This is a genomic window from Mesorhizobium sp. STM 4661, from assembly GCF_000359125.1.
Taxonomy (GTDB): domain Bacteria; phylum Pseudomonadota; class Alphaproteobacteria; order Rhizobiales; family Rhizobiaceae; genus Mesorhizobium.
Window position 1 is genome coordinate 1 of record NZ_CAAF010000012.1, and the last position, 57,671, is coordinate 57,671.

Here is a 57,671-nt window from a genome sequence, read left to right on the forward strand (position 1 = left end):
AGGGTTTGTAGACATTCATCGGAGAGCGAGGACGGTTGCGACGAGATGAATGGCGGCTCGGAAACTGGTGTCGGTTTTGTCGTATCGGGTTGCGATACGCCGAAACTCTTTGATTTTCTGAAAGAAGTTTTCAACGAGGTGGCGCCATTTGTACATCTCGCCGTCGTAAGGGATGTTGCCGGCGCGGCTAGCATTCGGCGGGATCACCGCCAGAGCGCCGCGCTCGTTCAGCTTGAGGCGCAGCCAGTCGCTGTCAAACGCCTTGTCGCCGATGAGCGCACCCAGCGCGACGCCGCAAAGCAGCGGCTCCACGCCGATGCTGTCGTGGCGCTGACCTGGCAGGAGAATGAAGCGTGCGAGATTGCCGAGCGCATCGACGAGCGCCACGATCTTGGTGGTCAGGCCACCGCGCGACTTGCCGATGGCCTGATTTTGAGTCCCCCTTTTGCGCCGGTTGCGTGCCGGTGGACCTTCACAATCGTGCCATCGACGAGCGCGTATTCGAAATCGGGATCGTCCGACAGTGCGTGGAATACCCGCTCGAAAACGCCTTTCTCAGCCCATCTTCGGAAGCGTTTCCACACCGACCCCCATTTGCCGAACTGCGGCGGCAGATCGCGCCACGGCGCACCAGCCCGCACCAACCACAGCACCGCTTCCACAAAAAGCCGATTGTCCTCGCCGGAGCGACCGGGGTCCCCATCCTTGCCAGGAAGAAGCGGCGCGAGGCGCTCCCATTGCGCGTCTTTCAGCATCATCCGAATCAAGGCCGATCTCCATTTTTCAGCCTTGAATCAAATTTCGATCCCTTCCGGAATCCCTTACTTCACGTATGTCTACAAACCCTAGTGCGGACAAGGAAATCGGCGAATTGGATTTGACTGGTTTGGTCACGACAAGACTGTAATATTGATCAATCCCTAGGCCTGCCTGCAGCAGTCCCTCCATGAAATCCTGATACGCGGCCATAGACGGAGATGCGACGCGCATCAGATAATCGATCCGCCCCCCGATAGCCCAGCAATCCAGGATTTCCGGAAATTCTCCGATCGCAGTCTCGAAGTGTCTTTGGTCCTCGAGGCGATGACGTTCCAGCACGACCTCCACCATGACAAAGACCATGCCGCCGATGAGGGCCGGACTCAGCCGCGCGTAGAACCCCTCAATAATCCCTGCGACCTCGAGTGCACGGAGCCGCTCTGAGCAGGCCGACGCCGAAAGATGGACGCGTTTTGCAAGCTCGCTTTTTGAGATCCGGCCGTCTGACTGAATCTCTGCGAGAATCCGGTAGTCCCAAGCGTCCAGGCGCACAGGATTGGGTTTCGACTTCATGACCTTCTGCTCTTAGCCGTTGTCGACAATGGAATTGACGCCAACCAACCGAGCTTGATCGGGAGGCTCAAACGCCGATGTTGCGTGCGATGCTGTCCGCCGCCATGCGCTTGCGCCACTCAAGAGGCCCGGAATTGTGAACGGAGTTTCCCTCAACATCCACAGCCATGATGACAGGCATATCCTGCACCTCGAATTCATAGACTGCTTCCATACCTAGGTCTTCGAAGGCAATGAGCCGCGCTGATTTGATCGATTTTGATATCAGGTAGGCAGCCCCACCCACTGCGATGAGATACGGCGTTTTGTGTCTTACAATCGATTCGATGGCAGCCCGTCCCCTCTCCGCTTTGCCCACCATCGCGAAAAGCCCGGTTTCGGCGAGCACCTTGTCCGTAAAATCGTCCAAGCGGCTGGAGGTCGTGGGGCCAGCCGGTCCGACGACCTCATCTCTCACGGCGCGGACGGGTCCAACGTAATAAATCACGCGTCCCTGCAGATCGAACGGAAGCGGCTTGCCGGCGTCGATCAACTCGACCATTCGCTTGTGGGCGGCGTCACGGCCTGTCAACATTTTTCCGGACAGAAGAAGCGTTTCGCCACAGCGCCACGATGCCGTCTCTTCCTTCGTAAGTGCATCGAGGTTGACCCTTCGTACGCCGGCAGGACTCAATTCGTCGGTTCCAATATCGGGCCATTCGCGCAAGTCGGGCGGCTGAAGCCTGATGGGTCCAGAGCCGTCCAAGGTAAACTTCAGGTGCCGGTTCGCAGCGCATTGCGGAATGAGTGCCACGGGCTTGGACGCCGCATGGGTAGGATAGGTCGCAATCTTGACGTCGACGACTGTCGTCAGGCCACCAAGGCCCTGGGCGCCGATGCCCAGCGCGTTAATCCGTTCATAAAGCTCGACCCGTAGTGCCTCCTCCGCACTTGATGGCCCCCTGGCGATCAATTCCGTCATATCGATGGGCTGGTTCATTGCTTCCTTGGCCAGCAGCATCGCCTTTTCAGCGCTGCCACCGATGCCAACGGAGATCAGGCCGGGCGGACACCATCCACTGCCGAGGTTTGAAACCGTACCGACCACCCAGTCGGAAACGGAGGCGCTGGGGTTCAAGGTGGTAAAACGTGCTTTGTTCTCCGACCCGCCGCCTTTTGCGGCAATGGTGATCTCAATCTGGTTACCTTGTACAAGGTCGACGTGGACGACCGCCGGCGTGTTGTCACGAGTATTGACCCGTCCGGCGAGCGGATCGGCAACGATCGATGCCCGAAGGGGGTTGTCCGGGTCGAGATAGGCCTGACGGACGCCCTCGTTCACGAGGTCTGCGAAACTGGCCGTTGATTTGATGCGGACGTCCATGCCGACTTTTGCGAAGACCACCACAAGGCCGGTGTCCTGGCAGATCGGCCGCCGCCCGAACGCCGCCATGCGGGAGTTCAGCAGAATCTGCCCTATTGCGTTCTTTGCCGCTGGGCTCTGTTCGCGCGCATATGCCTGCGAAAGAGAGCGGATGTAATCTGGAGGATGGTAGTACGAGATGTACTGAAGGGCGTCTGCCACGCTCCTTGTGATGTCCTTGCCGACGATGTTCCGTGTTCTACTTCCCACCGGATCTCATCCAAATGAGCTGAGGCCGTTGACCATTTTCAAGATTTGGAAGCTCCGCACCCCGTGCTCGCCTCCTTCATATCCATAGCCGCTCTGTTTGACGCCCCCATAGGGCGCATCCGCGGAAACCCCTTTCAGGTAATTCACACTGACAGCGCCTGCCGAAAGGCCGTTGATTAGCTTCTGTTGCGCGTCGGCAACGGCAGTGAATAAATACGCGGCCAGGCCGTACTCGGTGGCGTTGGCTTCCTCGATGGCCTCTTCGAGCGTATCGAACGGCGCCACTGTGAGGATCGGTCCGAACGGCTCTTCATGAAGCACTCTGGCATCCTTTGGCACGCCCGTCAGGATGGTTGGCGGCCAGTAAAAGCCCGGTCGGTCGAGGCCGGCGCCGCCGGTCTCGATGCGGGCGCCGCGATCGACCGCATCCTTGGTCAGACGCTGCATGGCCTCGATTCGCCGCGCGTTTGCCATCGGTCCCATCTCCGTTGCAGGGTCGTCCGGTTGGCCGATCCTGATCTTACGTACCGCTTCCGTGATCTGGGACAAGAATTGCTCATAGAGAGGCCGAGCGACGAGAATCCTGCTGGGCGCATTGCAGCTCTGGCCTGCGCACTCGAACTTGTATTCCGAAATGGCCGGTATGGCCTTTGCCAGGTCGGCATCCTCACACACAATGACCGGAGAATGGCCACCGAGTTCAAGGATGCAACGCTGCAAATTATTTGCGGCGAGCGTGGCCAGCTGCTTTCCAACCGCGGTTGAGCCCGTGAAAGTCAAGACCTTCACGATTGGCGAACTGAGCAGATGCCGCGATATATGCACCGGCACGCCGAAGACCAGATTGACCACGCCCTCCGGGATGCCTGCTTGGTGCAACGATTCAACGATATGGACGGCCACACTCGGGGTCTCTTCCGCCCCTTTGAGGATCACCGGGCAGCCCGCCGCCAGCGCGGGGGCGAGCTTGCGGGCGATGAGGACGGCGGGATAGTTCCAAGGCGTAAAGGCAGCAACGACGCCAAGGGCCTCCGGGACGATCATCCGGCTCGGGCCAATCGGAATAGGGGCCGACAGCTCTTCGGCGTGCGTGCCGTTCCATTCCAGCGTTTCGATCGCGCGCGCGTACTCACCTGTCGCTTCGGCAATCGTTTTTCCCTGTTCAGCCGACAGGTCCCTGGCTGCTGCTTCAATCTTCGTTGCCAAAATTCTTGCGGCTCCTACCAGGATCTCGCCACGATATTTGGCTGGCTGGGAGGACCACGCCTTGCGGCTGCGCTCTGCCGAAGCGAGGGCCTCATCCAGATCGGACACCGTCGCCGAAGCCACGGAGGCAAATACCTTCTCCGTTGCCGGATTAATCACCGGCAATGTGGCTCTGCTACCACCGGCCCGCCATTTGCCGTTGATGAAGAGCTCGTGGCTCCTGGCGTCGGACATCGCGTGCTGCTCCACTTGTGTGAATTTTTGCCATACGAGCGCCGTTCGATACCGAAACCGCTGAACTCGCTTGAGCCAGTTTCACCGCGACGGTCGCAGCGGGTCAAATATTGAATATTGGCCAAACCCATCTCGAATCCAGATTGATACCGCTCGAGCAGCCGCGAAGAGCGTTAGCACTGGAAGAACTTGGCTTGGATCTCCTAAACCCGGTCCGGAACCGTAGCTGACCAGTGCTTGCCCTCGATCAAAGTCCTTACGACCTTGGGGATCAGCTTGCGGACCGCGGAGACAGCTGGAGAGCGCTCATCTTTCGGGTTGACGGCAAGCACAACGGAACGGGTGATCACGGGGTCAATGATCTTAACCGTCCGGACTTGGCCTTGAGACGCCTCTTTTTGAATGGCCGACGGGGTAAGGATGGAATACGCCTTTCCTTCCATGACTATATTGATGATCGTGGAAAGGGAGTCGACCTCGAACCTGACGTCCAGAACACAACCGTGCTGGGCAACGACATCAGCCACCGAACGCCTGACATTGTTGTTGCGCATGGGAACCGCCAGTGGAAACGCGTGCAGGTCGGCAAGCCGTATCGAATCTTCGAAAGGCGCTTGGCCAGGCGGCACCACCAGGCAAAACTCTTCGCGGGCCAGCACGGTCATTTGCCCCACGCTCTCGGCAGTTCGGTAAAGGACAGCCAGATTGAAACGGCCAGCAGACATCCATTCCTCCAGCGGTCCGGTCATCCCCTCGATCATCTTAAGCGAGATCCTCGGCAATTCGCTTCTTACCGATTCAAGTAGGGGACCACTAAGGACGCGAGCGGCCCCGGAGGGAATCCCAATGGTCACCTCTCCGGAAGGCGCAGCCACCGAGTTGGTCAGTTCGGCCTCAGTGAGCTGAATTTCCCTCAGGATAACCCGCGCGCGCTCAAGCAACTTGTCGCCGGACGCCGTGACGCTAACACCGGTCCTGTCGCGAACCAGCAACTGTGTGCCGAATCCTTCTTCCAGTTGACGCACATGCAGGCTTAGAGCGCTTTGAGCAACGTTGAGGGTCGCAGCTGCCTTCGTGAAACTGCCGGCTTCGACGACGCCGATAAAGTATCTTAACTGCCTGATGTCCACGATGAAGAAATCCACTCGGGGCATGTTCCCCGGCGCTCTTTATCTATCTCGAAACGAGATGGCAGGCAAGCCACAAAACTGTCGCATAAGTTTCAAACCGCCTGTCCGGCCGCTGAAGTCAGTTATTGCTGGAGAGAGCCAGGATCTCGTGGGCGCGTCGCACCACTGGCGGATCGATCATTTTGCCATTCAGCGAGAATGCGGACAGTCCACGCGTGGCGGCATCGTTTTCCGCCGCGACGACCTTATGGGCCCACTCAAGTTCCTGGGCGCTTGGCGAGAAAGCCTCATTGAATATGGCCACCTGTGTCGGATGGATCGCCAAGGCTCCTGCAAAGCCTAGCCGCCGCGCATGCACCGCGGCTTCACGAAGTTTATGCGTGTCCGAGAACTCGCCGATGCTTCCTATGAAGCCAAGCGGGAGCAAGCCGGCCGCGCGGGCGGCAAACAGAACAGAAAGGTTCGGCGTCAACAGAAGGTCGAATTCCGGGGTGCCCCCAACAGCGGCACTGAAGTCTTCAGGACCAAGCGCCATTGCGATCATCCTGATATGCGCTGACGCAATGGCCGCAAGCCTTTGCAGTGCGCCCGGAGTCTCGATCTGAGCAAGGAACCGGATGCGTCCCGGCGCAAGATTTCTTTCCCGTTCAAGGTCTGAAACCGCATTCGCGATCTCTAACACCCACTCTGCCGAATCCGTCTTCGGAAGAACAAGCGCGTCAACACCCGCTATCACTGCTGCATCAAGATCGGCCGCCAAGGCACGCAAACCATGATTAACGCGGACCAAAACAGATGCGCCTTTCCGGCCCACCTTTGCCACGCATTCAGGAAGCCGCCGCCGTGCCTCGCCCTTTTGATCCTGGGGAACGGAGTCCTCGAGGTCGAGTATGACGCCATCCGCACCTCGCTCATGGGCCGTCTCCACAAATCGCGGTACGTGAGTGGGTACGAAGAGCAGGGATCTCCAGCGAGGTACAGACATCGCGCTTTCAACGGCCGGAAAGGTGTCCTTGATCATGGAGTCGCCTCTGCAATCAATCTGAGCGAGCGTGACGGCAGTGGGCTTGCTGGGTGGCCGACGCGCTGAGATGATCCGAGGTACACAGGCTTTTCGCAAACCGCGAGCGCACTCCCCTACTCAGACGCGCGCTCACGCTGAAGCGGCTCTTTCGCGCACAAGCCCCAGAACCTCCTCGTGGACAGCCTCGGTATGAGCTCCAAGAGCCGGAACTGGGCGCAGCGCGGGGTGCTCCGAGTTGAAAATCGCCGCCGGCGCTATCGTCTTGACGGTTCCTTCGGGTGTGCCAACCTCAACCCTGCGAATGTGTGGATGCCTTGAAACATCCACCACTTCGTTCAGTCGGCCATATGCCAGGCCGGCCGCCTCAAGCTCCTGCATCGCTTCGTGGCAGGAAAGTTCGGAAAACCGCCGTTCTATGATCTCATCAAGTTGCGCACGGTGACTGAGACGCTCCATATTATCAGCAAAGCCAGTTGCGCGTGTAAGCCCGGGCTGCTTCAGGAACTTCTCGCAGAAATTCACCCATTCCCGATCATTCTGAACCGAAAAGACGACCTCTTTGCCATCGGCACAACGGTAGGCGCCATATGGTGCGAGCGACGGGTGTTTCACGCCGGCGCGTACCGTGTGGTAGCCGCTGTAGTCTTGTTGTAGAACCGGAACATTCATCCAGTCGGCGACGGCATCAAACAGTGACACCTGGATGCTTGTCCCTTCGCCGGTGACCTCGCGGTGATAGAGCGCCTGAAGAATGGCGCTGTGCGCCGTCATGCCCGCGGAGATGTCACAAACCGAGACCCCTACTCGCGCGGGCCCTTGCTGGTTGCCGGTGATGGCGCATAGACCTGTTTCGGCCTGGACGATGAGATCATAGGCCTTCAAGTGGGAGTACGGCCCTGTGTCCCCGAAACCAGAAATGTCGCAGGTGATCAGCCGCGGAAAACGTCGACGGAGTTCAGCAGACGCGAAACCCAGTTTTTCGATGCTGCCCGGCTTTAGATTCTGGATAAAGACGTCAGCAACAGCGACGAGCGATCCCAGGACGGCACGGTCCGCTTCCGACCTCAAGTCCAGGCACACTGACTCCTTACCCCGGTTGAGCCAGACGAAGTAAGCGCTCTGCCCCCGCACCAACTTGTCGTAGTTGCGGGCAAAGTCCCCTTCGGGCCTTTCGACCTTGATGACCCGTGCGCCGGCGTCAGCAAGACGAGACGATGCATAAGGCGCGGCCACGGCCTGCTCCACGGCTACGACAGTGATCCCCTCAAGAGAGTTCTGCATGCGACACCGTGCTTTTCATCCGACATTTTCTGTTTCAGCTCGACGACGGTTCAGCATCGCGAGCAATCGGCTCTGTTCGTTCCCGACGATGGAAAATGCCTCGTCAACACCCATTCCGGGCTTTGCAAGCATCATGTCAGCCTGGGTTGCCACCGATACGTGGACAGAAGCTTGAGCGGAGAGATCTGTCTCGGTACAGCTTCCCCCGACATACGCGCCGACCTTGTTTTCCTTGCAGATGAGAACGGCCCGCGCTGTGTCGGCGATTGAGCCGACATCGGGCGTCTTGATTTGGACGAGATGCGCGGCCTTCGCTTCGGCAAAGAGCCGAATATCCTCAAGCGTATTGCATCTCTCATCCACGACAATGCGCGCACTGGAACCCCAATTGTCCAAAATCGATACGATCTTGGCGTAGTTCTCAATTTGCGCTTGCGTCGAACCAAAATCCGCCGGGAACTCGATGTTGAGCGTGAAATCCGGAACGGTATCTGCAACCTTGCAGATAAAGTCGGCGATGCGTTGCGGCTCCAGGCCGATTTCCTGACCGATCCAGCCGTACACATCGAAATGCAGCACCGGATGATACCCCGGGTGGCCGATTTGGCGCGTGCGCGTTGCAACCCACTTCACGAACTCCATGAAGGTCTGGCCCTCGACGCCGAATTTCCGTCTTGAGTTGATCAGGCCGTGGGGAAGCACATCCACGGCCTTTAGAATCATCTTGTCGACATTAATTTCGCGAGCGTCACCGCTTTGGCAGTAAATCGGGACACGGCACGTCGGTAGGGGCAGATCAAACTCCGCGCATATGATCTCCGCCATTGTCTTGCCCTGAAGGTAGGCGGCTGCGCGAAGCAGAGCTTGGCTCACGCCATACTCAACGGCCAAAGGTAACCGCAGATGTTCGACAGGTTCAAAAACCATCGTGCAAGAATCACGAAACCGAGAGGCATCGACATCAAAAAGCCGCGGCGCGACCATGCGTGACGTTAAATTCGAGATTTGATTGGTGTCGAACAAAGGATCGCGTCCGCCTGCACCAGAGTACTGGACGTTCATCATGTCGCCCCAAACAACGGCCTCGTCGGGAAGGACGAGCCCGATGCTGAGTGAAGATGCCGGAATACGAATCGACGTAAGTCCGGGCGTTATCGGTTCGCCGACATAGACGAAGCCGTCCTGAGTTGCGCCGGCCCTGATCGCTGCTTGGTCGTCATAAAAAAATGCGCCATTGCCGGGCGCGAGGAGGACGTCTTTGATCTGCACTTCACTTCGCTCGATTCTCACCAGATGGCATTGATGGGAGGATGCATCTCAACCCGCCTGCCCAACTATGCGCCACTTGGCGTTGAGTTCGCCAATATAATATCCGAGGCGGTGCCATCGCGTTTCCAGATTGCTGACGCCAGCGCTAAGGGGATCGCTCACCGTTCCAACTCTTTGAACCGCGCGCGGCGATCTCGGTCTGCCTTCACAACCCAGTTTCTAGACGGCCGTTCTTTGGTAATTCGCCAACTGCCAATAGTTGTACCTCATTGCGGCGAGCGTGCTTATGTTGGGCGGCAACCGGATGGCAGTCTGGCGCTGATTCCGATCTGGATTACGCAAGAGACCGCCGTGACGATGGCGGTCGGCGAGGCGCCTCGGCTTGCGCTTTGGTGCCTGCGCGACCTGCGCCGAGAGATCGATGCGTGTGTAGGCTTTCTCCAAGGCGACACACGCCGGTCAGGAGGCCATCACGCAACGCAGACAATGTCGAACCAGCCAGCCAGACCTGTTCTCCGCGGAGATCCCGCCTCCAGTTCTACCGGGCGAAGTGCGGGAAAGCGCTCTTCCGTTGATCGACGCTTTGTTGAGGGCAGCCACGGCGATGAGCCAGAGGGGCCGGGAGGCAAATCATGAAGATCACCGCTGAACATCTTGCACGCGGCGCTTACGTCTATGTTCGGCAGTCCACCGGCGATCCGCTTGTCAACAACCCCGAGAGCCCGCGACGCCAGGATGGCGTTGCAGAGCGCGCGGACACTTGGCTGGAAAGACGCCATCATCATCGATGAAGATCTCGGCCGTCGGGGTCCGGCGTCAGCCGCCCGGACTTCGAGGAGCTTCTGGCGGCGATCTACGAAAGCCGGGTGGGTGCAGTCCTCGCCATTGAAGCCTCCCGACCGGCGCGCAATGGCAGGGACTGCACACGCTCATCGAGTTTTGCGGCATTGTCGGAACGCTTATCATCGACGAGGAGGGCATCCCAACGACAGGCCGCTGCTTGACATGAAGGGCACCTGAGCGAACTGGAACTTTCGATCCTGCGGGCCTGCTCGATCGAAGCTCTGAAGCAGAAAGCGCGGCGAGGCGAACTTTTTCTGGCGTGGCGATCGGTTACGCAAAGTCGGCTCGGAACCGGATCGAGAAAGACCCTGAATCTGCGGGTGCGCGAGGCGATCGATCTCGTATTCCGGCGTTTCAATGAACTGCAGAGCATCCGGCAGGTGCACGTGTGGCTGCGCCACGAAGGCATCATGCTCTCGGCCGTAAATACACGCGCGCGGCGGAGCGGACAATCGTCTGGAAGCTGCCCGTCTGACGCCACTACGGCTTCCTCGCCAACGGTAATCGCGCCGCCAAGCTCGACCTATTGCCGCAGCCTGCTGGCCGGATCGCAGCAGAACGATCTCGAACCGGATACCGAAAGCGCCGCGGTCGCCGAGCGCCTTGCGGTGGCGCGTCGCTGCCTGCGGAAAGCCAATGATCATGCTCGCATCTGGCTGTGCGGGCAGGCACCGCCGAGCCACTTTTGGAACAACAACTCATGATCACGCTGAGTTCGTCCACATCACCCGGGACGGTATCCGTCGCGATGCGCGCCGGCCCCCGACCCTTGTCCAGCCCCACAAAGCCGCAAGCAGCCAGCCCGGCGATAGAAAGCACTGCAGCCTGTCCGACGGCTCGCGCTATCACGGTTCCGACTTCCACCGTGCCATCCTTCGCTGTGGCCGCATCGTGAACGCCCTTCATCAGCCTGGCACCGACAATCCCGACCGCTCCTCAAGGCTACAACCCCTAGAGCCAAACCTACCCGCGCCTCGGTTCAATCCGGCTTGCAACGAGGTCCGACGTCCTGCCAGGTGGCTCCGTCGAGCATGCGGACCTCACAGAAGCCTCCGGATTCAAACCAGGTTCGCTGTGAGCTTCACTGCTTGAGTTTTGCAGGGTGTCCTGCGAGCTAGCATACGAGATCGCTCAGGCGCTTATGAGACACAGAGTTATCAGAGCGATAGCATGTTTTGCAATGATTTTCCTAGTTGGCACGACACATGCTGTCCTATCCGCAAACGCGCGGCGCGCTGTGGACTGAGAAGAACTCATCCATGATCACGCTCGCCGAACGTGCGAGGGCTATGTGCACCGGTAGGGCGATCTACATCGCGCTCGGCATCCCTGCCCCGACGGCACGGCTTCACCGGCGCTCACAGCATCGGTTACGGATACAAGCGCCTTCACAAGACTCGGAACCGAAAACCTGCGCCAGCTCTACAAACAGAATGTGGCGTGCCACGGCCACTAAACCCAAGCCTATGTCTTTATCGGCCTGTCACGATATAGGACACTGCCGAACGAGATCTGCATGACGATCAGCGTGGGCAAAATCACGAAGAACAGCAAGTGGAATTTCTGGTCATTCAACCGCGTTCTGCTACGTCGTATGTCCGACGATGTCGGACATACGACGTAGCAGAGTATTACAGCTAGCCGTTATTTTGGAATAACTTTCTGATTGGCACGGCACATGCATGGGTATCCGCAGAACGTCACGGGCCAAGGAGCAGGCTTTGTCGCAATGTCTATTCGGCACGAGTGCTCTCGTTTTTACAAGCTGGCGCCGTCAACGCGCCCCTTGCGTAATGCCGCCGACGCTATCGAGGATGCGCAATCGAATACCGGCGAACGCGCGCTCAGAGATTGATGGGGGCTTACGGCCGCATCATGCGCTACTTCGAAGGTACGCCACCTCATACGCAGCCACGCATCCTTACCCACCTTGGTGTTTAGGCTGTCGTTGCTGGCGCATCTCTACAATTGGATGGAATTTCACATGAATCTGGAAACCGAACGTTTATTCATGCGCCCAATACGTCCTTGGGACGCCGATGCCCTGCATCGCCTGCACTGTGACGCGCTAGTAGTCGAATTGACGATGGAGGGAATTCCGCTAACGCGGGAAATGTCTGATGCGCGGCTGTCCCTCTATCTTCATGAGTGGGAGACCTACGGGTATGGAGTCTGGATGGTCTATGAACGAGAGGCCAATGGCGATTTGGGCTTCGTGGGGCGGTCCGGGCTGCACCGGTTCGGCGAGAACGACATTCAAACCGGATGCTTTTTGTTCGGAGCCCGATGCGGTCAGGGGATTGGGCCGGAAAGCCTTAAGGCAGTGATCGAATTCGCCTTCGCAACCCAATCTATCGATCGGTTGGTCTCTCTCGTACGCCCGACGAATATACGAGCTCTAAAAACGAGAGCCCCACTGGGCTATTCCTACCTTGGGCCGGTTGTCGTTGATGGAACGAACTTTCAGTTCTTTGAATTGCGCCGTCCGCTTCAGTGATGCTTAGCAATCTGCTGCGCTTCGGGCTCAAGTTGTCCGGGTCAGACCGACGAACCGAATGCTACCATGGCGAAATGCCGGTAATGGAGAATGGCCTCGTCGTCCGGAGCCCTGCCTGCCGCAAGCGATGGGATGGACGCCCCCTGGCGGCATTTATGTGCCAAAGTGGAGGTGTTGAGAATAACACTTGAAGGAGGCGTCCATGGGGAGTTAGCACGATCGGTCTCGATCTGGCGAAGATGGTTTTCCAAGCGCATGGCGCCGATTCGTCGGGCGGGGTGGTCAAAAGCTGAGACGAGATGCGTTGCTAGGGTTCTTTGCCGGCCAGCCGCGTTGTCTGGTGGCGACGGAGGCCTGCGCCAGCGCCCACTAATGGGCCTGTGAAATTGCTGCCCCAGGCCATGAGGTCAGGCTGATCCCGCCGGCCTACGTGAACCCGTTCGTTGCGCGTCGACAGAACGACATGGCGGATGCGGGGGCGATCTGCGAGGCGGCGCAATGGCCAACTACGCGCGCTTCGTCACTGCGAAAAGCGCCGAGGCGCAAGGCGCGGCTGTAGTGTTCAAACACGCGATCTCCTCGTCCGGCAGCGGACACAGCTGATCAACGCCCTACGCGGTCACCTCATGGAGTTTGGCTTCATCGTGCGCCAAGGTCCTGGGCACGTCAGCAAGCTCATCGACCTGGTGGCTTATCCCTCGTCTGAGCTGCCGGCCGAGCGCCCGGTGCTGGCGGTGATCGCCGACAGCCTGCATGCGATCCAGGCAAGGATCCTGCTGCTGGATCGTGAGATCGCCATCAAGGCCAAGACTGACTCGGTCTCCAAGTGCTGATGACAGTACCCGGATCGGCCCGGTCGTAGTGGCTCTAACACCCGCGACTTCGGCTTTCCGGCGAGGACGTGACTTCGCCGCGTGGCTGGGGCTTACATCCAGGCAGAACTCCAGCGCGGAGCAAGGAGCGGCTGGGCCGAACAACCAAAATGGGCGAGCGCAGTCTGCGAAAGCTGCTGATCCTCGGAGCGAGCTCCGCCACAAAAGCCGCCGCACGCGACGGATGTAAGGCAAGCCCGTGGCTGGCCAGCATGCTGGCCCGAAAGCCGTGACGGTCGCGTTGGCGCACAATATGGCAAGGATCGTCTGGGCGTTGATGGCGAGTGGTCAGGGGGCAGGAAGGTCAGATGAGAGGTATGGCGCAACGGTCAGAAGACTGCATCGGAAAGCCAGCTATTACCCCAAGCGCCTTTGAGCGCGCAAGCGTATTGGACCCGATCCGCGATCTCCATACAGGCCAGCGGCCCTATGACCGGCCGCATCAAACAGGTCGGACACACGGAAGCATCTGAACCTGCGCACGATGCCGTTAGAAAAAACTTCTTGCATCCGAAGGGGCGTCGACCCACGGGATCCTGGTGCGGCGGCGGACAGCGCCGACTGGATGGGAGTGTCGAGCAGGTCTTCCGTAATGGCGACGCAGGTTGAGCCTGACGTGCTCCCCTGAATTGTCGTCGCTTTGCGTTTGGCCGGTTCTTCTGGTGCTCCGATACCATTCTCTGGACCGCCGGAAGGTAGAGTTTCCCGGCTTTCTCACGATCGGGGGCTGCGGCGTCATTGGGATTGAGCAACGAGATCGGGGCCTTGTGCCCGATCGGCTCATGTGGGCGTTCCTCATTGAACAACACGACGAAAGAACGCCCACGGGACCGAGGAACGCGAGCTTCCTTATCTATGGCATCCCTGGGCCGGGCGGTGTGTTCACGTTCATGAGGCGATCGACAAGGCTGACCGGGAGGTTTTCCGCTGCAATCTCACTGGCCACGCCTCCGATCGGTGGCTGGAGGGTCCGGGCCTGAATGTTTGATCGGGCGGGCTGCGCCGCGTCGCGCATTGCCGCTGCCCCACATCTCGATCTCAGAACGCTTCGCCTCTTGGTGACACTGCTGCAGGACGCGACGGCCAATTCCCAAACCCCATCGCAATTGGAGGATTCGGGCGCACCTTGCGTCCTCACGACGCGAATCGGGGAGATGTCCATGCCGCGCCAGCCTACGACATACCAGTTCGATCTGTTCTCCGACCCGCACGATGCCGAGACCGCACAGATGTCCACCATGGCAGGCGCTGCCGGAAGAGACGCGCCTGACGCTGACAAGCTGATGGTGCGCCTGATCCTCGAACCACGTCGAGCGCGCCGTTCGACGGGAGGAGGCGCGTCATGATGGCATGAGAAGATCCGGCCCCACCATCTGGAGCGCAAGGGCGATCATGTATGTGCGTCAGTCCTCGCCCCATCAGGTTCTGCACAATCGTGAGGGCAGCGCCCTGCAGTATGCGATGCGCGATCGCCGGGTGGCGCTTGGCTGGTCTTGCATCGAGACGGTCGATGACGATCTCGGCCGCTCTGCCGCTGGCGGTGTCGCGCGAGCGGGTTTCGATCGGATGGTCGTCGAAGTAGGTCTCGGCAAGGTTGGGGCGGTAGCGGCGCGGGAGGTATCGCGCTTCGCCCGCAACAGCCGCGAATGGCAGCAGCTCATCGAGCTGGCAGCGTCATCGATACCGCACTGAACGACCAGGAGACGGTCTACGCATCGCGCCAGGGCAATGATCGGCTGCTGCTGGGATTGAAGGGCAGTCTCAATGAGTATGAGCTCGATCTTTTGCGTCAGCGCTCCCTGTCGGCCCGCTATGAGAACGCCCGGCGCAGTGATTCGCGGTGGAACTGGAGGTGCGATGGAACCGGGGGCTGACGCGTGTCAACGAGGTCGAGGGCAGGATTGCCGCGCATGATACCTCGACGACATCGGAGCCGTCACTTCTGTCGCCAATACACGTCACCGCGCTCGCCGCTGATCTCAAGGCTGTGGGGGCGGCGCCGATGACGGACGCGCGGCTCAAGAGGCGCATCGTTCGCACCGTCATCCGGGAGGTGGTCGCCGATATCGATGACGAAGCGTCAGAGATCGTTCTCCTGATCCATTGGGTTGGCGGCGTCCGCAGACAGCGCAACAGCACCTCCGGCGATATAATCGCGGCCGTCCGCCAACTGGTGCACATCGCCAATGATGATCTGATTGCCGGCATCCTCAAGCGCAATGGACTGGTGACCGGTCACGGCAATCGATGGACACGCGAACGGGTCACCGCGCACATCATAAGATCCCTGTCTTCCGGCCGGCGGCGGACGGCAACGACCTATGGCTTAACCTGAACAAGGCTCGCCGCCGAGGCGGGCGACATCGAAGGCGTTCATCCTCTGCCGAATTGTCCGTGGATCTTCAGCCGATCTACGCTCGGCCAACCGGCGGCTCAGCGCATCGCTCATCGCGCGCGGCAAAACCCAAAATACCCCACGGGATCGCATCAAGATCAGCAAAAACCTATTTACTTCAACGGCATAGACAGATGAGTGTTATGAAACAGGATTTAAGTATCTGCGCCAATCCTCCGACTTTTCGGCGGCGTCGGCAAGGTCAGGAACCGGTGGGCGTTCTGGGACTCCGCCCGGAAGCGACCGTTGAAGGCTTCGATGTAGGCGTCCGTCGTTGATCAGGCTCTAGCTGTGAGCTTTCAGAGGGTTGTCCATTCGGACCAAACCGAGGAGACTGGAGGTACCAAGCCATCACACTCACCGAAGGGTCCGAATGAATATCACAAGAATGCCCGTTTGACGCCGTTGCGTCGAGAGGAGATGGCTGTTTCGATCATTGAGGACCGTCTTTCCCAAGCTCTTGCGGCGCGGGTCTACGGTGTGTCGGCCAAGATCGTGGCGCGGTGGGTGGAGCGGTTCAAATCCGAGGGCCGGGGGCATGGTCGATCGCTCGTCCCGACCCAAGCGATCCATCGCATGACGTGGCAAGAGCGCCTGACCGGCTCGCACATCGCGGTTACCGTCGGCGTCTCACCGGCTACCGTCAGCCGGGTGCTGAAGCGGGCTGGGCTGTCGCGGCTGAAGGATATCGAGCCGGGCAAGCTCCATCCATCTCGATATCAAGACACTCGGCCGTTTCGAGGCGACCGGTCACCGCATCGCCGGCGATGCCGCATCAATGGGGCATGCTGCGATCGAGATGCCTTGCCGCAAGGCGTTCGGCAACTCCATAGCGCGGCCCTATCGCGTCTCCCATCCGACACCCCTGTCGCTTTGTCGGTTCCGCGACACAGCTTTTTGAACCAGTCTCTTGTTTGGCCACCGGCTAAATAGCTGAAAAGCAGCCATATGATTTCTTCTTTGGCTCGATCAGCCAATTTGGCGTGAGTTTTGCTCAGTTAGCTGTGAGGCGGCGAAAGCTGGGTGACCTCGCGATTGATCGAAGGAAAGGAACATGTCAGGTCTGCGTCAGACCAATTTCCGGGAAGGGGCATCGGCAGACCGGCAATGCCTCCACCTCATGACGGGCCAACCCGCGCCTGACCATCCCCTCCTGCTGGCGTATGATGACCGAGATCTCCGTCGCGATTACCGATCCCCTCTGAGCTATCGCAGTACATCGATCAATCCGCTGTCCTGCCACTACGGCCACTGCTGTCGCTCGTCGGCGTGGCGATCCACGACCGCAAGAGGAAACCTGTAGATGAGAAAAGTTGTTGCCGCCAAGCTTCATGGCATCACCGTGACCGACGCGGATCTGAACTATCACGGATCAATAACTCTGGATCCAGACCACTGCGATGAGGCGGGTATTCTTCCGCTAGAATTCGTTGAAATCTGGAATAAGACTTCAGGTGCGCGAATCAGCACGTATGTCATTTACGGTGAGAGGGGTTCTCGTTGCTGTGTTCTAAACGGAGCCGCTGCTCGTACATGCCAGGTCGGAGATGAGATGATCATTTGCTCCTCCACATATATTGAGGAACATCAGATCACAGAGATCAAACCGCGGGTGCTGACGTTCGACCGGGACAATTCTGTCCGCGACCGCATGTTCTACGATGCTGGGACAGAGGATGATGGAACGCTGACGTTCGCGGTTCGCGAGGGCTCTCCTGGCAACGCCTTAAAGATCCCGAGTCGGGCCAATCGCTGATAGCTCACGGGGCGGACTAGGCGGTGAAATCTACCAGTCGGAGAACCCTCCCGTTTAGTCCAGATTCTCTTTGTGCCCCGCAACCCATTCCGAAAGGTAATCTTCATGAAATTGGCGCTCATGTATGGCGGCCGGTCCGTGGAGCACGATTGGTCGATTGCTATGTACAATCACTTTGTCGACGTCCTCAACAATGCTTCCGGTGAGGATATCTCACCGGCATCTATCTACTACATCTCCCGATCCGGGGACCTGCTCAGGTTCGCGCTTGGTTGGGATCGCATTCCCAAGCATGAGGAACTCGTAGCTCGCGCCGAAACGCACCCGCTAGCTTCTCTCGCTGACCTACTCATAAGCGATGGCCTTTTCGTCTTTTCACTTCTTCAGGGCCAGGACGGAGAGGATGGCCAAATCCAGGCTCTTGCCCAATTCCACGACATTCCAGGCAGCTTTGGCGACAAGACTGCGGCCATGCTCTCAGCGGATAAGTATCTGCAAGGCGTAGTTGCCAATCGACTTTGCCCCGAGTTGACGCCGATCCCGACGGTCCACGTCTCCCAACGCAATCTCGAACCCGGCATCACAGACGCCCTGCGGCATCTTGCTGGCCCGTGTGTCCTCAAACCGAATACGCTCGGAGGATCCTTCCTCACCGAGTGCACCGACGAACTCTTGGAAGACGGCCTCCGTTCCTATTCCGAACGGGTCGCTCCGTATGACCCTTCGTTTTTGGTCCAGCAGCGAATTATTGGAACAGAGTACACTTGCGGCGTCTTAATCGATGGCCATGAGATTACGGCGCTTCCGGTTGGGCGGATCAACAATCCCTGGGGCTTCCTCGGGTATGATCAGAAGACGGGAGAGTGTGAATACTCTGTAGACTTCCACGACGTAGAGGACACCCTCCAAACCAGTATCGCTTCGATTTCCACGCAGATCGCTCGAGAGTTCAGGCTCCACACATTCGGGCGCCTTGATTTCATCGTTGACGAGCAACAACGTGTTCACTTCTTCGAAGTCAACTTGGTCCCGCTCCTGACCGCAACGAGCACCTTTCCTAGGATGCTCGCAAAAGCCGGCTTCGACCTATGCCACCTCATTCGGCTAGCTGCCTCCAACGAGATGTATCAACGGCATCGAGAAGAGGTACGCAAGATCGAGACGGGGCGCATCCGTATGCCCCGGCGCTAGTGATGCGGCTGTGGTCAAGACGGATGCCTAAGGAGCGGGCTCGGTAGGTCACTCGCCGAGTGAGCTCGCACATTGCACAACTTTGTTCCGCTTGACTTATTCCTGCCAGTGCGAGACTAGCCGATATCCGGACCATGGGCTCGCTTCCCTGCAGTTTCATCGCGATAGCCGCATGCGGCCAAATATCGAATGTCGCCAAAACCATCTCAAATCCAGATTGATACGGCTCAGACAGCCGTGAAAGAGTGCTAGCACTAAAAACTGTATTCGGATGTGCCTAAGGCCGGTCCGGAGCCGTGGCTGACCAGTGCTTGCTCTCCATCAATGGCCTGACGACCTTGGCCACAAACTGTGGCACTAGTTCAAATTCATGGCCGCTGGCCTGACTGAACTGCGTGCCAACCCGGATGATCGGCGTAAATACCTGTCCGGCCACTGATTAAAGGCTCAGTTGTTGCTGGAGAGAGCCAGGATCTCGTGGGCGCGCCGGACCACTGGGGGATCGATCATCTTGCCATTCAACGAGAATGCAGAGAGGCCAAGCGTGGCGGCATCATTTTCCGGCGCGACGACTTTTATGGGCCCACTCGAGCTCCTGGGCGCTTGCCGAGAAAGCCTCATTGAATATGGCCACCTGTGTCGGATGGATCGCCAAGGCTCCAGCAAAGCCAAGCCGCCGCGCGCGCACCGCGGCTTCACGAAGTTCATCAGTGTCGGAGAGCGGGAGCAATCCGGCCGCACGGGCGGCAAACAGAACAGACAGGTTCGGCGTCAACAGAAGGTCGAATGCCGGGGTGCCGCTAACAGCGGCACTGAAGTCTTCAGGACCGAGCGCCATGCGACAATTCTCGGAAGTGGCGACGCAATGAACGCGAGCCTTTGCAAGGCGCCCGGCGCAAGACTATCGTTGCGCCGATGGAAAAGAGGTCATCTTTTCGGTCCAGAATGACCGAGAATGGGTGAACTTCTGCGAGAAATTCCCGAAGCAGCCCGAGCTCACACGGGCACCTAGTTTTGCCGACAACATGGACCGCCTCGACAACCGGCGCAACTCGATCAGATCATTGAACGGCGGTTTTCTGAACTGTCCTGCCACGATGCAATGCACGAGCTCGAGGCGCATGCGACGGGTGTTTCACGCCGGCGCGTACAGTGTGTGATAGCCGTGAACTGGCCCCCATTTCGACCGGACAGTCGGCCTAACGCGGGAGGCTTGGGGATATCCTCAAGCACAGGCTTATGGCTGACGACTATCGACGGATTGAACTGATCACCGGTGAGGTACGGCGCCGACACTGGACGACCGAACAGAAGCAGCAGATTATCGAGGAGAGTTTCCTTCCGGGCGAGACCGTGTCCTCTGTCGCCCGACGACGAGGCGTGGCGCCAAATCTTTTGTATCGTTGGCGTCGTTTATTGAAGGAAGGCGGAGCGGCTGCGGTGGGATCGGACGAATCTGTGGTCGGGAGTTCGGAAGTGCGGCGGCTTGAAGAGCGCGTTCGCGACCTCGAGCGGCTTCTCGGCCGCAAGACCATGGAAGTGGAGATCCTCAAAGACGCGCTGGCCAGGTCGGAGTCAAAAAAACCGAACTTGCGGCTCTTGTCGCAGCCGAGGGACGGTTCCCGATGAAGGCCGTTGCCGAGACCCTCGGGGTGGCGCGTTCCCATCTCCATGACAAGGTGCATCGCCTGGTGAAGCCGCGCGGGCCTTATCGCAAACCCGACGACGATGGGCTCTTGGAGCTGGTTCGCCGCCTGATCGACGAACGCCCGACCTATGGCTATCGTCGCATCACAGCCCTGACGAACAGGGAACGCGCCAAGACGGGCGAACCGGCCATCAATCACAAGCGCGTCTTCCGTATCATGCGCCAGAACAGCATGCTGCTTGCGAGGCACACGGGCCGCAGGACCGGCCGCGTCCATGACGGCAAGGTCATCGTCATGCGCTCGAACCTGCGCTGGTGTTCCGATGGCTTCGAGGTCGGATGCTGGAACGGAGATATCATCAGGGTCGCCTTCATCATCGATGCCCATGACCGCGAGATCATCGCATGGCATGCCGTCGTCGGATCGGGCATCAGCGGCAGCATGATCCGGGACATGATGCTGGAAGCTGTCGAGAGCAGGTTCGGCGCCCTCCAGTCGCCGGCGCCGCTCGATGGCTGACGGACAATGCAGTGCCTACACCGCCAAGGAGACGCGCGACTTCGCCACCGCGCTCAATCTCATTGCCTGCTTCACGCCGGTCCAGAGCCCGGAGTCGAACGGCATATCCGAGAGCTTCGTCAAAACCTTCAAACGCGACTATGCTCGCGTCAATCCTTTGCCAGATGCGGTCACCGCACTCGGCAAAATCGCCGGATGGTTCGAGGACTACAACGAAAACCATCCTCATTCAGGGCTCAGAATGCGCTCCCCAAGAGAGTTCATCCGAGCACAAACTCAATAGCCGACTGTCCGGTCAAATAGGGGCAACTCCAAGCCGCTATATTCGTTTTGCAGAACCGGCACATTCATCCAGTCGGCGACGGCATCGAATACGAGACCTGTATGCTGGCGCCTTCACATGGCCGCTCGCGGTGGAACAGTGCCTGAAGAATGGCGCTGTGTGCCGTCATGCCCGCCGAGATATCGCAAACAGAGACCCCTACTCGCGCGGGCCTTGTTGGTTGCCGGTGATAAGCGCATAGACCTGTTTTAGCCTGAACGATAAGATCATAAGCCTTCAAATGGGAATACGGCCCTGTGTCCCCGAAACCAGAAATGTCGCAGGTGATCAGCCGCGGAAACCGTCGGCGCAGACCCCGGTTGTCCAAGATCGATACGATCTTGGCGTAGTTCTAAATTTGAGCTTGCGTCGAACCAAAATCCGCCGGGGATTCGATGTTGAACGCCGACGGCAAAAACTGCATGGAAAGGCTCAGCCGCGTCGAACTAGTCGTCATTGTCCTCCAGGCCCTATTGCTAGTGATCCAACAGTAGTTCGACGCGCCTCATCCTCAAAGATTTAGCGGGTCGAGCAAGATAAATTATCTCCTCGCCGGCGTCGACATGGGCGCCGGATCGGATAGCACCGACGGTGGATGTAGTAGGCGCACGAATATCAATGGAATCAGCCGACAGCGACTCGATGGAATGCAGAACTCCTATGAGATCTCCCTGCTTCACTTCATCCAACACCGAGCAGCGAGGTTCGAAGATGCCCCGCGCCGGCGATTTCAATATGTCAGACGAAAGCATTTCAAGTGTCTGGCTGGACTTCTTTTGACGAAAGGTCGGATACTCGGCTTTTCCTTCGACGAGTCCAAGCGCTACGAGTGCGTTGCGTACTCCAGCTTCGTAGATCGCGAGAGCTTCGGAGCCGACCGTGCCGCCTCCGAATTCAGCGCAAACGAATACCTTGCCCTGGTTTTGGACCAAGATATCGAACATTCCAAGCGTATCATCGTTTTCCCAGACCAATGTCAGGGGAAGTTTGAATGCCTCTGCCATTTGGAGCGTCTTGCTCATGAGATCGGCATCAGCAATAGGATGCGTCGTGACCGCCGGGGGAAAATCCCACACTGGTCCGAAGCTGTGCAGATCGAAGACCGTGTCGGCCATCGGCAACAATAGGCGCGAAACAGCATCCGCAATGCGTTCGGTTACCGACCCGTCGGCGCGGCCCGGAAACACTCGATTGAGATTCAAACCATCGATCGGCGTGTTCCGGGTCCATGCCTGCACAGCCGGCGGATTGAGCACTGGTACGATGATAACCCTACCACAGGTTTGCGCCTCAGGTAGCCACTCAATAAGTCGTCGAGCAACTATTGGCCCCTCCAATTCATTGCCATGATTTCCGCCAGTGATAAGCAGGCGCGGTCCCTCCCCTTTGTTGAGGCTGAAGACCGGAAGCGAAAGAGCTTCGCAGTCGGCGCCTTTGGGGACAAAGAGATGCCCCGTGCTCCCGCCGAGTTTGCCCAAATCGAATGTAAGGTGTGATGCGTCACTCAAGTTCAGCCTCCATTAGTACAGAATTACGAGACTAGTGATCAAGACATTTCGCGCGACTTCTGGTGGAGACGACCGGCGACGTGAATCTCTAGTGACATTGCCATCACGAGTGGTTGCCAGCCTATCTAAAGCGCGTTTGCGATTTTCTGGATAAAGCTGCTAATTCGCGCCTCCGAGATGCCTCATAGTGATGAGCCAGACTTCAGCCTTATGACTCCGACGTCGTTCTCCATGGCGACTTGGGTTCCAAACGGCTCCGAGAGCTTCTGAAGACGTTCCAAAATGGCCTTTGCTTGCGGCCCGGAGACGAGGCGCGGCAGCCCTCGATTTGCAAACCTCATCGAATACCCAAGCTCGACAGGATAGAGTCGCAATTCAGCAAGAGTATTGTTTTCAAATCGGCTGACGGCGATAATGCTCTCATAGTAGACTGGGTCTTGAAATCCTTCCCAGATCGCGTCACCGTTAGCCTCTTCAGAGGCTGTGACGTCCGCATCCGTGTCGGTCCGAGGGTCCTTACCAATGGCGGCGAATTGGTCAGCCCCGATAGGCGTCCGGAGGTCATCATAGAAGAAATTTCCCAGGCTATAAAAGATCGGCCGGTCCTTGTAAATTTCGACACCTCGCAGCAGATGCGGTCCGTGCCCGATGTATGCGTCAGCGCCGGCATCGATCATCTTACGCGCAAAGGATGGCTCGTAATCCGGCGGTTCCTGGCTCACTCCCTGGCTCCAATTAGGCTCGTGACCGTGGTTCGTGACGATGCAGAAGTCGGAGAATTGTTTGCCCCGGCGGACATTCCGAAGGATGTTGGCGACATCTTGCGAGTTGGGTTCATAGCTGTACCCGGCTTGGTCTCCAGCCCTAAAGTTTAGTCCAGGAAACGAAACTTGATTTGGGTTACTGCGATTCAATTTGCGATCGGTGCCTGGGAGCGCGTCGCGTAACTGCTTTAAGCTTTCTAACGATTGCTCCGGAACGACGATGCTCTCCGTCAACCGCAGGGGATTAAGGCCAGGTCTGCCAGGCGCCTCGCCGGCGGGATCGCCTGCACGGGACATAGGTGTAAACGTCGTAGCAAATGACACCAACGCCACGCGACCGCGTTTTGTTTCCAGAAAGCGAGCGGCGCCAGCTTGCGCAAGGTTCTCACCGACACCTGCATGAACGATACCGGCCTCGTCGAGCACCCGACTCGTCTCGCGCATGCCTTCAAGGCCCCAATCAAGGGTATGGTTGTTCGCACGACTGACCATATTGAACCCCATCGCCTTCAAATCAGGTCCGAGTTCCGGTAGGCTGATGTGATACGCACCGCCGTACTCTGCCTGGGGGCTGCCGTTGAACGATTGGATATCGAAGATCAGAGTTTCCATGTTGCCGAAGGTGGCATCGGCGTCATGAAGGATCTCGACGACATCGCCAAAGCCGGGATGTTGGTAGTTGGTCAGCGCCCGCGATACGATGAGGTCGCCGACTGCTACCATCGTGAAGCCGTCCGCAACGTTTGTTTCAATCGAGCCCACCGTATCGTATCCATCCGCGCGATGGACCGGACGAGAATTATTGTCGTCTGACATTTTCATAGCTTCCTCAAGTGTTTGAATATGAAAGAAAACCGTCCTTGGCTCAGCCGAACCTCAGGGAAAACAGTACGGCTGCGCCATTCCCCGGAGGTTGGTGCACGCGCAGGCTAGCCGCGCAGCATCAGCCCTAGAGCTAACATTTGCGGCATCGTGATTAGGTCGCTGGCGTCGGCCGACGCCACCGGATGCGACGCGAAACGCGCGGCCACCATCTCCGCCTCTGGCGCGATATAAAGGCGCTGGCCGTGGATGCCCCGGGCTTCGACGGCGCCCAACTCGTTGTGCGTCACCCACCACTGGCTGCGATACGAGTATCCGTCGGGGAGCTTGGCCGAGTGGTCGCCCTTTTGCACGTCCTGCACGACCGACGCGGGAATGAGTTGTTTACCACTCCACACGCCTTCGCATCGCATCAACTCGCCAAAGCGTGCGAGGTCACGCAGGCTCGTGCTCAAGCCACCGCCCGCCATTGGGATGCCGGCACTATCGACGACAACATACGCGTCTTCTTCGCAACCAAGCGGGGCCCACAGGCGCTCCTGCAACAACTGCGCAAACGAGCAGCCTGTCACGCGCGATATCACCCAGGCCATCACTTCGGTGTTGACGGTTTTATAATCTAGGGTTTCGCCGTGTGCGCCTTCCTTGCGAACGGTCGCAAGGTAATCGCACATCGTCTGCGGTCCGTCATAGCCGGCCAACCGCGGCCGAAAACCACAGGCGCGCGAATACGCCCAGAGGTCGGAGTTCTCGTCGGCGTAGATCTCAGTGTGAGCCAGACCAGTCTGCATGTCCATCACCTGGCGCAGGGTGGCGTCTTCCCAGGCCGTGCCATACAGTTCGGGCAGGTAGTGCGAGATCGCTTTGCGATCGTCGAGAACACCTTCGTGGACGAACGCTGCGGCGAGCGTACCCGCGTACGACTTTGTGACTGAATGGCACGCGTGGGGCAATTGCGGCTCGAGCGCCCCGAAATACCTCTCGTAAACGATGCGTCCGCGATGCAATACCACCATGCCATCGGCGTAAGTGTCGAACAGCGCCTCTTCGAAGCGGCGTGGACGGCCGTTCGCGTCCGTGAACGCCAACGCGTCGATCTCGTTCGTCCGGTCCTGGCGCTGAAAATGCGAAGGTGCGCCAGGGCCGCGCCACACGTTCACAGTTGCGGTTAGTTCGCGCATGTGTGAAAGCGACCAGCGGATCTGTGGAAAGGTTCGGAAGCAGTCGCTCTCGAACGTGATGCGCTTGTCGGCGGGGGGAGGCGCACCATGCATCCAGCCGAGCTCCCGCGGATCGGACGCACGGCCGTCAAGATAGCACTGGCCGTCGAATTCAAGAATGCCCATTTACAGACTTCCTTTCATCAGTTGTTGCGGGCCGAACCTTCGGCACCGGAACATTCTTGCTTCCAGTCCCAGTTCTGGGCGTGGACTAACCAACTACATTGCACGGTTCTTCTGAGCAGGTTGCCCCGTATCGGGGCCGCCAATTTGGTCCGTCATCAAGAGGCAGCCTATCGGGTGGAATATGTTGCGAAGTCCCCTTACGAATTCGAACGGCGTGTTACGGTCATGTTGCCGTCCGCACTGATGCGGATGACCAGTTATGTCTGCCAGCGGAAATGGCTCGTCAACGAGGCATACCAACCTGGCGTTCCAATTCTATCTACCGGTAATTGCTGAGATTGGCGTAGCCAAGTTGGCCACTGCATACACCTGGCCCGGCATGCCTGTGGCCGGAGCGCGCACGTGACAGGCCACGACGCGCCCATCTACCATTGGCACCAAAGGCGGCACTTCGATGCGGCACCGCTCCACCGCGAGTGGGCAACGCGGATGAAACGCGCATCCGCTCGGCGGATTGATGGGGCTTGGTACCTCGCCCTCGACGGCTGCTTCTAGTCGAATCCGCGTGGGATCGGGCACCGGAGCTGCCGCGATCAGCGCCTCGGTGTAGGGATGGACCGGTTTCGCGAAGAGCGCCTCGCTCGGGGCGAGCTCCACGATCCGCCCCAGATACATGACGGCAACGCGATGCGCGATCTGCTCCACGACGCCGAGGTCATGTGAGATGAAGACGAAGGCGATGCCCATCTGCTGCTGGAGATCTAGAAGCAGATTCAGGACCTGCGCCTGCACGGAGACATCCAAGGCTGACACCGCTTCATCGGCGATGATGAGGGAGGGGTTGAGGGACAGGGCGCGTGCAATGCCGAGCCGCTGGCGCTGACCGCCCGACAATTCGGACGGGAGCCTGTGCATCATTTCGGGCGACATTCCGACTTTTCGGAGAAGGTCCGCAGCGAGTGCCTGACGCTGCTTCCGGTTGAGGTGCTCAAAGTTCTCGACAGGCTCCGTAATAATTTGCCCGGCAGTAAGGCGCGGATTCAGCGAGGAGTAAGGATCCTGAAAGACCATCTGCATCCGACGGCGCCACGCGTGGAGCGTGTGCTTCTTGAGGCTTGCAATATCGGTTCCCTCGATCAGTACGCGCCCGGCCGTCGGCTCGACGAGCCGCATCAAGAGCCGCGCCACGGTAGACTTGCCACAGCCGGACTCGCCGACGATGCAAAGTGTCTCGCCCGCTTCAACGGTGAAGGATACATCCTCCACCGCCCGGATCACTGGAATGCTTTTCTTGAAGAATCCCGAGCCAAGCGGATAGTGCTTGGTCAGATTGTCGACTTTCAGCAGAGGACCGTTCATGCGCCCATCACCTCTTCGGCGCGCCAGCAAGCCGCGGCGTGGCTCGACCCGACGTCACGCAGCAAGGGCGCCTTCTCGCGGCAAATGTCGATAGCGAACGGGCAGCGAGGAGCGAAGCTGCAGCCGACAATGGGCTCGCGCAGGCTCGGCACGATGCCGGGAATTTCCGGAAGGCGGCGCTGACGGCCGCGCCGTCGGTCTGGCACCGATCGCATGAGCCCCTGAGTGTAGGGATGCGCCGGGTGCGCAAACAAATCTGTCACGTTCGCTTGTTCTACGATCCGGCCAGCGTACATCACGATCACGCGTTGGCATGTCTCGGCTACAACGCCCAGATCATGCGTGATGAACATGACAGCTGTTCCCGTGCGCTCTTTCAGATCGACGATGAGTCGCAGGATCTGCGCCTGGATGGTGACGTCAAGCGCGGTCGTCGGCTCGTCGGCGATCAATAATTCCGGCGAGCAGGCAAGAGCCATGGCGATCATGGCGCGCTGGCGCATGCCGCCCGACATCTCATGCGGATAGTTGTTGACGCGGCGTTCGGGGTCCGCGATGCGCACGAGCCGCAGCATCTCTTCTGCTTTCTTCATGGCCTCGGAGCGGGACGCCTTTGTGTGGATCTGCACCGCCTCGGCGATCTGCCGGCCGACCGTATAGACCGGGTTCAGACTCGTCATCGGCTCCTGGAAGATCATGGCGATCTGGTCGCCGCGGATATGTCGCATCTCTCGATCGGATAGATCAAGCAGGTCGCGTCCATGAAAGCGGATCTCGCCGCCGACGGTCCTGGCGGTCAGCTTCGGCAGCAGACGAAGGATCGACAGGGCGGTGACGCTCTTCCCGCATCCGGATTCGCCGACGACCCCCAGCGTTTCGCCTTTCTTCACATGGAAGCTAACGCCGCCCAAGGCGCGGGTAACGCTGTCTTCGCCGTAAAAGTGCGTCTCAAGGTCTCGAACATCGAGAAGCACATCATCGCCTACAGTTTGATGCATCTGCACGTTACCGTCTCCGCTTCGCGCGGGGATCGAACATATCGCGCAAACCATCCCCGAGCAGGTTGACGGCAAGCACCGTGACCGCAAGGCAGACACCGGGGGCGAAGATCGTCATTGGAGCGATCGCGAGATAAAGGCGCGAACTGGCGATCATGTTGCCCCAGCTTGGAATCTCGGGCGGCACGCCCACGCCGAGGAAACTCAGCCCCGCCTCCGTCAGGATCGCGCTGGCGCAGACGGTAGCGCCCTGAACCATGAGCGCCGGAACGGTGCTCGGCAAGATATGTCGCCACAGCACCTTGGGCAGGTGCGCACCGCCGCAGAGCGCGGCCTCCACGTAGGGACGCTCCCGAACCCCCAGAACCACCGAACGAACCAACCGCGCTACGGCTGGCGTCTCCGGGATTGCGATCGCAACGATGAGGATGCCGATTCCGGGTCCTGTCAGAGTAATGAGCGCAATCGCCAGCAGAATCGTCGGGATCGACATCAGGCCGTCCATGACCCGCATGACGATATTGTCGAAGCTGCGGCTATAGCCGGCGACAACGCCGATCAGAAGCCCGACCATGGCCGCGCTCGCTGCCGACAGCAGCCCTACCAGGAGAGAGATCCGGGCACCAAAGATCGTTCGGGCAAACACGTCCCGGCCCAGATTGTCACTCCCCAACCACATTTCGTCGGAAGGCGGCTGGAGACGCTTGAATGGATCCATGTTCACTGGATCGCCTGCGTAAAGCGGGGCGGCGAGCGCCAGGATGATCAGAAGCGCCAACAGGCCCCCGCCTGCGATGACCAACGGATGACGGCTTGCCAGACGGGGAAGGTCGGATATTCGCAGGCGGCCCGTAGGGACGTATTCAACTGGTGCGGACATAATCGTCATATCAGTACCGGATGCGGGGATCGATCAGGGTGTACGCCAGATCGACCGTGAGGTTGATAAGGACATACAGACCCGAAGTCAGGATCAGCACACTCTGAATGATCGGATAGTCGCGGTTGTTGATTGCATCCACGACCAGACGACCGATACCGGGGATGTTGAACACCGTTTCCGTAAGCACGACTCCGCCGATCAGATAAGCGAAGCTTATGCCGATCACCGTCAGGATCGGGACCCCAGCATTCTTCAAGGCATGGTGAAAAAGCATGGAATAGGACGAAGCGCCTTTGGCGGCAGCCGTTCGCATATAGTCTTCCGACAGGACCTCGAGCATGCTCGCCCGCGTAACCCGGGCGATGAATGCAATGAAGCCAAGACTTAACGCCACTGTGGGCAGGACCAGATGCACAAACCATGGCCCAAGGCCACGCTCGATCGGCAGGTACCCCTGGACCGGCAGCCAGCGTGTCTTGATGGCAAAGAAGTATATGAGGAAATAGCCGATGACAAAGACCGGGACGGAATAACCAAACGCTGAAAAGGCCGCGAGGAGCCGATCGACGAGCCCGCCAGTCCGCCACGCGGCAAGGATGCCGATGGAGACCCCGACTGTCACCGAAAGGATCATTGTCAGGATCGACAGCGAAAGGGTCGGTTCAAGCCGCTGCGAGATCAGATCAAGGACCGGTCGTCCGGCAAAGATCGAGGTGCCGAAATCGCCGCCGAGCACGTCGCGCACCCAACGTATGAACTGAACCGGCAAAGGATCGTTCAGGCCCAGCTTTTCGCGGATGCCGGCGATCATCTCCGCGGTGGCCGATTTGCCGGCGATGATCGCCGCCGGATCGCCAGGAGCCAGCCTGAGAAGCAGGAAGACGAAGATCCCGACCATCGCCATGACGGCGATGGCCGAAATCGACCTGCGAAGAATATAGGCTGCCATTATGACGCCTTCTGCATGTTCCACATCGGAATAAGTTCCGGCATGCCGATAAGGCCGGTAAGCGTCTTGCGGCGTGCGATTGGGCTAACAACCCGACCCAGAAAAACTGTACCAGCAAGATCCCAAGCAACTTGCTGCATCTTGCGAGCCAACGCCTTGCGCTCCTCGAGTGTTGCCACATCGGCCCATTTGGCGCGAAAAGCCTCGTACTCTTCGCTGTTCGGCCAACCAAACCAACCTGTCTCACCACGAGCGCCAAGAGACTCTGTTGCTGTAGGATCGCCTCGGGAGGCGTTGGACTCACTTGTTATAAAGATGCTCCAGCCACCCTCGTCCACCGGACCCTTGTTAGCACGGCGGGCCACAAGTCCACCCCAGTCGCTCGCCGCTAGCTCGGCGTTGACGCCGATCTTCTGCAACTCGGCCGCCAAAACTTGTGAGGTGTTGCTTGCCTCTGCCCAGTCCGTCGGCTGCAGTATGACGACTTTTTCGCCTGCATATCCAGCCTCCTTGAGGAGTTGCTTCGCCTTCTCTGGATCGCCGCCCTTTTTTAACCATCCTGTGTTTTCCCCGTTCGATACCGGATTGCCGTCGCCAAAAAACGAAGTGACGGTACTGCTGTATTTTGGGTCAGGCGAAATGACGCTCAGATAAGCCGCCTGGTTGATCAAATGAAGAACCGCCTGACGCGCCCTCACATTGTCAAACGGCTTTTGCAAACAATTCATACGCAAGAAATAAACTTGACCAGATGCATCGAGAACTTGGAGCGCCAAATTAGGGTCACTCTCTATGACAGGGTAAAAATCGGCGGGCGGCCCCTCAAGGTAGTCAATCTCGCCCGCCTGCAAGGCCGCCAAAGCAGTCTGCTGATCGCCGATATTGTCCCAGATGACCCGATCGACCTTGACTATCTTCCCGCCAGCCAACCCATTAGATGGCTCGCTGCGTGGCACGTAATTTTCGTTGCGGTCGTAGGTGAAACTGGCGCCGGGCTTCGCCAGAGCATGATTGAACTTAAAAGGCCCAGATCCGACGTTCGCGGTAACTGCGTCGGTCGCCGGTGTAGCAGCATCCTTCTCGCGCATGACGTAGAGGTTCTGCGTCAGGATAGTTGGGAGAAGCCCCAGCGGCTTCTTCAGCACTATGGTGAATGTGTTCTCGTCCTTCTTAGAGATGTCGCTTGCCCGCGCCATTAGCAATTGGCCACCAGGTTTTACTTGGCCCCATCGACGGATCGAGGCAACACAGTCGGCCGCGGTGACGGGGGTTCCGTCGTGCCAGCTGAGGCCATCGCGCAACTCAAATGTATATGTCTTCTTGTCGTCTGATAGGTCCCACTTTCCCACCATTTGCGGTTGTGGCATAAGTTTAGAGTCAAGCGAGAACAGCGTGTCGTAAACCGCTGTTGCGTGGTCTAAAGTGATGTTAGTGGTCGTAACTACGGGATCGAAGATGGTTAAGCCGCCGACCTTCACCATGTGCACAGTCCGTGCGTCGGGGGGCACCGTCTGTGCGCGCAGGACTGACGGCATCGATAAGACGGCTCCGGCGGCGATACCCGTCTTGAAGAGGCTGCGTCGAGAAATCGTCATCTTTCATTTCCCTTTTTAGCGCGGGTAAGCGCCTTTGTTTCACCGATAGTTGATTGCAAGGCCGTTTGCGTCAAATTCAGTTTATGTATGTTCGCCATCTCGCACCGAGATGACGCCTACAAGGTCTGTATCTCATAGAGCCGTCTCACTCAGCAGCCGGGGCGTTGCGCTGGACCTGCGCATAACATCCTCAAGGATGCGCGAAACCGATCCCTCGAAGCCGTTCCGCCAAAGGTTGTCGCAGAAAGTGATTGATCCTAACGAAAAAGAGTGCCCTCGGGCTTATCGAACTATACTATCTCGGCCTGGGCCAGAACCTCCTCAGGCGGATCGCACCCGAGACTGCGACGCACAATCAGCTCTCCCGCACCAATTCGACGGAAGCAGGCTCGCCTTCCGATCGGGGGGGAATCACGGCTTTCTGCGGCGTCCCTAGCGGGTATAGGCCGTGCTGGAAGGCATGGAGGCCGTCCTTGCTGCGATCAAGCCTGGTGTTGTGGCGGAAGACGTCGAGGCAAGCTGGCGTAACGTCATCCAGCGCTACGGCCTGAAGAAGGAGTCCCGCATCGGCTATTCGATTGGCGCCGCTTACCCGCCGGATTGGGGCGAGCATACGATTAGCCTGCGTCAGGGCGACAAGACGATCCTGAAGCCGGGCAATGTTCTCCACTCCATCCTCGGCATGTGGATGGATGGCTGGGGGATCGAAGTCAGCGAAACGATCCTCGTCACGGCCAATGGCTGCGAAACGCTGACCAGCTGGACGCTTCGATCAACGTGCTGACTGAAGTATGACTGGCGCCTTTCCGCGCGTAGGTACGTCGTTCGCCAGCGATTTCTGGCTCGCGCCGCGCAGTCGTTGGCCCTTCCGGCCGTAGTTCATGCGCCAGCGATGCGGTCCAGATAGATCAGGCGCTTCATGTTATAGAGGTGTTGGCCATGCCGCTCTTCGTCGTGGCGCGTGCGATGCCGATTGTTCGGATGAACAGCCCCATACGGCTCTTCTGCTCGGCGAAGACATGCTCGACGCGAGCGCGGACTCTCGACTTGATGTTGTTGGCGCGCCTAGTGGTTTCGGGCATCGGTCTGCCCTTCGGCTTCTTGCGATGGACCCGGCTGATGAAGCCCTGCTTCTCCATGAAGGCCTCGTTGGCGTTCGATCTGTAAGCGGTGTCGGCCCAAACGCTCCTGGAGGTGTTGGATCTGTCGAGCAACCCCTCCCGCAGCCTGGCTCCCTCTAAGCCGCCGCATCCGTTGCCAGCCATTTGCGGATCAGGCCATGCTTGGCGTCGATCGAGATGTGGTTCTGATAGCCGAAAGCGGGAATGGCGATATCGACTGGTGGCATCGTGCCGTCTGCCTGCGGCTTGGCCTTGGTGAACTTGACCGTCCAGCGCGCGTCGCGATTTTTCTGGCGTAGTTTCGCCGGCTTGTCCTGCCAATCTTGCGGGATGCGACCGGCCTTGATGTCGTCCTTCTCCTCCTTCGTGTTCCTCTGCTTCGGCGCGGCGATAAGGCTCGAATCCACGATCTGGCCCGACATGGCAATGTAGCCCGCCTCGCACAGCATCGCATCGAAGCGTTCAAACAAGACTTTGATCGCTCCGGTCCTCGTCAGCCTTTCCCGAAACAGCCAGATCGTGCGCGCATCGGGAACCCGGTCCGAAAGTCCCAGCCCAAGGAACCGCATGAACGACAGCCGATCATTGATCAGGAACTCGGTGCGTTCGTCCGACAGGTTGTTGACAGTCTGGATGACCAGCACCTTCAGCATCATGACGGGATCGTAGGGCGGGCGTCCACCGTGCGGCCCGCTCGTATAGGCAAGCGCCCTTTCCAGATCTCGCCGGAACGCCTCGAAGTCCACAACCCGGCCATAGGCTTCGAGCTGATCGCCAAGGTCGCTCAACCGCCGAAGCCGATCATCGACATCGAAGAACCCAGGCGAAGTCCCCATAGAAATCTCCAATCGCCATCAGTAGCCGATGGAATCACAATCCGACAGAAATGGCGAGGTTAATAGGAGCGTCCAGCTTCCCGCGGGAGATCCATGTCAAGCGCTGAAGACGGCAAGGGTTGATGGATCCTCAGCTGGAGCCGGATGATCGAATCCGGCGTCACCTCACGCTCTGGAAGAGGCCGGGTTGAGCGGAATCAGGCCTGTGGCAGGCTTCGGCCTCGCCGTGGACGTCGTGGGCACGGCCGTGAACCGGCGGCTCAGCGCCTTGGTGAATAGGCGCTATCCGTCTCCACGAAGTGACCCTCGTCCAGCCGTCCCTGCGGCCGCCGACTCATGTTCAGGGTCGACAGCAACCCGATTGAGCGCGTGCCGGGCAGCTGCTCCGGACTCATGATAAACCCAGATGGCTCTTTCCTCAGTTAGCAGGACGAAATGCATCTGGATTCCAGATGGACTTCGGCAATAATCTATATTTGACCCGGTGCGATCATCGCGGTGAAATTGGCTAAAGAGCGACCGCTGCGGCTTAGACACCAAACGGTAATCGCATTGAGGAAACTTCACGCAACTGGAAAATGACGTTCGATTCCGTACGCTATGACCGACGACACTGGTATTCCAGACCAGAACAACATTTCCTTTGAGAACGACATTACAGCAACTGAGAGCGGGAGAACCTAGTGACAGAGCGGGAGGGGGTGGGAATTCAGGTTTGGCTGAGCCTGGCGTGAATGTCTGCTTGCAAGGAGATTGTTCGGTCGGCTCGCCACGCGGGCTATCGGCGGGTCAGGATTTCAAGCCGGTCATCAACGCCGGGGAAAAATTCCTAGAGTTCGATTGGCCGATGCTGGAGATCGGCACCGGCGAGTACCAAGAGGGACCCACCGGTGTGACCGTCTTCCGCTTCGGAAAAAAGGTGCTTGGCGCGGTCGATGTCCGTGGCGGCGCTCCCGGCACGGTCAACACCGACTACCTACGTCTCGGCTGTGACCGCCCGGAACTCGATGCAGTCGTGTTCTCAGGTGGTTCTTGGTACGGGCTTGAAAGCATCACTGCCGTAGCTACCGCCCTGAAGGACGAAAACATCCGAAACGGGTTCTGGGACAATGTCGCACTCTCGGTCGGCGCCATCATCTACGATTTCGGCGAGCGTAGGCTGAACGAAGTGTATCCTGACAAGAAGTTGGCGCAGGCTGCGTTCAGAGCAGCCCGTCCGGGAAAATTTCCACTTGGAGCTTATGGCGCTGGCCGTTTCACGAGATCCGGTGGCTTTTTCGGATGCGCTGCCTATTCGGGGCAAGGCGGAGCCTTCAGGCAGATAGGCGAGATCAAAGTGGCTGTCTTCGTTGTGGCCAATCCCGCAGGGGTAGTTACGAACCGGGATGGTGAAATCGTAGCAGGCTACCCCGATTCGAATTGGCCCAAATTCTTGAAAACGGCTGACCTTCTCGCGGCCGTTCCAGCCAGCTGCAAGCTCGGCTGGAACGGCGTGCCGGAAGGCAGCGACAACAAGAACACGACGATCAGTCTCGTTGTTACGAACCAGAAGCTGAACTATGCGGAACTGCAGCGACTTGCGGTTCAGGTGCACACATCAATGGCTCGCGCGATCCAGCCTTTCGCGACCATTGGCGACGGTGACGTCCTCTATGCGGTTTCAACAGATGAAGTGATCGGCGAGCAAGACTCAGATATCGCCCCCTCGGCTTTCGGTGGAATGAACGTCGGGGCTCTGGGCGCGATTGCCTCAGAACTGATATGGGACGCCATCTTGGTTTCCGTGCCGGATCAACCGCAAGCTGACGAGCCATCAGAGAGCGAACGCCCGCAGGCAAAAGAACTCGAAGCCTTCGCCGGTAGATACGATTTTAGCTCGTTCGTAGCGCTCCAGGTTTCTTTCAAGGACGACCGGCTCTTTGCCCTGGCCACGGGAGAGCGAGCCGCTTACGCGATCGGCAAGGAACAGCCTGTCGAACTTCTGGCCACTGGCAGCAGATCGGCACGCGAAGCTGACAGCTGCATCAGGAGGTAGAAAAATCATTCTCGCTCCACAGTGCTCATGCCGATGTTGTGCCTCGCGCTCGGTCAACGAGGACGCAACGACAGAAGACATCGCCCGCTATCTGTTCATGGCGATGAGCGAAATCATTCCGGCTGCAGCATTTAGCCTCGGTACATGGCGGCCTCTTTTCCCAGTCGAACGGTCGCCGATGATGGAGTTTCGCAGGTGCCGATGGCGGTAACTCCCTCGCGAGCACAGCGAGAGCCGTCAGAGTGAGGCATACAAAGAACCCGGCCAAATGGACACCCTCAATGACAGTCAATAAGAGCTTGATCTCTGGAGCTGCGGCAAAGCTGCGGGCACGCGACCTGGGATTGCCGTTTTCCGGAAAGACCGGACCTCTCAACGCCATTACTGATGTTGCCGGTGTGGAAGTGGGCTATGCCACCGTGATCAGCGATTCACCTGGAGTGAGCAAGGGACCGGCGCGCACTGGGGTCACAGCCATTCTTCCGCGGGGCCGCTCCGGGCCTCTGAGGGCCCCCGTATGGGCAGGCTTTCACTCGCTTAATGGGAACGGCGATATGACAGGCACACACTGGATTAGGGAGGCTGGATATTTCCAGGGACCGATCGGCATCACCAACACCCATAGCCTAGGAACGGTTCATCAGGCGATGCTGCAATGGATGATTGAGAAGCCGGATACCGGGTTTGGGGCCTATCCCTGGGTGCTGCCTGTCGTAGCCGAAACATGCGACGCCTATCTAAACGACATGAACGCCTTTCATGTCACGCCGGCGCATGTGATGGAGGCTCTCAATAGAGCTTCTGGCGGGCCGTTGGCAGAAGGCAATGTCGGCGGTGGAACCGGGATGATCTGCTTCGAGTTTAAGGGAGGCACAGGAACGTCGTCCCGCGTCGTAGAATTGCTTGGCGAGCGCTACACGATCGGGTGCCTTGTGCAAGCGAATTTTGGCCTTCGTCCTCTCTTGAAGGTTCTTGGAGTCCCGGTAGGCGAACACCTCACTGCGGACCGGCTCTGGGCCGGCGAGCAGGGGTCGATTATCGTTGTCGTCGCGACAGATGCACCGCTCATGCCCACCCAACTGGAACGGATCGCGCGGCGCGCCGGCCTTGGCATTGGCCGGACCGGAACACCATCAGGGGACGGCTCCGGTGACCTGTGTCTTGCCTTCTCAACGGCAAACCTCACCAAGAGCCAGTCGGCGGCCGCACCCGCAATGGGCGAGCTCACTTTCCTACCGAACAACGGGCTCGACACGCTGTTCGAGGCGACGGCGCAATCCGTGGAGGAGGCAATTATCAATGCCATGGTGGCCGCCGAACCCATGGTGGGACGCGAGAACCGGCGCGTCGCTGCAATCGACCACGATGCTGTAAGAGAGGTCATGCGGAACTATGGACGATTGAGCGCGTGATCCGAACAGAAGCGCCCCAGCCGGCGCCTGAGCAGCGGAATTTCGCTGCGACACCGGTCTAAGGCATGCGGACATCGTGGCGCAAAGGGAAAGCTTGTCGGAAAGACGGTGAGATGAGGCGGCTGGCGGCCAACGCTCATCAGACGCTCCTGCCCCACCATATCGCGGCAAGGTTTCCAGAAGCGCTCGTATACGGATGACTGGGATTTGCATAGAGATCGTCGGCAGCGGCGCACTCGACAAGATCCAGATAATGCTCATGCCGGTTTCCTCGCGTAACTTCTGGACGAGTTCTAGGATCTGGGCCTGGATCGTCACGTCGAGGGCGGTCGTCGGCTCATCGGCGATAAGCACCTTTGGGTCACCGGCGGAGCGCAAGGGCGATCATCACCCGCTGGCGCATCCCTCTGGAGATCTGGTGCGCATAGTCGTTTACCCTGTCCTGCGGCGAGGGAATGCCGCCCCGGGAGAGAAGTTCGATCGCACGCTTGCGCGCCTCGCTACGGCTGAGACCGAAGTGCTTGCGCAACGGCTCCATCAACTGGTAGCCGACCGTGAAGACCGGGTTGAGCGATGTCATCGCGTCTGGAAGATGAACCCAACCTCGCAGCCGCGGACCTTTCGCATTTCGCTCGGGTCGAGTGACAAAAGATTCCGGTACCCGAGACGCACCCTCCACACACGATTTCAGCATGCCTGTTCTAAGTCGCGCGAGATGCGCACCAAGGTTGCCACTTCGCCGGTTCGAATCGGTGGCACTGCCAGAACTCGGAGACCTCGACGAAAAGGCCGCAGCCTCCTTATGCGGTCTCGCCCCGATGAGCCGACAATCCGGACGATGGACCGGACCGCTTTCATTGCTGGCGGGAGAGGTCATCGTCCGACAAGCATGTAGTAACGCTCGATATTTTCGTTCCATAAACGGATGAAACAATCTCTCGAACGGATTCAATTTAATTCTTATTTAAACAGAGATTCGATTACAGGGTTGCATCAAGTCCAAATTTCATTTCTTTCGTCTATTGGGAATCCCATTTCCTTTTTTTGGGGGTAACGTCACTTCCCGTCACGTTGCAGCCGTCTGCTTAGCCGATCGCGTCACGCCGCTCCCGATGACGCAGGAATAATAGGCAGCTTAATGTGAGAAGGATAAGTACTATTATGAAAGACCGAATTGACGGCTACCTCCACTCGGTGGTTCTGTCCCAACCGTTCACCCGTATTCGGGTTGATATCAAACCGGGGGAAATTGCTACTGGAGATGTCCAGCCGAATACGATGGCCAGGCGCAAAGTAGTTGCTGCTAGGAGGGAGCAGAACTTTGATCTCGTACACCTTGCTTGGCTCCAGTAGCGACGGTTCAGTATAGGAGTCACGATACCGCGCCCGTTGAATACCATCGGTTATATTCAAAGCAAACCCCATGGGATAGTCCGCATTCGGCAGATAAACGTCCACAAGCTTCGCGGTAAAGTCCGTATCCCTCGATGAAGAGCTGATATACAAGATAACTTCAATCGATCCAGTTACCTCTACCCCTTCTTCAAGAGGTTCAGACTCGAACACTAGCACGTCTGGCCGGGAAGCTAAGGGTAAGTTTGCCTGATGCCCCGACTCGGGACGGGTGCGCTGATCGAATCCTCCGACTTCCATGGAATTATCTGCTGATGAATTGCCCCCCCCCACGGTGGGTACCGGGTCCTTGGGATTAAAACTGTACATGGAAGGTTGCACGTCCTTCTCGGGTTTCCTCGGAGACAACACGCCTCCAGACTGGAGATAGAACGGTGTATAACAGGTGCGAGCCAGCGGCCATTCGGTTTCATACCGCCAGTAACCGCCGTGATCAATACGATCCAAATCCTCGATTTTGCGCCCGGTTCCGCCACCCATCACAAAGATTTTCACCCGGGGCTCATCGAGGATACCGGTATCGATATTCCGGAGAGTCTGTTCAAACCAGGCTAGCCTTAAATCGTTATATTCGAGGGCAGCGACAATCCCGAAGTGCGCCTCCCCGGCGTGCGGCAATTCCAATTCTGCATGGTTCCATGGTCCCATAATGAGTTTTATCGGATGTTTTTTGCGTTTGGCTAATTCATGAAAAGCCTGCACAGTGACATGCGAGTGTGAGTCGTACCAGCTGCCAAGCAAATATACCGGCACGTCGGCATAAACATCCCAGTAATCGTCGGCGTTGCGCCCGATAGCCTGCCAATATTCATCGTATTCGCCGCGGTTCTGTACATTGAGGGCAAAGTCCTCGTATTCTGGTAAAATGGCGAGAGGCGAGCGACCCTTGCGCAGGGGCATGATGTCCAACCATCTACGCATGTTTTTTCTGGCGTCGGAGAGGATTTCTCGGATTACAGGATAGCGCCAAGACTTCCGGTCCTCCAGTGCCATGACAAATGTCCAGACGATTATGTCCAGGCGTGCGGCACCACCCTGACGTAGGCGTCCGCTGTGATGGTTGGAGAAGCCTTGGGAAATAAATTGGGCGCCAAGGTGCGGAGGGTTCGTCTGTCCCAGAGCCGCTTGCGCAATTGCAGGATAAGAGAGACCAATAGTGCCCACTTTCCCATTGCACCAAGGCTGTTGGCCAAGCCAGGCCATTGTATCGTAACCATCCCAGGCTTCGCCTGGGCCCCAAGCGTGAAAAGTCCCTTCAGAGCCGTAACGTCCACGTACATCCTGCATCAGCACAGCATAACCACGCCTAGTGAAAAAACAGGCTTCCTTGCCCCGCCCTTCCCCCCGTTTATCGTACGGGGTGCGGCACAGAATAGTCGGAAAAGGTCCAGGTAAAGGCTGCCCTTCCTTGCCAGGCAAGTACAGATCGCCCGCAAGATTCTTTCCGTCACGCATTGGGATCATGATATCGGGTCGAATGGTAACATCATCGTGTCTCATACTGCCGCCTTTCTTATGTAATACCGTTATAGTTTTTCCTTTCGATGTTCTTAGTTAATTAACTCAATTGCATCCCCGTCACGTTGAATAATGCCACCCAATTCACTTCGTGGATAAATATGTTCTCCGCACTGACGCTTGGATAACGGAAATATTCCATCGAATGTTGAAGAAACATTGCGAGGTTATGATCAATATCTTCGAAAACGTCGTACTCAGGGAGACGAAGACGGCGGCCCCGCGTTGGAGGCACGCGAGAAAGAGGGCGAAGGCGAAGTGTGACTTGTCGAATACGCCCGGCGAGCGTAGCCAGATCGGCGTATGTAACATCGGCATCCTTCTGAAGAACAAGAGCAACGCGTTCCGCTCGATCGGTTAACCTGAAAGCGTCGAATAGGTTACTCACGACAGGGTCTCTAGCGCCACGGATCGTTTTACCCGACAGCTTCGAACGTCATCCGGCATAGGTCGTAATGTCTGTTGTGATAATGGCGGCTGGCGTCTTTCCCGCGCATGACGAACAGGGGCCGTCCCAACGACGCGAGGAGATCGATCAGCAGTCCCGGTGGCTCCATGAGCGCGATGGAAAGGTCTTGTCGTCCGTCTACGAGATATCCTTGACCGCTCCATGATCAACTATCTGCCGGATGCACCTGACCCCAGCGACGGATCGAGGCGACAGTCTGCCCCAATGACGAACAGCGTGTCGTAAATCGCCAGGCCATGGTCCTGGGTGATGGTAGTCGACGTCCAGATCGGATCGAAAACGGTGACGCCACTGCTATTCACATACGGACCGTCCGCACGTCGGTTGGCGCTGTCTGTGCCCGCAGGACGGAAGGCATCGCTAGGGCCCGTTCCGGCGGCAACGCCCACCTTGATGAGATTGCGTCCAGAGATCGTCATGTCCCAGTTTCCCCTTTTTTGACTTAATGGCGCGGTTAATCCACGTGCCTATCTGCTTGATGAGCGCTGCGACAGTCAGCTGCGGCCGAGAGATCTTGCTCCCGAACGCCGACCTGCCGAAAAACGCCCTCGGGGGAGGGATTCTGGCCCGCCCCTATCCATGTGATCATCTCCTCGATGCCAGCGCTCACGCTGATGCTACTCTCGGCTTGGACCGGCAATCACCTAAGCTTCAATAGCACGTTTCCGGCGGCGCAGCGCCTCACCCGGTCGGCGACGACGTGGCCTGCCTGGAGCGCCAGCGGCATAAAAAGCCTATTGTTCCCTCTCATTTCCGCATTCTTGTTTCTTTAATCGTCTTGAGGATTGTCGGCTGCTGGGCCAACGTCAAATTCAATCTGTGTATCCACATCATCTGGTTTCGAGATGAGCGCAAATCTATTGAGCGCGCTATCGCGTCAACGTATCGCCCGTGGGAATGTAACCGGCGAACGTGCTCTCAGGCCTATTTGTTAGATGTCGATAGCGTAACCCAGCACGCCGATGAGGACGATCAGCCGATGCAGGTCAATGGCGCTGCTGACGTGCAAGGCCGCGCTGGATCCACCTCCTCAGCACGGCAGCCGGACTCCATGACCTTGGGGAACACCTCCGCCTTCCAGCGCAGGGCGTACCAGTTGAGCTTTTCGACCGCCGCGAAGAAATCTTCGACCGGCAAGTTGGTCACCAGCTTTCAGTCGATCGGCTCGCGACCAGGCGGCGGATTTCTCTTCGAGGGCGTGGATGTAAGTCAGAACCTGTCGACTGTAGCGCTTCTGCTTGCCCACTGGCGGCAAGGTGTCGATGGCGGTGTACTTCACCTCCAGCCAGTCGTCCGTGGGGCGTACTCCACCTCCATCGACGTGGATGTTGAATCAGAACAACATGCCGCTGGCGGATTTCGCGATCTCCAGGTGCCTTCGTCGCGCACAACGACTCATAGGCGGCTGTTCTTGGTGCGGACGAAGCCTTCTTCGACCTGTCGCGCGACAAGGAAATCGGTTTCAGATGATGACCGAGCAGGGCGGCCGTGCGCCTGCAGCATTTCGATCAGATGATCGTGCTCAACACGGGTGTTGAGCACCAAAAGGCGATGCCGGCGCTTGTGGCCTGGTGCTTCGATCAGAACTTCAGCTTGGCAATGTCGAACGCCACCAGCACTGCGGCGGCGGGTGTAGAATCTGAAATGGTCATGGTTGGTCTCTCCGGAATGGGTTGAGAAAATTCACATTCTAGAGAAACTGACTGGCCATGGCAGCCGAGACAGCTGGCACGTAGGTGCGTTCGCCCTCGATAAAGCCTCCATCCGGTCGAACGGCGACGTCGCGAAGAAACGCAGTTTGACCGCGAGGAGCCTCGGAGACGTCCATGCCGCCGAAGCGGGGCTTTGCCGCCGTATACATATCAAGCGACAGAAGAATGTCCTCACCGACCAGATATTCAATAGCTGGCGCCATAACACTCGCGTTGTTGTGTAAGTAATTAATTGCCCCGGACCCGACGAGGAGAGCGATTAAGGGCTCGTGGTTCGCGGTACATGTTCTTCATTGGACATCGACGACCAGAATGGCCGGGATGGAACTTCGGTTGGGTCGGCACTTTTGCGCGAGTCGGCTGGTGATGCCGACATCTTCTTCAAGTGTCGTCCATTGTTACGTTCCTCAACATGCCGGTACCTCCGGAGAATGCGCTGAAAACAAAATCGTTTCCATTGTCCCCGGGCAAGGACCGATACTACGGCATCGGGTTAACGGATCCGACGATCAGCGATCGATCCCGGCCATCAGCCAGTCGGGGTAGCGATTGCCGGAAACCGTCCCTGTCGCGAGCCCCTCGTCGAGCGTCTGCATGTCCGTGTCAGTCAGTTGGACAGTGTCGGCGCCGACATTCTCCTCCAGATAGGCGCGTCGCTTAGTACCTGGGATCGGGACGATGTCGTCACCCTTGTGCAGCAACCAGGCGAGCGCGATCTGTGCCGGCCTTGCGCCCTTGGCTTCAGCGATGTCGAACACAGCCTGAGCCGCCTTCACGTTGCTGTCGTAGTTCGAGGCCCGATACCGTTCATCGATCCGGCGGGTATCGCCTTCAGGATATTCCTCGGCGCGTTTGACGCCACCGGCTAGGAAGCCGCGGCCCAACGGGCAGAAAGGCACCAGCCCGATGCCCAGCTCACGAAGGACCGGGATCACGTCGCTCTCAAGGTTGCGCTCCCACAGTGAGTACTCGCTCTGCAGCGCCGAGACTGGCTGCACCGCATGCGCCCGGCGCAGTGTGGCGCCGCCCACTTCCGACAGCCCGAAGAAACGCACCTTGCCCTCACGCACCAACTCCGCGACGGTACCCGCGACATCCTCGATCGGCACCTCGCGATCGATGCGGTGCTGATATAGCAGATCAATATGGTCGCTTTGGAGCCGTCGCAGGGATCCTTCGACCGCTCGGCGGATCGAGTCAGGTCGGCTATCGGTTTCGGCGCCGAGCTGGCGGCCGTTCTTGAAGCGAAACCCGAACTTAGTGGCGATCACCACCTTGTCACGCCGATCGCGAAAAGCGCGGCCGAGCAGTTCCTCATTCGTGTACGGACCATAGGCTTCCGCAGTATCGAAGAAATCGCAGCCGAGCTCGATCGACCGGTGCAGTGCAACGATCGACTCCTCCTCATCCGCCGGCCCGTAGTACTGGCTCATCCCCATGCAACCGAGGCCGATCGCGCCAACCCGCAGGCCTCGCATACCCAGTTGCCGCTTGCTCAATGTCATGGTTTCAACCTTCTAAAACGTGTGGAGGCAATGATATGAACTGCGGGCCGTACGGTGAATGCTTGAAAATCCGAAAAGCTTGCGCGAGAGTGCGAGAATGACGAACGATCCCTTTTCCGACATTCTTAAGCTGACGGGGCGGGAACGCTGGTGATACGGGCGGCTTAACCGCAGGCGGACCTTGGGCGATCCGCTTCCCAGTCCCGAAGACGATCAAGTTCTTCGCCGTCGCGAGAGGAAGCTGCTGGGTCATTCTCGAGGGCGAGCTGCCGCTCTGGTTCGCGACCGGCGATTTGGGGCTGCTGTCGGTGCCGCTATCGTTCGTATTGACCAGCCACCCCCGTGTTGATCCGGTCGATGCAATGACGCTGTTCTCCGCGAGGGTAGGACAACCACCTAGATCGGCGACGGCTGCTTCCTCCTTGCAAATGATGTGGAGAACCTGCTTTCGGCAGCAGTTAGCACCTTTAACATTTGGTTTCATGAAAATCGCCTAGCTCTGTATCAGCTCGCCTCTGTGTACCCCATTCGCCCGAGATTACTTACCGCCCACTAGCAGCTCAAATAGCGGTGCCAAGGTGGGCTGCTTATCAAGGTCGAGGATGAAGTCTCCGATCAGCCCGAGTCGTTTCTCGGAGAAAGGCAACATCGAAATTTCACTGCAATCCTTAAGTTTCCGCATGCCATCGATGAGCGAAGCCGGGTTTTCCGGATGTCCGAACGGCTTGTCCACACGAATAAAATGTTCTGATCCGCTCTTTAGCCATACTTTAACTGTTGTCGGCGAATTCCCATACTGGCCGTGAGTGCGTTCTATCTCTGGATCAACTTCGACCTTGGTAACGGCCATAATACGACGCACGGCCGGATCCTGGAGCGCTTCGGGACGGAAATCGCCAATTGCGACTCTGCCATATTGCGCTGCGACAGAGATGGCGTAAGGCAGACTGTAACGCGCTCCAACCGGGTCCTTTGGGTTCCACTTTTGGTCGCGCGGCTGAACCACAAGACTCTCAGCGCGACGATTCAACCCGAGCTCAATTGAAACAATATCCTCGCCCGCGAAGTTGTGCTTCTCGCGCAATTGTAGCAGCCCGTCGATCCCGAAATGATTACACTTGCAGGACGGCCAGGGTTTGAAGCCCATGGAGGCGTTCACATAATCGTACCCTAGTTTGTCCATAAGCATATCGAGGTCGAACTCAGGTTCAAAAGCTTTGTAGAAACCATACTTACCAAAGAACGGCTCCCGCGGGCCGTTGAAGCCCACCATAGCTGATAGAGCCGACTCAATTCCCGAGCGGGCCCGCAATCCCTGCTGCAACGCCACAGTGTGGGCACCTTCTTCATACATCTGGTATTCGCCGGCGGCGTGGGCGTAAGCGATTCCGAACGCATTCCGGGTTTTCTCTTCGTCGAGCCGTAGCAACTTGGTACTAACCGCGGTCGCGCCCCAGACCGAGACCATATTGTCGCGGCCCGTATTTGAAGAATAAGTGGTAACGCTACGCGCGAGACGCACGTGCAGATCGATAGCTGTTGCGACTGCGGTCAGCAATTCTCTTCCGGTGATAGAAGGGTCCCGTTCGGCCAGTGCCAGGGCCGGCGGGACATCATATGAGCTTGCGTGACAACCGTTGATATAAATCTCATACGTCTCATCAAAATCAAGGGCTCTGGCCGTAGTCGCATTAACAAGGGCTGCCAAGCTGGAAGGAAGCTTCTCTCCGGAAACCCAAACGGTGCATTCTGGCTTGCCACCCGACAACGCGCCCAGGTTGCGAGAGAAGTGCGCAATAGGATCATTCGATCCGCCGATCGCACACGCAATAGTGTCCAGGATTGAGAGCTTCGCACGTTCTATTGCTTTCTCAGGTATCGTCTCCAGCCCGGAACTGAGAACGTGCCTAATGATTTGCGTCGTTACATCCATTGCCATACTCCAAATGAAATATCGGGCTGCTGCGCAGATTGTTGTGTTTCGCCAAGGGCCGAAAATGGTATGATCGACCAATCGATCAAGGCAACGGCATGCTGAAGTATCAGCTTGGTCCGAGCACTGCTGGGTGAAGCGGCGATTACATATCCGATCCAGTCTCGATAATCGCCATGCCTGACGATCGGCGTCTTGGGTCCGACATACAACTTGACTTCGGCGACACCTGGCACAGCAGCCGCCTGACTGTCGCCATCGATCCAATCGAGGGCGCCATCGCGATCAGCAACTAGCATCCGCGCCGCCGCAGTATGCGAATGCCGCCTGCGCAAAACCCATTTTTCGCCGATGGCGAGCTTGATGTGCTCGGTGATGAGATCGATACCGCAAGCCAGCTGAATCAGTTCGGGAGTGGGCGTGCCGTGAAGCCGCGGATTGACTTCAATGACAACTGGGCCACGGTTCGTCCACCGGAATTCAATGCCCGTTGGCCCCCAGCCAAGGCCGAGAGCTCGCAAACAGCTCAACGAAACATCGACAATACGCCTATGCTCATCATCAGTTAGCAGGGCCGGATATGTGTACTGACGACAGACGAAATGCGGTGGAGGGCCGAAGTCAGCGATACCAATTCCAATGATCTGGTCTCCCATTATGTCGGCCCAATAAAGGGGGCCTTCTACGAATTCTTCGACCAGTATCCTCGGCGGGGATTGCCATATGTGCTGACCGCCCAACAGATAGGTCGTGTGTTCGGCCAACTCATCGACATTGCGGCACAATTGGACACCGCTGCTGCCGCTGCCTACCGCCGGCTTAAGAACCACCGGCAGGCCGATCTCCGCGGCAGAGCTTTCTACGTCTGTCGCATTCACTGCCAGGCGATAAGCCGGTATTGGAATGCCGGCTTCCGCTAGGAGTTGACGTTGAGTGAACTTATCGCAGCATCGTTCAATCGATGCGGGGTTCGGTCCTGGTAGAACGAAGTATCGGCAGAGCTCGCCAACTGTCGCGTAGGCTGAATCGTCAAGGTCCGTAAAGCCAGTGATACCAGCAATGTCACAGGTCGCACGCAGCCGGGAACATTCGCGGATCAGTGCATCGAGATTGTCTGTGTGGACACGGATTGACTCTATGTTTTCCGCCGCGAGATAGTCGTACCGAGCTGGATCGGCGGATAGGGTAATTGGATGAAGGCCAAGACGCTGGGCCGCTTTCACGTACAGCAGACCGGTACTCCTGTGGCCTTCAACCAGGATGAGCGCTCTTCTTGCCATTGGCGTCGACCTCCGTTGTGTGCCGTCCGGCGGCCTGAGCGTAAACAGGCGCTGGCTTATATTCGTCGCTGACCTCAGACTTGCCGGACGATACCATTGTCGACGAGCCTCAATTGCGAAAGTTCTGCAAAGTTATTTGAAGTATCTTATTGCAATAATTTGCTTGGCAGAGTTGTCGGGCCGACGACTTGGCCCTACCTTCATTCTCCGCCGGGAACCTCAAGGCCAGCCTGATCGAATATGCGGGCCGGTTTCCGAAGGTGGAGATCCGGATGGTTGAAGGATCGCGCTCGCGCCTGTTTTCAGGGCTAGCAGGCGGTCTCGACGACATGGATCGCGAGCGGTGATCTGGTTCCCAGAGAGGACACGCGATGGCTTTGCGAACCGGGCGCATCATACAGGATCGCCTTGCGCTCCAGATGGTGCGGTCTGATCTCATGCATCATGACGCATCTCCTGCCGGGAGAGCGGTCGCCGTCGACCTGATCGAGAATCAGGCTGACAATTTGCTTCGTCACTGGAGCGTCTCGGCGGCCAGCGCTTGCCAATCCGGCCTCTGCACCGTCTCGGCGTCGTTCAGCTTCGAGAACAGATCGAACTGGCATGTCGTGGGCCGGCGCGGCGTGGACATCTCCCTATTCAAGTCGTGAGAGCCCAAAGCTGCTCTCCTGCGATTGCGATGGGGCACCCGTGTCCCGGAGCAGCGTCGCCAGGGCGCCAAGCGCGGCAAGGTCGACATGCGCAGCAGTGGTGAGCTCGCGTTGCGCGGGCGCTTCCGGCGCCTACCGCAACCAATGGAAGCGGGTCCGACCGATCGCCGCATCAGCATCGAGTAGCTTGTCGAGCGCCTGCAGCTTCTTCCCGAGACTAGATCTAGACGCGCGTTATGGCCCGGGCCTGAGCCCAAGCAGAAAAGGCGCAGCTGGGGCATTCGAATAAGCCGGAATGAAAACTGAACCTCGACCACCAATCCCCGCACGCTGCTCGCATCGTCGCCCGCCCACGCGCGGCACCGCAGGAGCACTGACGAAGCGATCAGAGCGGCAGGCAGCTACGACTGTAGTTTATTGAAACGGCAGTCCGCCAGGGACAAACTCGTCCTCCTTGCGATAGGGCTGACCTCTAAGCGCTTCGTATGCCGGAGCCGGGGCTTGAGCCACCGCTGCCGGGATGACGGGAAGAAGTATTCTGGAAGCATACTTCCCCGAGTGATAGACCCGGTTGATAGACGGGGCTCCTGCAGGAACGCTAGCGAGGCCGTGCCCGAGGTGACCAAGTGGAATGGGATTGGGTGCACCGATGGTCAGTTCAAGGCTATGCCCTTGCCTGACGACGTGAGCTATGGGCGAAATCAACGATATCCGGAGTTCGTAAATTTCACCTGGCACAAGTTTCTCAGACTTCCGAAACGAATGCACCACCTCGTCAACATAGTTGCGGTCTTTGTCGATCGCACGGAGCGATGCCCGCAATAAGCCTGATTGAAGAAAGAGCACCCCCTCGGGGCCGACGTCTTTCAGAGTAAGTTCGATATCGGCGTCGTCGCCGTTGTCAATGCTGAGATACAGCACGACTTCCGGATTTCCAAGCAAAACCATATCCGAGGTGACAGGGGCTGTTCGGTAGTTGAGAACGCCGTGAGAAGAAGGTCGAACTTGGAATTGCTGATTGTCTCCGTAAAGTTCTGTTCCCGTTGGGTATAGGTAGGCGCGTGATCCCTCATTGGAACTGGCCGGCTTCTCGGGCGAGATCTGTGCGTTGGCCGCAAGATAGAAGGTGAGGCGCTCGACTTTCGGGTCTGGCCACGTGTTGTGATGCGTGATCCAGCCTGCTACCGATTTCTTCGGATCACCCTCGGGCTGCTGAACCTCCCAATACACACTGATGGGCGGCTCGTTCTCTATTCCATTCTTAACACCTTTAACCCAGCGATCGAGGAACCTCATTCGCTCCTTGTCGACAAGGCCATAGCCCCGCGGCCCAGGTCCGAAGCTCCCATGATCACCATTCATCAGAACAAGCTTCTTGTTCTTCACATGTTGCATAAAATGGGAAAACATTCGAACGTTTGCCATGGCGGAGCCGCCGTAGGCCTCTTGCCAAGCTCCGATAAGCATGGAGGGCACAGTGACTCTGTCGGTGAGCTCCTTGTTGACCACGGTCTGAGAATCGTACCATTCATCCCTCACCGGATGCTTCCGTATCTCGTCAAAAAGGGAAGTCTTGACGACTTGCCTATCGCTACTGCGAATCTTGGCCCACTCGGTATCGCCTTGATTGACGCGCCACTCTGCACCGCGCACCTGGGTTACAAACTGACTTTCAATTAGCCATGTTCCCACTGACAGCGAGAACATTCCGCCAACCGAACCCAAAAACTCGTAGCCGTCCCCGAAACCGCTCGCGACGATTGCCCGCAAATGAGGGGGCCGCTCGGCCGCGACCCAGAACTGTGGTTGCCCAGCCGACGAATTGCCGACCATCCCGACATTGCCATCGCTCCAGGGCTGCCTGGCGATCCATTCAATCAATTCGGCGCCATAAGGTCCGCCTTTGACCATTCGCTGTTCATGCCAATAGTCGATGACACCCTCCGAGCATCCCGTTCCCGGAAGATTGGCGCCCACGAAAGCGTAGCCGGCATCAAGGAATTCGTTCGCGACTTCGAAAGGGGTCGAGTTCGCTATATATGGATCATAAAGGAAAACCGTCGGATACTGACCCGATTTCTTCGGATGATATGAGATATAAGCGAGGCGCGTTCCGTCCTCCATCGTCACGTAGCCGATATTACGAATTACATCCGCCTCAGTGAAATCTGGTCGTTCTGCCGCTTTCATGCTTACCTCGATGTGATGGAAGGACCTTTAGTCAGCCGGCGGGCCAGGCGTTTATGTGAGCGTCACTCGCATAACTGACCGACGCAATATGGCGCCGTGCTGCGCTTCCTGTGATTTCCTCGTCGGATCATCGCGTCGTCTCCAGGCGACTACACGAACTCCAATATGCGCGTTTCGCAGGTACGCTTTGCACAAATTTACGCTCTGTTGGCGCAGGAAATCTGCGTTGACCTCTCTTCCGAGGCGCAGCGACGATTCTTGGGTGGCACTTGCTCGACGGTGATGAACGTGCCCGCCATGCGCACTTGGATGATCCCGAAGGGATCACCCCCGCTCACCCGCTGCAAGGGCATGACATCCGCTTGTAATAAGTAGTAGCTGCGATCCTCTCCTTTGTTGAAGGCTAAAGACGGGGATCGAAGAATTTGGGCCTATCCTTGGTCAGACTTCGATGGGCGGCGTTCCTCTGCGCGCAGCAGCGGGATGCCGAAGCCACCGCGGGGTGTACCGTAAACTTTATCTTCCGCCCGCGAGTGACACACAAAAAGTCTGGAACAGCCCTCTACTTCGCCAGCCAGCAGGCTGACAGGTGCTGTGGTCCAACCTCGATGGCTGGTGGTTCCTCTTGCCGGCAGCGGTCGAAGGCCAGTGGGCAACGCGGATGGAAACGGCAGCCTTTCGGCACACGGGCGGCGCTTGGAACCTCGCCCTGCAGGGCCGGCAGCTCGGCGCGACCTGCATTGGCGCCAACCTGCGGGGTGGCGTTACGCAAGGCGACGGTATACGGATGGCAGGGGTTGAACGTGATCTCGTCGGCGGTGCCGATCTCGACCAATTTTCCAAGATACAGGACGGCAATTCTGTCGGCGATCAACCAAGCGAGCGGCAGGTCGTGCGTGATGAACAGCAGCGCCATGCTGTGCTTGGCGCGCAGATCAACCAGGACTTGAAGAATCTGTGCGCGTATCGAGACATCGAGCATAGACACCGGTTCGTCGGCGACGATGAGTTCCGGCCTCACGGCAAGCGCTCCGGCGATCACGACCCGCTGGCGCTGCCCGCCAGACAGCTCGTGCGGGAAGCGAGCGAAGAAATCATCGGGAGGATTGAGCCCGGCCGCTGCCAGCGCTTCGCTCACACGCTCTGTGAGTTGAGCATTGTTCTTGACCAACCGCAGTGAACGCAGCGGCTCTGCCACAATGTCGAACACGGTGTGTCGGGGGTTGAGTGCCTGATAAGCGTCTTGGAAGATCATCTGCACGCGATGCCGGTAAGGGCGCAGGGCCGAGGAGCCTCGCTCCGCGGTCATGTCGCGGCCTTCGAACAACAGCTTGCCGCCTGTTGGCTGAGCAAGCTTTGTGATGACACGGCCCACAGTGGTCTTGCCGCTACCAGACTCCCCGACCAAGGCGACGATCTCACCCCGTCCGATGTTGAGGTCGATCCCGTCCACCGCGCGCACGGCGCCGGCAGGTCGGCCCAGGACACGGTCGAACAGCCCGCCCTGGATAGGAAAATGGACCTGCAGGCTCTCAAGACGCAGAATATCGGCCGTGTCAGGCATGGACTGCGACCTTGTCTTGCGAGGACCGGTGAAGGTGGCAGGCGACGCGTCCTCGCCCTAACTTATCGAGGCTGGGAACTTCGGTCGCGCAAACCGCCATAGCCGACGGACAACGCGGATGGAAAGCGCAGCCTAAGGGTCGATTCACCAGGTTGGGGGGATCACCGGGTATTGGCCGGATCATCTTTTTGCCGCTCGCTGGGTTCGGGATCGATTCGATCAGCAGTCGGGTGTAGGGATGTTTGGGTTGGGCGAAGATCTCGGCGACAGAGCCATCCTCGACGATCCGGCCGGCGTACATGATCATCACGCGATCACACGACTCAGCCACCACAGACAGGTCGTGGGTGATCAAAATCAGGGCAAGGTTAAGCTGCGATCGCAACTCCCCTAGCAGCTTGAGGATCTGAGCCTGTGTGATGACGTCCAGCGCCGTCGTCGGCTCGTCGCCGATGATGATTGAGGGGCGACATGCCAGCGCCATGGCAATCATCACCCTTTGGCGCATACCGCCCGACAACTCGTGGGGATAGGCGGAACCGCGATCCGTCGGAATGCCAACGAACTCGAGCAGTTCTCTTGCCCGCGCCGTCGCCTCGCCACGCGACATGCCGAGCTTCAGCATGCATGGCTCGGCGATCTGCTTGATGATGCGGTGAACAGGATTAAGCGCATTCATCGCGCCCTGAAAGACAACGGACGTTTCGCTCCAGCGATGTGGCCGCATCGCCGCATCATCGTCGATCGGAAGTCGGTTACCACGATAGCGCACTTGGCCACCGCTGACCCGCGCGTTGGGAGACAATAGGCCGGCTATGGCCATGGCGGTCGTGGTCTTCCCGCTGCCTGATTCTCCGACGAGGCCAACGGCCTCTCCGGCCCGGAGCGCGAAGCTTACGCTGTCGATCGCACGCGATGAAACCCCCTTGAGCCCATAGTCGACAGAGAGCCCGTCGACTTCCAGAAGCGATGTTCCGCCTTGAGAGGAGTGTATCATGGGATCACCCGCCGCCGTGGATTGAACGTGTCGTCGAGGGCATTGCCAATCAGGACGAAACTAAGCGAAACCGTGAGGACGCACACTCCGGGTGCACCGAGGTACCACCAGGCTCCGGCACTGGCCGCGCCGGCGCGCTGGGCGAGCGAAAGCAAAGTGCCCCATGAAGGCTGCAATGGATCGCCAAGCCCGAGGAACGAAAGCGACGTCTCGACATAGATTGCGCCGGCGACAACGAGCGCACCATTCGCTGCGATTTGCGGCACGAGATTGGGGAGGATGTGCCGCACCATGATGTTGAAATTGCTGCTGCCCACAACGCGTGCGCGATCAATGAATGTTCGCTCCTTAAGCGACAGTGTCTGGCTGCGAACGATGCGTGCAACGAACGCCCAGCTTGTCATGCCGATAACGACAAGGATCACGAAAAGAGAAGGACGGAAGCCGAGGATTTCTCCGCCGCGCCCCATCACCTCGAGAACCACGGGTGTGATGACCAGCGCCAATACGAAGGACGGCATGACAAAAAAGAAGTCCGTCAAGCGCATCAGCCAGACGTCAACCCTGCCACCGTAGTAGCCCGCCGTCATACCGATAGTAGTCCCGACGACGAGGCTGATCACAGTCGACAATAGCGCAATCATAAGCGAGATCCGGGCACCATGGACGACCAGATTGAGCACGTCTCGACCCACCTCGTCCGTCCCTAGAAGATGCTGGCCTGATGGGGGTACGAGGAAATCGCCGGTTGCATTGATCGCAGTCTGGAGCGGTCCCACCAGAATATTGGGGACCGCCGCCACAACAAGAAAGAATACCAGACATACGAGGCCCACCTGAGCGCTGCCGTAGCTGAGAAATTGACGCAGAAAGCCTTTTATCGCGCGCGCCCGGCCTCGCGGGGAATATCGAACAGTACTTTCACTCATTGTCGGACCCTCGGATCAAGAAGGCCGTAGGCAAGATCGGCTATGAGGTTTGCGACGACGATCGACGCACCGAGCAACAAGAATATCCCTTGAAGGACCGGATAATCTCGCGCATTGAGCGCTTCCACCGTCAGGCCTCCAATCCCCGGCCAGGCGAATACGGCTTCGACGGTGATGGCTCCCGCTACCACGTAGCCGAGATTAAGGGCAATCAGAGTTACGACCGGCAGCATTGCATTCCGGAATGCATGACGCATCAGCATCTGACCATTGGTGAGTCCCTTGGCCCGAGCGGTCACCATGTAATCCTCGGTGACTACGTCACTCATTGCCGCACGTGCGACTACAACGTATTGGCCGATCAGTCCAAGAGCCACCGCGGTGACCGGAAGCGCGAGATGCCGCAAGTAGTCGAGCAACGAGTCAAGGGAGCCGGTGATCGTGCCGGGCGAGTATGCACCGTAGCCCGGAAGCCAGCCCAATGACGTACTGAAGATGACGACCAAGAGCATCCCAAGCCAGAAAGATGGCGTAGAATAGAGCGCCAGGGAGGCTCCAGTGGCGATATGGTCGACGGCTCCTCCCCTGCGCCAACCCGCATATAGGCCAAGCATAACTCCGGATAGGATGGCGATGAATTGGGCTAGGCCGACCAGGACGATGGTGGCCGGCAAGCGCTCCAGGATCAGGTCGGCGACGCGCTGGCCCCTAAACTTGAAGCTATAGCCCAAGTCACCTTGGAGGGTTGCCGACAAGTAGTGGACCACCTGGTCCGGAAACAGCGGCCGATCGAGGCCCCAGTTCTGGCGCTGCGCCTCCATCTGTTCAGCGGTGACGCTGGTGCGCGCCCCGCCAAGCAGAAGCGCTGCAGGGTCGCCAGGGATGACTCGGAACAGGACGAAGTTCAGAACCACCACCATTAGGAGGGTTATGATGGCCCTTATGAGGATGCTCCCGATGTGGCGACCCGTCCTGCCTCCATTCATGGGGCTGACACCGGCTTCAGGCGATCGAACGGAAAGTAGCTCCACCCGGAAATCTCTTTACCCCAGCCCTCGAAGCAATCCTTGCGATGGGCATCAAGCATGAGCGGGTAACTTAGAATGATGTAGGGGGCTTCGGTGTAAATAAGGCGCGCCGCCTGGTCTACCAACTCCTGGCTCTTCTTGAGGTCTACGATGGCATCCACCTGAGACGTAAGGTGATCGAACTTCTCGTTGCTCCAGTATGCCGTATTGGGAACTTCAGCAGTTTTACCTATACTAAGCAAATTATGGGGGTCGGGACCGCGCCAGCCCGCTGAAACTAGCAGGTCCCAGCCTCCCCCGCCCTTCGCCGGTGCTGCCGTGCGGGCGCTGAGCGCGCCAGAGTCGAGCTGGGTCACCGATACGGGAATGCCGATTTGTCCCAACCAGCCAGCAATGAGCTGTACGGCCGCGAACGGCAGATCGAGGAGGCCCGAGATGGGTCCGGTAATCAGCTCGAGCTGGAAGCTGTTTCCGTCCTTATCCTCGCGAGCGCCGTCGCCGTTGGTGTCCCGATAACCGGCCGCATCCAGCCGCCGGCCGGCCTCGGCGAGATCAAAGTGACGTCTGATGTCACTGAGATCTGAGTAATAATCTTTCGCCGCCGGCATCACCAATCCCACACCGGGGTCGGCGTGGCCGCGATAGGCGCGCTCGACGATTGTCTTCTGATCGATGGCGTAGCCGATGGCATCGCGAAACGCGGGATCTTGCAGGGCCTTAGTGCTGCCTGCACCGTCTGCCGAGGCGGTATTGAAAGCCAAATAGTCTCGCTGCTCAATGCGATTTTGACCCACCTGGATGGCAGAATGCTTCGACAGATCCGCCCACTGGGAAGCCGTGAGGCCGATGCCATAGTCGAGATTGCCGCTCTTCAATCCCTGCGCGATGGGATCGGCGGTACCAAAGAAGTTAAAAATCATGCCCTTCGTCGCCAGCTGCCCGGTGCGGAAATGTGGGTTCGGCATCATGCGGACAAACTGGCCCTGCTGAAACTCCTGGATGATCATCGGCCCCGTACCCACCAGCGGCGGGTCGTTCCGAAAGGTGCCGCGCGCATCGGCGTAGCTGACGTCCTTCCAGATGTGCTCGGGAACCATGAATACGCTGTTGTCGATTGGCCAGCGAGTGGGTGACTTGGTCACGATTTGCAACGTCTCGTCATCAAGGGCCATGATGGACTCGACGTTTTGCATGCCGTCAGTGGTGTTAAAGCCGACATTCAGTTCGTTGGGCGTGCCGATGGACTTGCGCACGTAGTTGAAGGTGAATGCGGCATCCTTGGCGGTGGCGGGCTGGCCATCCGACCACTTCATTCCAGGCCAGATTTTGAAAGTCCACGTTACGTTGTCGTCGTCAACCAACCACTCCTTGGCAAATCCCTTCCGGTCAGCATAACGCTGGGCGTCAACGCAGACCAAGGTGTCATAGGTGTAAACTAGCGGCCACCAGTTGCTATAGGAAGCGAACGGGTTCAGCGTGTCGGGAGCGGCGATGCCGCCGATGCGCACGATATGGTCAGCGCACGACGATGCGGCGAACGCCGTCGATCGCAGTATCCAAGATGCTGTGGATCCTGCCAGGATCGTCTTTAGTGCCGCGCGTCGGCTTAATGAGCGCTCATTCATCTTTTGTTCCCTTCACTTCTTTTTTATCACCCGCAAACTGCGGGAACGGAGCGGATTGCAGTCTACCCCTGCCACTGGGTCGTTTTGCGCAAAAGACTTCCTTTCCGAGCAGGAAATCGGTGATTCTTGTTCTGTGGCGCACAAAAACGACGGTTACTGGTAGGAACATCCCTCTAGTCTCTCATGTTCCCTGTCAACGCTGAAGGCGAGAGGGAACAACTGCTTGGCGCGAGTGTGCAAGCAGTCGGATTGGCTGGAACTGCACAGGGCCGGGGGCGGAGCTCAGAGACGACGGTTGATTAGACTCTCATCCGCGGGTTGGATACCGCCTTCCGTGTCTTCGTCTCGGGGCTTTCCTCGGTCTAGAGGGCGGGCGTCGGGCGGATTGGCTCGGCCACATAATTAGCGACGGGAGTTCCCCACCGTTGCCCCGCCCCCGGCCCTGTGCAGCGGGCTGGGTCGAGGTTCGTCTATGACGGTTCGATCTCTTGCCCAATGGCCCACAGGAAGGCGGCCATCTCGCGCGCGAACTTGCCGGCGGCGTTGAGGCGACGATAGCGAGCGCAGAGCCGGACCCTCAGGGCCTCGCTAACCCTGGCGGGATAGCGGTAAGTCCATGCCGCTTCGACCAAGGCGCGGCGGGCGCGTCGATTGCCGGCGAGTGTAAGGCTCGATCTGCGGACTGTGTCGCCGGTCGAACGCTCCCCCCGGAACCAGGCCGAGGAAGGCCATCAACTGTGGCGGTGTATCGAAGCGGCGCACATCCCCGATCTCGGCCGCAAAGATCACTGCGACCAGGAACGAGGCACGGCGCATCGCCTGATAGGCCTCGACGACCCGCGCCATGGACCACGTGGGCACGATGGCGCTTCAGCTGCTCGTCCAAGCGGCGTAGCCGCTGAACCGCGTCCTCAATCGCGTCGATTTTCTCCTGGAACACGATCTGCTGCGCCGGATGCTCGAAGCTCTGGCGGGCGAGCCAGCGTCGGTGCGCCAATGTCCAATGACCGCCGCCCTCGTAGATCCGACCATGGCGCAGAAGAAGGGAGAGCAGCTGCTGGCGTTTGCGGCGCAGGTCGTCGGCTCCGGATTTCCCGAGCCCGGACCAGATCGCGGACAGCCTCGTGGACTACGTCCGGCACCCACACATGCAGCCGCGCCAGAGTGACCGCGTCCCGTCGGTTCGTCTTGATACGCTCGCCCGACCGCTTCGGAATCAGGGCGGGCGCAAACACCATGCAGTCGTGACCAAGATCGCGACCTGACGGCAAAGTCCGTAACCAGTCGGTCCGGCCTCGAAGCAGACGTGCAGTCGATCGTACCTTTTTCCCAGCTTCTTGATCGTCCGCTCTATCGCTGCCGGCCTATTCTCGACCTCGCCGAGAAACCGGACTTCGCCCGTACGGCCGCCCTCGGCGATCGCCACCGCATGCTTCTTCTTGGCTACATCAAACGCGACAAATGCTTCGCTATGCTCTCCCATGGCTCGTCCTCCGTGCGTGAGGATCGGCTCGACCTATCCGAGCAACCCTCGTCGCTTAATCGCACGAAAGGGCGGGCCACGGATCTCAGACCTCGGAACATGACATCTAGAGCTCTATGGTGATCGCCGGGATCGGTCGTACACGCAAAGCTAAGCCATTGTGATGATGCTCGTCTCTGCGACATCCTCGAAAGTCTTGTAAGCCAGCCTTAGTCCGCATCGATGTTCTCGGTCCTTATGGGTGTGATTTCGCAGGTGCGTGCTTCCTCGCGGCCCATCGAGGCCTTCGGATCCAGCAATTCGACTAGCGCGACAGCCTGCTACGTCGCATGAGAACTGATCGCAGAAATGTGTACAATGGAGGAAGATGGAATCTAGAACGCGGCTGACAGGGGCAACAATCATGCTCTCCGTAGGCATGGCTCTGTCAGGATCGGCAGGGCTTTTTCCGTCTCGTCCGGCCAGCCGACTCTGAATGTGTGTGTTTTTCCGCTGCTTGTTCGGAGCGTTGGCGCTCATTGGATGGGTTTGGTTACGGGGTGGCTGGCAAAGCCTTTTCTCCATTGAGCGGAAGCTGTGGCCACTCGTGCTGGTGAGCGGCATCGATTGGCTGAC

43 protein-coding genes and 10 pseudogenes are annotated in these 57,671 nt (G+C 58.4%); 18 read left to right on the plus strand and 35 right to left on the minus strand.

Annotation, left to right across the window (positions count from 1 at the left end; all coding sequences use genetic code 11):
- Positions 1–15: 15 nt before the first annotated feature.
- From MESS4_RS31600 to MESS4_RS03585, 8 genes are all read right to left on the minus strand, one after another.
- Positions 16–767, minus strand: a protein-coding gene (locus tag MESS4_RS31600; RefSeq protein ID WP_085987802.1) for an IS5 family transposase whose coding sequence is annotated in 2 segments (ribosomal slippage) — positions 16–437 and positions 437–767 — 753 coding nt in all. Because the reading frame shifts where the segments join, the coding sequence is not laid out codon by codon here.
- 16 nt (positions 768–783) lie between these two features.
- Positions 784–1,332, minus strand: coding sequence for an Lrp/AsnC family transcriptional regulator (locus tag MESS4_RS03555; RefSeq protein WP_006326692.1), 549 nt, complete (start codon positions 1,330–1,332; stop codon positions 784–786).
- Between the two features lie 67 nt (positions 1,333–1,399).
- Positions 1,400–2,944 (minus strand): fumarate hydratase, encoded by a 1,545-nt coding sequence (locus MESS4_RS03560; RefSeq protein ID WP_006326693.1) that lies wholly within the window; start codon positions 2,942–2,944, stop codon positions 1,400–1,402.
- Between the two features lie 6 nt (positions 2,945–2,950).
- Complete coding sequence (locus tag MESS4_RS03565; RefSeq protein ID WP_006326694.1) at positions 2,951–4,384, minus strand: NAD-dependent succinate-semialdehyde dehydrogenase; 1,434 nt, start codon at positions 4,382–4,384, stop codon at positions 2,951–2,953.
- Positions 4,385–4,587: 203 nt separating this feature from the next.
- On the minus strand, positions 4,588–5,514 hold the full coding sequence (locus tag MESS4_RS03570) for a LysR family transcriptional regulator (protein WP_036240635.1): 927 nt from the start codon (positions 5,512–5,514) through the stop codon (positions 4,588–4,590).
- Between the two features lie 118 nt (positions 5,515–5,632).
- Entirely contained in the window at positions 5,633–6,535 is a 903-nt protein-coding gene (locus MESS4_RS03575) for a CoA ester lyase (RefSeq protein WP_006326696.1), read from the minus strand.
- A gap of 132 nt (positions 6,536–6,667) precedes the next feature.
- Positions 6,668–7,819 carry a CaiB/BaiF CoA-transferase family protein gene (locus MESS4_RS03580; RefSeq protein ID WP_006326697.1) on the minus strand — a complete coding sequence of 384 codons (1,152 nt, stop codon included), beginning with the start codon at positions 7,817–7,819 and terminating at the stop codon, positions 6,668–6,670.
- A gap of 15 nt (positions 7,820–7,834) precedes the next feature.
- On the minus strand, positions 7,835–9,088 hold the full coding sequence (locus MESS4_RS03585) for a methylaspartate ammonia-lyase (RefSeq protein WP_036240618.1): 1,254 nt from the start codon (positions 9,086–9,088) through the stop codon (positions 7,835–7,837).
- A gap of 632 nt (positions 9,089–9,720) precedes the next feature.
- Between MESS4_RS03585 and MESS4_RS33885 the strand changes: the two genes are divergently transcribed.
- The 10 genes and pseudogenes from MESS4_RS33885 to MESS4_RS03630 all read left to right on the plus strand — a co-directional run bounded on the left by MESS4_RS33885 (position 9,721) and on the right by MESS4_RS03630 (position 18,642).
- The gene (locus tag MESS4_RS33885; protein ID WP_198292718.1) at positions 9,721–9,879 is read left to right on the plus strand and encodes a hypothetical protein; all 159 of its coding nucleotides are present in this window, start codon (positions 9,721–9,723) and stop codon (positions 9,877–9,879) included.
- 372 nt (positions 9,880–10,251) lie between these two features.
- Complete coding sequence (locus MESS4_RS33890; RefSeq protein WP_006326700.1) at positions 10,252–10,635, plus strand: hypothetical protein; 384 nt, start codon at positions 10,252–10,254, stop codon at positions 10,633–10,635.
- 1,280 nt (positions 10,636–11,915) lie between these two features.
- A complete protein-coding gene (locus MESS4_RS03600) occupies positions 11,916–12,428 on the plus strand; it encodes a GNAT family N-acetyltransferase (RefSeq protein WP_006326701.1) in 513 nt (170 codons plus the stop codon).
- Between the two features lie 239 nt (positions 12,429–12,667).
- A pseudogene (locus MESS4_RS03605) lies at positions 12,668–13,676 on the plus strand (IS110 family transposase).
- Positions 13,677–14,460: 784 nt separating this feature from the next.
- Positions 14,461–14,646, plus strand: a complete 186-nt coding sequence (locus MESS4_RS33245) for a hypothetical protein (protein WP_157385508.1) — start codon at positions 14,461–14,463, stop codon at positions 14,644–14,646.
- 4 nt (positions 14,647–14,650) lie between these two features.
- Entirely contained in the window at positions 14,651–14,992 is a 342-nt protein-coding gene (locus tag MESS4_RS34255; protein WP_006326706.1) for a recombinase family protein, read from the plus strand.
- 160 nt (positions 14,993–15,152) lie between these two features.
- Complete coding sequence (locus tag MESS4_RS34260) at positions 15,153–15,635, plus strand: hypothetical protein (protein WP_244441046.1); 483 nt, start codon at positions 15,153–15,155, stop codon at positions 15,633–15,635.
- 480 nt (positions 15,636–16,115) lie between these two features.
- Positions 16,116–16,464, plus strand: a pseudogene (locus MESS4_RS31615) (leucine zipper domain-containing protein); the annotation flags it as partial.
- Between the two features lie 534 nt (positions 16,465–16,998).
- The gene (panD, locus tag MESS4_RS03625; RefSeq protein ID WP_006326716.1) at positions 16,999–17,451 is read left to right on the plus strand and encodes an aspartate 1-decarboxylase; all 453 of its coding nucleotides are present in this window, start codon (positions 16,999–17,001) and stop codon (positions 17,449–17,451) included.
- Positions 17,452–17,556: 105 nt separating this feature from the next.
- Positions 17,557–18,642 carry a D-alanine--D-alanine ligase gene (locus MESS4_RS03630; RefSeq protein WP_006326717.1) on the plus strand — a complete coding sequence of 362 codons (1,086 nt, stop codon included), beginning with the start codon at positions 17,557–17,559 and terminating at the stop codon, positions 18,640–18,642.
- A 553-nt stretch (positions 18,643–19,195) separates the two neighbouring features.
- Here the strand turns inward: MESS4_RS03630 and MESS4_RS34265 are convergent.
- Positions 19,196–19,480: a hypothetical protein gene (locus MESS4_RS34265; RefSeq protein ID WP_006326723.1), complete on the minus strand. Its 285-nt coding sequence runs from the start codon at positions 19,478–19,480 to the stop codon at positions 19,196–19,198.
- 64 nt (positions 19,481–19,544) lie between these two features.
- On the opposite strand from MESS4_RS34265, the pseudogene MESS4_RS34270 reads away from it, so the two are divergent.
- A pseudogene (locus MESS4_RS34270) lies at positions 19,545–19,792 on the plus strand (CoA transferase); the annotation flags it as partial.
- 71 nt (positions 19,793–19,863) lie between these two features.
- Positions 19,864–21,093, plus strand: a pseudogene (locus tag MESS4_RS03645) (IS3 family transposase).
- 32 nt (positions 21,094–21,125) lie between these two features.
- Here MESS4_RS03645 and MESS4_RS31630 read toward each other — a convergent pair.
- The 9 genes and pseudogenes from MESS4_RS31630 to MESS4_RS03685 all read right to left on the minus strand — a co-directional run.
- Positions 21,126–21,445: pseudogene (locus MESS4_RS31630) on the minus strand (CoA transferase); the annotation flags it as partial.
- A 163-nt stretch (positions 21,446–21,608) separates the two neighbouring features.
- Positions 21,609–22,640: a succinylglutamate desuccinylase/aspartoacylase family protein gene (locus MESS4_RS03650; protein ID WP_006326730.1), complete on the minus strand. Its 1,032-nt coding sequence runs from the start codon at positions 22,638–22,640 to the stop codon at positions 21,609–21,611.
- Between the two features lie 182 nt (positions 22,641–22,822).
- The gene (locus MESS4_RS03655; protein WP_006326736.1) at positions 22,823–24,220 is read right to left on the minus strand and encodes a CapA family protein; all 1,398 of its coding nucleotides are present in this window, start codon (positions 24,218–24,220) and stop codon (positions 22,823–22,825) included.
- A gap of 113 nt (positions 24,221–24,333) precedes the next feature.
- Positions 24,334–25,572: a serine hydrolase gene (locus tag MESS4_RS03660; RefSeq protein WP_006326738.1), complete on the minus strand. Its 1,239-nt coding sequence runs from the start codon at positions 25,570–25,572 to the stop codon at positions 24,334–24,336.
- A 315-nt stretch (positions 25,573–25,887) separates the two neighbouring features.
- Complete coding sequence (locus tag MESS4_RS03665) at positions 25,888–26,931, minus strand: dipeptide ABC transporter ATP-binding protein (protein ID WP_006326747.1); 1,044 nt, start codon at positions 26,929–26,931, stop codon at positions 25,888–25,890.
- Positions 26,928–27,929 carry an ABC transporter ATP-binding protein gene (locus MESS4_RS03670; RefSeq protein ID WP_006326748.1) on the minus strand — a complete coding sequence of 334 codons (1,002 nt, stop codon included), beginning with the start codon at positions 27,927–27,929 and terminating at the stop codon, positions 26,928–26,930. Before MESS4_RS03670 ends, MESS4_RS03665 begins: the two co-directional genes overlap by 4 nt.
- 7 nt (positions 27,930–27,936) lie before the next feature.
- Positions 27,937–28,818, minus strand: a complete 882-nt coding sequence (locus tag MESS4_RS03675) for an ABC transporter permease (RefSeq protein WP_006326749.1) — start codon at positions 28,816–28,818, stop codon at positions 27,937–27,939.
- A 1-nt stretch (position 28,819) separates the two neighbouring features.
- Entirely contained in the window at positions 28,820–29,761 is a 942-nt protein-coding gene (locus MESS4_RS03680; RefSeq protein WP_006326750.1) for an ABC transporter permease, read from the minus strand.
- Entirely contained in the window at positions 29,761–31,356 is a 1,596-nt protein-coding gene (locus MESS4_RS03685) for an ABC transporter substrate-binding protein (RefSeq protein WP_006326751.1), read from the minus strand. Before MESS4_RS03685 ends, MESS4_RS03680 begins: the two co-directional genes overlap by 1 nt.
- 445 nt (positions 31,357–31,801) lie before the next feature.
- On the opposite strand from MESS4_RS03685, the pseudogene MESS4_RS03690 reads away from it, so the two are divergent.
- Positions 31,802–32,140 (plus strand): annotated as a pseudogene (locus tag MESS4_RS03690) (M24 family metallopeptidase); the annotation flags it as partial.
- A 95-nt stretch (positions 32,141–32,235) separates the two neighbouring features.
- Here MESS4_RS03690 and MESS4_RS03695 read toward each other — a convergent pair.
- Positions 32,236–33,313 (minus strand): annotated as a pseudogene (locus MESS4_RS03695) (IS5 family transposase).
- Positions 33,314–34,028: 715 nt separating this feature from the next.
- Between MESS4_RS03695 and MESS4_RS03700 the strand changes: the two are divergent.
- Complete coding sequence (locus MESS4_RS03700; RefSeq protein WP_198292719.1) at positions 34,029–35,348, plus strand: P1 family peptidase; 1,320 nt, start codon at positions 34,029–34,031, stop codon at positions 35,346–35,348.
- A 281-nt stretch (positions 35,349–35,629) separates the two neighbouring features.
- Positions 35,630–36,760 carry a P1 family peptidase gene (locus tag MESS4_RS03705; protein WP_006326783.1) on the plus strand — a complete coding sequence of 377 codons (1,131 nt, stop codon included), beginning with the start codon at positions 35,630–35,632 and terminating at the stop codon, positions 36,758–36,760.
- Positions 36,761–37,121: 361 nt separating this feature from the next.
- On the opposite strand, the gene MESS4_RS31080 is transcribed toward MESS4_RS03705, so the two are convergent.
- Positions 37,122–37,340, minus strand: coding sequence for an ATP-binding cassette domain-containing protein (locus MESS4_RS31080; protein ID WP_006326784.1), 219 nt, complete (start codon positions 37,338–37,340; stop codon positions 37,122–37,124).
- A 178-nt stretch (positions 37,341–37,518) separates the two neighbouring features.
- Between MESS4_RS31080 and MESS4_RS34275 the strand changes: the two are divergent.
- Positions 37,519–37,631, plus strand: a pseudogene (locus tag MESS4_RS34275) (transposase); the annotation flags it as partial.
- A 227-nt stretch (positions 37,632–37,858) separates the two neighbouring features.
- Here MESS4_RS34275 and MESS4_RS03715 read toward each other — a convergent pair.
- Together MESS4_RS03715 and MESS4_RS33260 are read right to left on the minus strand one after the other, a co-directional pair.
- Positions 37,859–39,673 carry a CocE/NonD family hydrolase gene (locus MESS4_RS03715; RefSeq protein WP_036240627.1) on the minus strand — a complete coding sequence of 605 codons (1,815 nt, stop codon included), beginning with the start codon at positions 39,671–39,673 and terminating at the stop codon, positions 37,859–37,861.
- A 636-nt stretch (positions 39,674–40,309) separates the two neighbouring features.
- Positions 40,310–40,579, minus strand: a complete 270-nt coding sequence (locus MESS4_RS33260) for a hypothetical protein (protein ID WP_006326799.1) — start codon at positions 40,577–40,579, stop codon at positions 40,310–40,312.
- A 281-nt stretch (positions 40,580–40,860) separates the two neighbouring features.
- Between MESS4_RS33260 and MESS4_RS33895 the strand changes: the two genes are divergently transcribed.
- The gene (locus tag MESS4_RS33895; RefSeq protein ID WP_198292720.1) at positions 40,861–41,676 is read left to right on the plus strand and encodes a hypothetical protein; all 816 of its coding nucleotides are present in this window, start codon (positions 40,861–40,863) and stop codon (positions 41,674–41,676) included.
- Here MESS4_RS33895 and MESS4_RS34280 read toward each other — a convergent pair.
- From MESS4_RS34280 to MESS4_RS03735, 3 genes and pseudogenes are all read right to left on the minus strand, one after another.
- Positions 41,640–41,812: pseudogene (locus MESS4_RS34280) on the minus strand (IS110 family transposase); the annotation flags it as partial. The gene MESS4_RS33895 and the pseudogene MESS4_RS34280 overlap by 37 nt on opposite strands.
- 38 nt (positions 41,813–41,850) lie before the next feature.
- On the minus strand, positions 41,851–42,075 hold the full coding sequence (locus tag MESS4_RS03730) for a hypothetical protein (RefSeq protein ID WP_006326803.1): 225 nt from the start codon (positions 42,073–42,075) through the stop codon (positions 41,851–41,853).
- A 306-nt stretch (positions 42,076–42,381) separates the two neighbouring features.
- Entirely contained in the window at positions 42,382–43,377 is a 996-nt protein-coding gene (locus MESS4_RS03735; RefSeq protein ID WP_006326804.1) for an aldo/keto reductase, read from the minus strand.
- Between the two features lie 212 nt (positions 43,378–43,589).
- Between MESS4_RS03735 and MESS4_RS34285 the strand changes: the two genes are divergently transcribed.
- A complete protein-coding gene (locus tag MESS4_RS34285; protein WP_244441047.1) occupies positions 43,590–43,874 on the plus strand; it encodes a cupin domain-containing protein in 285 nt (94 codons plus the stop codon).
- A gap of 41 nt (positions 43,875–43,915) precedes the next feature.
- On the opposite strand, the gene MESS4_RS03740 is transcribed toward MESS4_RS34285, so the two are convergent.
- The 10 genes and pseudogenes from MESS4_RS03740 to MESS4_RS03785 all read right to left on the minus strand — a co-directional run bounded on the left by MESS4_RS03740 (position 43,916) and on the right by MESS4_RS03785 (position 57,056).
- Positions 43,916–45,310 (minus strand): MmgE/PrpD family protein, encoded by a 1,395-nt coding sequence (locus MESS4_RS03740; RefSeq protein WP_036240633.1) that lies wholly within the window; start codon positions 45,308–45,310, stop codon positions 43,916–43,918.
- Positions 45,301–46,590: an acetyl-CoA carboxylase biotin carboxylase subunit family protein gene (locus MESS4_RS03745; RefSeq protein WP_006326807.1), complete on the minus strand. Its 1,290-nt coding sequence runs from the start codon at positions 46,588–46,590 to the stop codon at positions 45,301–45,303. The genes MESS4_RS03740 and MESS4_RS03745 overlap by 10 nt, the downstream gene beginning before the upstream one ends.
- 308 nt (positions 46,591–46,898) lie before the next feature.
- Positions 46,899–47,108, minus strand: coding sequence for a hypothetical protein (locus MESS4_RS33275; RefSeq protein WP_006326808.1), 210 nt, complete (start codon positions 47,106–47,108; stop codon positions 46,899–46,901).
- A gap of 546 nt (positions 47,109–47,654) precedes the next feature.
- The gene (locus MESS4_RS03755) at positions 47,655–49,430 is read right to left on the minus strand and encodes a CocE/NonD family hydrolase (RefSeq protein ID WP_006326809.1); all 1,776 of its coding nucleotides are present in this window, start codon (positions 49,428–49,430) and stop codon (positions 47,655–47,657) included.
- 562 nt (positions 49,431–49,992) lie between these two features.
- Positions 49,993–50,994 carry an ABC transporter ATP-binding protein gene (locus tag MESS4_RS03760; protein ID WP_006326811.1) on the minus strand — a complete coding sequence of 334 codons (1,002 nt, stop codon included), beginning with the start codon at positions 50,992–50,994 and terminating at the stop codon, positions 49,993–49,995.
- A complete protein-coding gene (locus tag MESS4_RS03765) occupies positions 50,987–51,991 on the minus strand; it encodes an ABC transporter ATP-binding protein (protein WP_006326812.1) in 1,005 nt (334 codons plus the stop codon). Before MESS4_RS03765 ends, MESS4_RS03760 begins: the two co-directional genes overlap by 8 nt.
- A complete protein-coding gene (locus MESS4_RS03770) occupies positions 51,988–52,920 on the minus strand; it encodes an ABC transporter permease (protein WP_006326813.1) in 933 nt (310 codons plus the stop codon). Before MESS4_RS03770 ends, MESS4_RS03765 begins: the two co-directional genes overlap by 4 nt.
- A complete protein-coding gene (locus MESS4_RS03775) occupies positions 52,917–53,906 on the minus strand; it encodes an ABC transporter permease (protein WP_006326814.1) in 990 nt (329 codons plus the stop codon). Before MESS4_RS03775 ends, MESS4_RS03770 begins: the two co-directional genes overlap by 4 nt.
- The gene (locus MESS4_RS03780) at positions 53,903–55,573 is read right to left on the minus strand and encodes an ABC transporter substrate-binding protein (protein ID WP_006326816.1); all 1,671 of its coding nucleotides are present in this window, start codon (positions 55,571–55,573) and stop codon (positions 53,903–53,905) included. The genes MESS4_RS03775 and MESS4_RS03780 overlap by 4 nt, the downstream gene beginning before the upstream one ends.
- 470 nt (positions 55,574–56,043) lie before the next feature.
- Positions 56,044–57,056: pseudogene (locus MESS4_RS03785) on the minus strand (IS110 family transposase).
- Positions 57,057–57,671: the final 615 nt, after the last annotated feature.

Bases quoted from the DNA above. Each gene is read 5' to 3' on its own strand.
- panD (WP_006326716.1), top strand. From the start codon at position 16,999: ATGAGAAAAGTTGTTGCCGCCAAGCTTCATGGCATCACCGTGACCGAC.
- MESS4_RS33885 (WP_198292718.1), top strand. From the start codon at position 9,721: ATGAAGATCACCGCTGAACATCTTGCACGCGGCGCTTACGTCTATGTT.
- MESS4_RS03755 (WP_006326809.1), bottom strand. From the start codon at position 49,430: ATGAAAGCGGCAGAACGACCAGATTTCACTGAGGCGGATGTAATTCGT.
- MESS4_RS03780 (WP_006326816.1), bottom strand. From the start codon at position 55,573: ATGAATGAGCGCTCATTAAGCCGACGCGCGGCACTAAAGACGATCCTG.
- MESS4_RS03670 (WP_006326748.1), bottom strand. From the start codon at position 27,929: ATGCATCAAACTGTAGGCGATGATGTGCTTCTCGATGTTCGAGACCTT.
- MESS4_RS03685 (WP_006326751.1), bottom strand. From the start codon at position 31,356: ATGACGATTTCTCGACGCAGCCTCTTCAAGACGGGTATCGCCGCCGGA.
- MESS4_RS33260 (WP_006326799.1), bottom strand. From the start codon at position 40,579: ATGACGATCTCTGGACGCAATCTCATCAAGGTGGGCGTTGCCGCCGGA.
- MESS4_RS03775 (WP_006326814.1), bottom strand. From the start codon at position 53,906: ATGAATGGAGGCAGGACGGGTCGCCACATCGGGAGCATCCTCATAAGG.
- MESS4_RS03655 (WP_006326736.1), bottom strand. From the start codon at position 24,220: ATGTCAGACGACAATAATTCTCGTCCGGTCCATCGCGCGGATGGATAC.
- MESS4_RS03680 (WP_006326750.1), bottom strand. From the start codon at position 29,761: ATGGCAGCCTATATTCTTCGCAGGTCGATTTCGGCCATCGCCGTCATG.
- MESS4_RS03565 (WP_006326694.1), bottom strand. From the start codon at position 4,384: ATGTCCGACGCCAGGAGCCACGAGCTCTTCATCAACGGCAAATGGCGG.
- MESS4_RS33245 (WP_157385508.1), top strand. From the start codon at position 14,461: ATGCCGCGCCAGCCTACGACATACCAGTTCGATCTGTTCTCCGACCCG.
- MESS4_RS34255 (WP_006326706.1), top strand. From the start codon at position 14,651: ATGAGAAGATCCGGCCCCACCATCTGGAGCGCAAGGGCGATCATGTAT.
- MESS4_RS03660 (WP_006326738.1), bottom strand. From the start codon at position 25,572: ATGGGCATTCTTGAATTCGACGGCCAGTGCTATCTTGACGGCCGTGCG.
- MESS4_RS03740 (WP_036240633.1), bottom strand. From the start codon at position 45,310: ATGGATGTAACGACGCAAATCATTAGGCACGTTCTCAGTTCCGGGCTG.
- MESS4_RS34265 (WP_006326723.1), bottom strand. From the start codon at position 19,480: ATGGCGCTCGGTCCTGAAGACTTCAGTGCCGCTGTTAGCGGCACCCCG.
- MESS4_RS03730 (WP_006326803.1), bottom strand. From the start codon at position 42,075: ATGGCGCCAGCTATTGAATATCTGGTCGGTGAGGACATTCTTCTGTCG.
- MESS4_RS03715 (WP_036240627.1), bottom strand. From the start codon at position 39,673: ATGAGACACGATGATGTTACCATTCGACCCGATATCATGATCCCAATG.
- MESS4_RS31080 (WP_006326784.1), bottom strand. From the start codon at position 37,340: ATGACATCGCTCAACCCGGTCTTCACGGTCGGCTACCAGTTGATGGAG.
- MESS4_RS03765 (WP_006326812.1), bottom strand. From the start codon at position 51,991: ATGATACACTCCTCTCAAGGCGGAACATCGCTTCTGGAAGTCGACGGG.
- MESS4_RS03630 (WP_006326717.1), top strand. From the start codon at position 17,557: ATGAAATTGGCGCTCATGTATGGCGGCCGGTCCGTGGAGCACGATTGG.
- MESS4_RS03745 (WP_006326807.1), bottom strand. From the start codon at position 46,590: ATGGCAAGAAGAGCGCTCATCCTGGTTGAAGGCCACAGGAGTACCGGT.
- MESS4_RS03760 (WP_006326811.1), bottom strand. From the start codon at position 50,994: ATGCCTGACACGGCCGATATTCTGCGTCTTGAGAGCCTGCAGGTCCAT.
- MESS4_RS03665 (WP_006326747.1), bottom strand. From the start codon at position 26,931: ATGAACGGTCCTCTGCTGAAAGTCGACAATCTGACCAAGCACTATCCG.
- MESS4_RS03575 (WP_006326696.1), bottom strand. From the start codon at position 6,535: ATGATCAAGGACACCTTTCCGGCCGTTGAAAGCGCGATGTCTGTACCT.
- MESS4_RS03555 (WP_006326692.1), bottom strand. From the start codon at position 1,332: ATGAAGTCGAAACCCAATCCTGTGCGCCTGGACGCTTGGGACTACCGG.
- MESS4_RS03705 (WP_006326783.1), top strand. From the start codon at position 35,630: ATGACAGTCAATAAGAGCTTGATCTCTGGAGCTGCGGCAAAGCTGCGG.
- MESS4_RS03735 (WP_006326804.1), bottom strand. From the start codon at position 43,377: ATGACATTGAGCAAGCGGCAACTGGGTATGCGAGGCCTGCGGGTTGGC.
- MESS4_RS03770 (WP_006326813.1), bottom strand. From the start codon at position 52,920: ATGAGTGAAAGTACTGTTCGATATTCCCCGCGAGGCCGGGCGCGCGCG.
- MESS4_RS03675 (WP_006326749.1), bottom strand. From the start codon at position 28,818: ATGACGATTATGTCCGCACCAGTTGAATACGTCCCTACGGGCCGCCTG.
- MESS4_RS03580 (WP_006326697.1), bottom strand. From the start codon at position 7,819: ATGCAGAACTCTCTTGAGGGGATCACTGTCGTAGCCGTGGAGCAGGCC.
- MESS4_RS03600 (WP_006326701.1), top strand. From the start codon at position 11,916: ATGAATCTGGAAACCGAACGTTTATTCATGCGCCCAATACGTCCTTGG.